This window comes from uncultured Limosilactobacillus sp. (assembly GCF_934202705.1).
Classification (GTDB): Bacteria; Bacillota; Bacilli; order Lactobacillales; family Lactobacillaceae; genus Limosilactobacillus.
Window position 1 is genome coordinate 57,672 of sequence record NZ_CAKPYE010000001.1, and the last position, 57,671, is coordinate 115,342.

The 57,671-nt window shown below is 41.6% G+C and carries 45 protein-coding genes (1 of these 45 only partly in view); 7 read left to right on the plus strand and 38 right to left on the minus strand.

What is annotated here, in order from left to right:
* Nucleotides 1–1,647: the 3' portion of a transglycosylase domain-containing protein gene (locus Q0C76_RS00255; protein WP_295728111.1), read on the plus strand. 588 nt of this gene lie to the left of the window's left edge; the window shows 1,647 of its 2,235 coding nt (coding positions 589–2,235); its start codon lies off the left edge, out of view; its stop codon occupies nt 1,645–1,647.
* 58 nt (nt 1,648–1,705) lie between these two features.
* Here Q0C76_RS00255 and Q0C76_RS00260 read toward each other — a convergent pair whose 3' ends face one another.
* The 12 genes from Q0C76_RS00260 to Q0C76_RS00315 all read right to left on the minus strand — a co-directional run bounded on the left by Q0C76_RS00260 (nt 1,706) and on the right by Q0C76_RS00315 (nt 17,020).
* Nucleotides 1,706–2,824, minus strand: a complete 1,119-nt coding sequence (locus Q0C76_RS00260; protein ID WP_295728114.1) for a hypothetical protein — start codon at nt 2,822–2,824, stop codon at nt 1,706–1,708.
* 74 nt (nt 2,825–2,898) lie between these two features.
* Nucleotides 2,899–3,918: a lipoate--protein ligase gene (locus Q0C76_RS00265; protein WP_295728116.1), complete on the minus strand. Its 1,020-nt coding sequence runs from the start codon at nt 3,916–3,918 to the stop codon at nt 2,899–2,901.
* A gap of 25 nt (nt 3,919–3,943) precedes the next feature.
* Nucleotides 3,944–5,350: a dihydrolipoyl dehydrogenase gene (gene lpdA, locus Q0C76_RS00270; protein ID WP_295728119.1), complete on the minus strand. Its 1,407-nt coding sequence runs from the start codon at nt 5,348–5,350 to the stop codon at nt 3,944–3,946.
* A 7-nt stretch (nt 5,351–5,357) separates the two neighbouring features.
* The gene (locus Q0C76_RS00275) at nt 5,358–6,947 is read right to left on the minus strand and encodes a 2-oxo acid dehydrogenase subunit E2 (protein ID WP_295728122.1); all 1,590 of its coding nucleotides are present in this window, start codon (nt 6,945–6,947) and stop codon (nt 5,358–5,360) included.
* A 15-nt stretch (nt 6,948–6,962) separates the two neighbouring features.
* On the minus strand, nt 6,963–7,940 hold the full coding sequence (locus Q0C76_RS00280; RefSeq protein ID WP_295728125.1) for an alpha-ketoacid dehydrogenase subunit beta: 978 nt from the start codon (nt 7,938–7,940) through the stop codon (nt 6,963–6,965).
* A 2-nt stretch (nt 7,941–7,942) separates the two neighbouring features.
* Nucleotides 7,943–9,034: a pyruvate dehydrogenase (acetyl-transferring) E1 component subunit alpha gene (gene pdhA, locus Q0C76_RS00285; RefSeq protein ID WP_295728128.1), complete on the minus strand. Its 1,092-nt coding sequence runs from the start codon at nt 9,032–9,034 to the stop codon at nt 7,943–7,945.
* A gap of 273 nt (nt 9,035–9,307) precedes the next feature.
* On the minus strand, nt 9,308–10,258 hold the full coding sequence (locus tag Q0C76_RS00290) for a DMT family transporter (RefSeq protein WP_295728130.1): 951 nt from the start codon (nt 10,256–10,258) through the stop codon (nt 9,308–9,310).
* Between the two features lie 137 nt (nt 10,259–10,395).
* Nucleotides 10,396–11,400, minus strand: a complete 1,005-nt coding sequence (locus tag Q0C76_RS00295; protein WP_295728133.1) for a DUF1002 domain-containing protein — start codon at nt 11,398–11,400, stop codon at nt 10,396–10,398.
* Between the two features lie 94 nt (nt 11,401–11,494).
* Nucleotides 11,495–12,223 carry a DnaD domain-containing protein gene (locus Q0C76_RS00300; RefSeq protein ID WP_295728135.1) on the minus strand — a complete coding sequence of 243 codons (729 nt, stop codon included), beginning with the start codon at nt 12,221–12,223 and terminating at the stop codon, nt 11,495–11,497.
* 70 nt (nt 12,224–12,293) lie between these two features.
* Entirely contained in the window at nt 12,294–13,592 is a 1,299-nt protein-coding gene (asnS, locus tag Q0C76_RS00305; RefSeq protein WP_295728137.1) for an asparagine--tRNA ligase, read from the minus strand.
* 21 nt (nt 13,593–13,613) lie between these two features.
* Nucleotides 13,614–14,132 carry a DUF5590 domain-containing protein gene (locus tag Q0C76_RS00310; protein ID WP_295728139.1) on the minus strand — a complete coding sequence of 173 codons (519 nt, stop codon included), beginning with the start codon at nt 14,130–14,132 and terminating at the stop codon, nt 13,614–13,616.
* A gap of 47 nt (nt 14,133–14,179) precedes the next feature.
* Nucleotides 14,180–17,020, minus strand: coding sequence for a helicase C-terminal domain-containing protein (locus tag Q0C76_RS00315; RefSeq protein ID WP_295728141.1), 2,841 nt, complete (start codon nt 17,018–17,020; stop codon nt 14,180–14,182).
* Nucleotides 17,021–17,217: 197 nt separating this feature from the next.
* Between Q0C76_RS00315 and mvk the strand changes: the two genes are divergently transcribed.
* Genes mvk through fni form a run of 4 tightly spaced genes read left to right on the plus strand, consistent with a single transcriptional unit; the run spans nt 17,218 to nt 21,300 of the window.
* On the plus strand, nt 17,218–18,165 hold the full coding sequence (mvk, locus tag Q0C76_RS00320) for a mevalonate kinase (protein ID WP_295728144.1): 948 nt from the start codon (nt 17,218–17,220) through the stop codon (nt 18,163–18,165).
* Nucleotides 18,162–19,130, plus strand: a complete 969-nt coding sequence (mvaD, locus tag Q0C76_RS00325; protein WP_295728146.1) for a diphosphomevalonate decarboxylase — start codon at nt 18,162–18,164, stop codon at nt 19,128–19,130. The genes mvk and mvaD overlap by 4 nt, the downstream gene beginning before the upstream one ends.
* 21 nt (nt 19,131–19,151) lie before the next feature.
* Entirely contained in the window at nt 19,152–20,255 is a 1,104-nt protein-coding gene (locus Q0C76_RS00330) for a phosphomevalonate kinase (protein WP_295728149.1), read from the plus strand.
* A 16-nt stretch (nt 20,256–20,271) separates the two neighbouring features.
* Nucleotides 20,272–21,300 (plus strand): type 2 isopentenyl-diphosphate Delta-isomerase, encoded by a 1,029-nt coding sequence (fni, locus tag Q0C76_RS00335; protein ID WP_295728151.1) that lies wholly within the window; start codon nt 20,272–20,274, stop codon nt 21,298–21,300.
* A 58-nt stretch (nt 21,301–21,358) separates the two neighbouring features.
* Here fni and Q0C76_RS00340 read toward each other — a convergent pair whose 3' ends face one another.
* The 9 genes from Q0C76_RS00340 to pyrR form a co-directional block, all read right to left on the minus strand.
* Nucleotides 21,359–21,772, minus strand: a complete 414-nt coding sequence (locus Q0C76_RS00340; protein ID WP_295728154.1) for an OsmC family protein — start codon at nt 21,770–21,772, stop codon at nt 21,359–21,361.
* 12 nt (nt 21,773–21,784) lie between these two features.
* Nucleotides 21,785–23,149: an RsmF rRNA methyltransferase first C-terminal domain-containing protein gene (locus tag Q0C76_RS00345; protein WP_295728157.1), complete on the minus strand. Its 1,365-nt coding sequence runs from the start codon at nt 23,147–23,149 to the stop codon at nt 21,785–21,787.
* A gap of 25 nt (nt 23,150–23,174) precedes the next feature.
* Nucleotides 23,175–24,101 carry a DNA/RNA non-specific endonuclease gene (locus Q0C76_RS00350; RefSeq protein ID WP_295728159.1) on the minus strand — a complete coding sequence of 309 codons (927 nt, stop codon included), beginning with the start codon at nt 24,099–24,101 and terminating at the stop codon, nt 23,175–23,177.
* Nucleotides 24,102–24,243: 142 nt separating this feature from the next.
* The gene (locus Q0C76_RS00355; protein ID WP_295728162.1) at nt 24,244–25,170 is read right to left on the minus strand and encodes a dihydroorotate dehydrogenase; all 927 of its coding nucleotides are present in this window, start codon (nt 25,168–25,170) and stop codon (nt 24,244–24,246) included.
* 19 nt (nt 25,171–25,189) lie between these two features.
* Nucleotides 25,190–28,366: a carbamoyl-phosphate synthase large subunit gene (gene carB, locus Q0C76_RS00360; protein ID WP_295728165.1), complete on the minus strand. Its 3,177-nt coding sequence runs from the start codon at nt 28,364–28,366 to the stop codon at nt 25,190–25,192.
* A gap of 2 nt (nt 28,367–28,368) precedes the next feature.
* Entirely contained in the window at nt 28,369–29,448 is a 1,080-nt protein-coding gene (gene carA, locus Q0C76_RS00365) for a glutamine-hydrolyzing carbamoyl-phosphate synthase small subunit (protein ID WP_295728167.1), read from the minus strand.
* Between the two features lies 1 nt (nt 29,449).
* The gene (locus Q0C76_RS00370) at nt 29,450–30,736 is read right to left on the minus strand and encodes a dihydroorotase (RefSeq protein WP_295728170.1); all 1,287 of its coding nucleotides are present in this window, start codon (nt 30,734–30,736) and stop codon (nt 29,450–29,452) included.
* The gene (locus Q0C76_RS00375) at nt 30,736–31,689 is read right to left on the minus strand and encodes an aspartate carbamoyltransferase catalytic subunit (RefSeq protein WP_295728173.1); all 954 of its coding nucleotides are present in this window, start codon (nt 31,687–31,689) and stop codon (nt 30,736–30,738) included. The genes Q0C76_RS00370 and Q0C76_RS00375 overlap by 1 nt, the downstream gene beginning before the upstream one ends.
* A 114-nt stretch (nt 31,690–31,803) precedes the next feature.
* Nucleotides 31,804–32,328 carry a bifunctional pyr operon transcriptional regulator/uracil phosphoribosyltransferase PyrR gene (gene pyrR, locus Q0C76_RS00380; protein ID WP_295728176.1) on the minus strand — a complete coding sequence of 175 codons (525 nt, stop codon included), beginning with the start codon at nt 32,326–32,328 and terminating at the stop codon, nt 31,804–31,806.
* A gap of 256 nt (nt 32,329–32,584) precedes the next feature.
* On the opposite strand from pyrR, the gene Q0C76_RS00385 reads away from it, so the two are divergent.
* Nucleotides 32,585–35,251 (plus strand): HAD-IC family P-type ATPase, encoded by a 2,667-nt coding sequence (locus Q0C76_RS00385; RefSeq protein ID WP_295728178.1) that lies wholly within the window; start codon nt 32,585–32,587, stop codon nt 35,249–35,251.
* A 192-nt stretch (nt 35,252–35,443) separates the two neighbouring features.
* Nucleotides 35,444–36,970, plus strand: a complete 1,527-nt coding sequence (locus Q0C76_RS00390) for a glycoside hydrolase family 30 beta sandwich domain-containing protein (RefSeq protein WP_295728180.1) — start codon at nt 35,444–35,446, stop codon at nt 36,968–36,970.
* Between the two features lie 178 nt (nt 36,971–37,148).
* On the opposite strand, the gene Q0C76_RS00395 is transcribed toward Q0C76_RS00390, so the two are convergent.
* The 17 genes from Q0C76_RS00395 to recG all read right to left on the minus strand — a co-directional run bounded on the left by Q0C76_RS00395 (nt 37,149) and on the right by recG (nt 57,643).
* Nucleotides 37,149–38,501 carry an FAD-dependent oxidoreductase gene (locus tag Q0C76_RS00395; protein WP_295728183.1) on the minus strand — a complete coding sequence of 451 codons (1,353 nt, stop codon included), beginning with the start codon at nt 38,499–38,501 and terminating at the stop codon, nt 37,149–37,151.
* 260 nt (nt 38,502–38,761) lie between these two features.
* A complete protein-coding gene (gene rplS, locus Q0C76_RS00400) occupies nt 38,762–39,124 on the minus strand; it encodes a 50S ribosomal protein L19 (protein WP_295728185.1) in 363 nt (120 codons plus the stop codon).
* Nucleotides 39,125–39,250: 126 nt separating this feature from the next.
* Complete coding sequence (locus tag Q0C76_RS00405; RefSeq protein WP_295728188.1) at nt 39,251–40,687, minus strand: APC family permease; 1,437 nt, start codon at nt 40,685–40,687, stop codon at nt 39,251–39,253.
* Nucleotides 40,677–41,435, minus strand: a complete 759-nt coding sequence (gene trmD, locus Q0C76_RS00410) for a tRNA (guanosine(37)-N1)-methyltransferase TrmD (RefSeq protein ID WP_295728192.1) — start codon at nt 41,433–41,435, stop codon at nt 40,677–40,679. The genes Q0C76_RS00405 and trmD overlap by 11 nt, the downstream gene beginning before the upstream one ends.
* On the minus strand, nt 41,435–41,950 hold the full coding sequence (rimM, locus tag Q0C76_RS00415) for a ribosome maturation factor RimM (RefSeq protein WP_295728197.1): 516 nt from the start codon (nt 41,948–41,950) through the stop codon (nt 41,435–41,437). The genes trmD and rimM overlap by 1 nt, the downstream gene beginning before the upstream one ends.
* A gap of 60 nt (nt 41,951–42,010) precedes the next feature.
* The gene (locus Q0C76_RS00420) at nt 42,011–42,271 is read right to left on the minus strand and encodes a KH domain-containing protein (protein WP_295728198.1); all 261 of its coding nucleotides are present in this window, start codon (nt 42,269–42,271) and stop codon (nt 42,011–42,013) included.
* A gap of 20 nt (nt 42,272–42,291) precedes the next feature.
* A complete protein-coding gene (rpsP, locus tag Q0C76_RS00425) occupies nt 42,292–42,567 on the minus strand; it encodes a 30S ribosomal protein S16 (protein WP_295728200.1) in 276 nt (91 codons plus the stop codon).
* An 89-nt stretch (nt 42,568–42,656) separates the two neighbouring features.
* Nucleotides 42,657–45,968 (minus strand): mucin-binding protein, encoded by a 3,312-nt coding sequence (locus Q0C76_RS00430; RefSeq protein WP_295728203.1) that lies wholly within the window; start codon nt 45,966–45,968, stop codon nt 42,657–42,659.
* A 93-nt stretch (nt 45,969–46,061) separates the two neighbouring features.
* On the minus strand, nt 46,062–46,640 hold the full coding sequence (locus Q0C76_RS00435; RefSeq protein ID WP_295728206.1) for a histidine phosphatase family protein: 579 nt from the start codon (nt 46,638–46,640) through the stop codon (nt 46,062–46,064).
* A 57-nt stretch (nt 46,641–46,697) separates the two neighbouring features.
* A complete protein-coding gene (gene ffh, locus Q0C76_RS00440) occupies nt 46,698–48,140 on the minus strand; it encodes a signal recognition particle protein (RefSeq protein WP_295728209.1) in 1,443 nt (480 codons plus the stop codon).
* A gap of 13 nt (nt 48,141–48,153) precedes the next feature.
* Nucleotides 48,154–48,495 carry a putative DNA-binding protein gene (locus tag Q0C76_RS00445; RefSeq protein WP_295728212.1) on the minus strand — a complete coding sequence of 114 codons (342 nt, stop codon included), beginning with the start codon at nt 48,493–48,495 and terminating at the stop codon, nt 48,154–48,156.
* Between the two features lie 30 nt (nt 48,496–48,525).
* Nucleotides 48,526–49,887 carry a signal recognition particle-docking protein FtsY gene (ftsY, locus tag Q0C76_RS00450; RefSeq protein WP_295728215.1) on the minus strand — a complete coding sequence of 454 codons (1,362 nt, stop codon included), beginning with the start codon at nt 49,885–49,887 and terminating at the stop codon, nt 48,526–48,528.
* A gap of 1 nt (nt 49,888) precedes the next feature.
* Nucleotides 49,889–53,467, minus strand: coding sequence for a chromosome segregation protein SMC (gene smc / locus Q0C76_RS00455; protein ID WP_295728217.1), 3,579 nt, complete (start codon nt 53,465–53,467; stop codon nt 49,889–49,891).
* Between the two features lie 15 nt (nt 53,468–53,482).
* Entirely contained in the window at nt 53,483–54,184 is a 702-nt protein-coding gene (rnc, locus tag Q0C76_RS00460) for a ribonuclease III (RefSeq protein WP_295728219.1), read from the minus strand.
* Nucleotides 54,185–54,265: 81 nt separating this feature from the next.
* A complete protein-coding gene (acpP, locus tag Q0C76_RS00465) occupies nt 54,266–54,514 on the minus strand; it encodes an acyl carrier protein (RefSeq protein WP_006916180.1) in 249 nt (82 codons plus the stop codon).
* 39 nt (nt 54,515–54,553) lie between these two features.
* On the minus strand, nt 54,554–55,585 hold the full coding sequence (gene plsX / locus Q0C76_RS00470) for a phosphate acyltransferase PlsX (protein ID WP_295728224.1): 1,032 nt from the start codon (nt 55,583–55,585) through the stop codon (nt 54,554–54,556).
* A 27-nt stretch (nt 55,586–55,612) separates the two neighbouring features.
* Nucleotides 55,613–57,643, minus strand: a complete 2,031-nt coding sequence (gene recG / locus Q0C76_RS00475; protein ID WP_295728227.1) for an ATP-dependent DNA helicase RecG — start codon at nt 57,641–57,643, stop codon at nt 55,613–55,615.
* Between the last annotated feature and the right edge of the window lie 28 nt (nt 57,644–57,671).

The following is a 57,671-nucleotide window of genomic DNA, read 5'->3' on the forward strand; positions in this document are numbered from 1 at the left end:
GTATACGGAATGAAGACTGCAGCCCAATACTATTACGGGAAAAGCCTAAATGAATTATCGCTTGCCCAAATGGCCATGCTTGCGGGAATTCCTCAATCGCCAACGTACTACAACCCGGCAGTCAGCGACACAAAGGCAGCTACGATTCGACGAAACCAAGTATTAAACGCAATGGTTCGCAGTAAGTACATTACGCAAGCACAGGCGAATAATGCTAAAGCCGAATCGGTCACCGATGGGCTCGATAAATCTCACGGAACAACGAAATCCAATGACGTTAACGTCAAGGAACCTGTAATTGATGCTTATGTGAAAGAGGTGCTCGCCCAATTAGAACAAAAGGGTTACAATCCACAAACAGACGGTCTCCAAGTGCACACGAATATGGATCTGGGTGCACAAAAGAAGTTATACGATTCAGCGAATAACTCTGTATCTTTCCAAAGTAATCAAATGCAGACGGGAGTTGCCGTTACTAATCCACGCAACGGGCAGATTGTAGCAATGCTAGGCGGTCGCCATACCGGTAACACCGTTTATGGTTTAAACCGCGCGGTTCAGACAAATCGGTCTTCTGGTTCAACTGCCAAGCCACTGATGGACTATGGCCCAGCTATCGAGTACCTTAACTGGCCAACATTCTATACATTAAAGGATACGAAATTTATTTGGCCAGGGACCCACACTGAACTTCATGACTTCGATAACAAGACTAAAGGAACCATGACGATGCAGGACGCCTTAGTTCAATCACGAAACATTCCAGCAATTCGTGCTTTGCAAAAGGTTGGAATTTCCCGTGCAACCACATTCTTGAACGGTTTGGGAATTTCCCAAAAGAAGGCCTTTACCCTAAATAATGGGATTGGATTATACGTTTCCCCACTTCAAGTTTCTGCTGCCTATGCGGCCTTTGCAAATGGTGGGACTTATTACAAGCCGTACTACATTTCTTCAATGACCACTCAAGATGGTAAGACAATAAATTACGGCAAACATGGCGAACGTGCAATGAGTAAGGCTACTGCTTACATGATTACCTACATGTTGAAGGGAGTTATTGACAGTACTGATGGTACTGGGACAGCTGCTCACCTCAGTGGCGTCCATCAAGCTGGTAAGACCGGGACAACGAACTACCCTTCTGGACATAGTCAGTCCGGGGTAATGGATTCGTGGATGGCCGGATACACCAAAAACTACTCGATTGCCGTCTGGACCGGTTATGACCAACCAATGAAGAATTCCATTTCTGGTTCATACGAAAAATCTGCCATTTTACTTTATAAGGCAATTATGGAATATCTTGATGGGAAAAATCACGCTAGCGATTGGCGGATGCCCGATTCAGTTGAAGCCGTTCGTTACCATGGTCGAAAGGGCCTTGTGGTCAAAGATTCAAAATGGGCGCTAGAGTATACTGCAATTAATGATGACAGTAGTTCATCAAGCTCTTCGAATAGTGATGAGAGGTCAAGCTCGAGCTCAAACCTATCATCCTCTGTTAGCTCATACTTTGACAGTAGCAGTCATTCATCCAGTGCCGCTAGTTCATCCAGTACTGCTGGTAATAACAATCAAAACGCCGGTAATACTACTGATACTTCCAATACAAATCAAGGTGGCAGTACCCCACCGGCTCAATAATTAACTAAAATAATGCAGTAGAAAGATGTGATCCAACATCCTCTACTGCATTTTATTATTAGATGAATTTTTCAATTTTTGGAATTAACAACTTAGTTAAAGCTTGCCCGCCACTAGGATTCCAATGTAAATGGTCACCAAAGTCATACTGAACGGCAAGCTGATCATCTGGATTACGCAGAGTGCGAGCACCATCAATCATCCAGGACTGCTCACGGAGCCAACCATTAATCACTCGACGTTGACGAGTGATTAGTTGCTCAGCCGGCAATTGGTCGGGCATTTCAAACAACCGAAACGGAGCAATCGTTGTTGCAATTAACTGGCTTTGATGCGCTTGACAAATCGCCCGTAATTCATTAAAACCATTAATTATCGTCTGAGCGGTCACATTCTGCTCAGCCATCGTTTTACTATAAAAAGGTAAAATCAAGTCATTGGTTCCAATTAAAGCAATTGTAATTTTGGCAAACTGAGCTTGTCGCTGGTACCGTTTCAACAAACCGCGGCCAAATGTCTCATACAATGGTTCTTCCATTGGTGCATCATGACATAACTGATTACCAGCAATTCCGGTCTGCAACCAACAAATCTGATTTGGTGAATGCAGATTAAAATATTGAATAAGTTCTGCTGTAACCATTCCACTTTCCACCAATGAATCACCAGTAATCTGAATTACAGTCGGCTGCATTGATGATTCCACTTCTAAGGACTCAAAGCAAAACCACCCCTTGCGATTCTGCCATCGGTTGGTTAATAGCGGGCTAAATACATGATGACGTGATAATGTTGCATTGGTCAGCGTCGTTTGATAAGTCGATGCAAAATCAGCATAACATTGTGCACGGCTTGCTACCATTTTAATATAAAGCGGGTGTCCCACAGTCACCGAATAATCTAATGGATCCGTTCGAATCACGTGCTGGGCAGCAATCATAATCTGGGGCTGATGATGAAAAGTTAATTGCCGGGCATTTAAAAACTGAGGATCACTGGAGATCCAAACTTGATCAAAAATTAAGTCCATCCGCCCAAAACGGTTTGTCAATTTAATCCGCATCCGATGACCACTAATCGTTGGTGTAATCTTAATCACTTGACACAGTTCACCATAGCGAAACGGCAAAGCGCTCATGTCATGGGTCTTTTGAAAATGACTTGGCAGCCACTGCATTGCTTTTCCCTCCATCAATCTTTTCAACATCAATACTAAAACGGTGCAGCATTTTACATGCTGTACCGTTTTATTTAATGTTGCTCAGCAATTAAATTCACAACATCCGTTTGTGGGATTCCCATAAAGTACTGATTCAAATCAAACCGTTGCAATGCGGTTCGTAAAGTTGCTGGATCATACCGCAAGCCTTGCAAAGCTGATTCTATTTTCTGAACATTTTCAGTTCCAAAAAAGTCACCGTATATTTTCAGGTTTTTAACTAAACCATCTTCAATCAGAAAGCGCGCATCAATTGTACCGCTCGTAAAGTGGTGGCGTTTTTGAACCGTAAATTCAGGTGATTTTCCATAAACCCAATCCCAATTTTTGTACAGTTCCTGTTCAATTTGATCAATCGCTTTATTATCTTCAGCAGTTAAGTGGTACTCATTTGTCTGAGCCGTTACTAATGAATCCGTATGATAAATATGTTTAATTAATTCATCGCGAAATTCCATTGTCGTCAAATTTTGATATTCGGGTTTCAGATACTGTTTAATATTGGTTACTCGAGAGCGTACTGATTTGATTCCCTTGGATGCGATCTTGTCCTTTGGTACCCGTAACGCATGAGCAACAGAATCTGTATTAACGTTATACATCAATGTTCCATGGGAGAAAGTTTTGCCACCACGGGTGTACATTGCATTACCTGAAAACTTTTTCCCATCAACAACAATATCATTCCGGCCAGTAACTTGCGCACCAGTACATCCCATTTCATGAAGGGCATCGACAACCGGCTTAACCAGATCCTTAAAATCGCCAAACCGAATCTGATCAGCTGGTACAACAAAACTGAAACACAAATTACCAAGGTCTTGATACATTGCCCCGCCACCAGAAAGGCGTCTGGTGATCGTAACCCCGTGCTCGTCACAGTATTGTTGATTAATTTCTTCTAGCGTATTTTGATTCCGGCCGACAATAATACAGTCTTTTTCAATATAGAACAACATAAATGGCGGCTTGATTCGATCACTGTTCATTAAATATTGTTCAGTTGCTAAATTTCGTCGAATATCGTGACTTTTCATTGCTAAATATTGCATTACTCAATTCTCTTCCCTTTTTTAATTAAATATTCGTTGGCATTCCTAAACCTACATCAGAACAGTCCATAATTGCCTCCGAAAGCGATGGATGCGGATGAACAGTCAATGCAATATCTTCGACTGTGGCCCCTGATTCAATTGCCAACGTTAATTCGCTAATCAAGTCGGAAGCGTCGGCCCCCACAATTTGTGCCCCCACAATTTGTGATTCAGCTTTTGTAAAGACCAGTCGCACAAAACCAGCTGGTGAATGCATTGAAACTGCCCGACCATTGGCTGAAAATGGGAACTTCGCTGACTTAACATTCAATCCTTGTTCCTTAGCTTCAGCGACAGTTAAGCCAGTTGTCGCAATTTCTGGATCAACATAGCAGACTGCTGGCATCGCTCGATAATCAACCACCGACTTCTGACCGGCAATCGCTTCTGCGGCAACTTTTCCTTCATAGCTAGCTTTATGTGCGAGGGCCGCTCCTGCAACCACATCACCAATTGCGAAGATATTTTTGATATTTGTCCGGCCCTGAACATCGACCTTAATTAATCCACGTTGATCAGTTTCAATTCCAACCTGTTCTAATCCAAGATCCTTCGTATTTGGTTTCCGACCAACAGCGACACAGACTTCGTCAGCGTTCACAGTTTGTTCCTGGTCGTTAAGTGTATATGTAACCGTTACCTGTGATTCATCATCAACTGCGGATTTAGCCATTGCGTTAGTCACAATGGTAACCCCACGTTTCTCAAGATTTGATTGGGCAACCTTAACGACATCCTTTTCATAATTTCGGAGGATTGCGTCAGTGCCTTCTAAAATTGTGACATGCGTCCCAAAGTTTGCATAGGCGGATGCTAACTCACAACCAATATAGCCACCGCCAATGATAATTAATTCTTTAGGCTTTTCTTTTAACTCTAGTAACCCAGTTGAGTCAATAATCCGCCCAGCAAACTTGAAACCAGGGATTTCGATTGGATGACTACCTGTTGCAATAATCAGGTTCTTAAAAGTGTACGTCTGAGCACGATCTCCTTGAATCACCCGTAGACTATTCTGATCCTTCAAAAAGGCACGACCGTGCAAAACATCTATCTTGTTTTTCTTAAATAAATATGCGACACCATTTGTCATCCGTTGAACAACCGACCCACGATAGTCTTGGACTTTTGACCAATCTAGGCTAATATTACCAGTACCAATACCCTCATTTGAAGAATTAAGCGCTGTTTGATAATCATGTGAAACCTGAATTAAAGCCTTTGATGGAATACAGCCAACCCGAAGGCAAACTCCACCAAGCTGGTCATTCTCTTCGATAACCGTAACTTTCTGTCCCAATTCAGCAGCATGGACCGCTGCTACATATCCGCCAGGTCCGGAGCCAATTACAACTGTGTCTAAATCTATTGGAAAATCACCGACAACCATGATTTAATCATCCTTCCATTAACAGTAGTTCTGGGTCTGCTAGTAACTCTTTCAAACGATTCATTGCTCGTTGTGCGGTTCCACCATCAATGATACGGTGATCTACTGCCAGTGAAAGTTTGAGCACTTTGGCAATTTTAATTTGATTATTTTCAACAACTGGTTCTGGGGAGATTTTGCCCATTCCTAAAATTGCCACTTCTGGCCAGTTAATCAAAGGAGTGAAGAATCCGCCACCAATGGAACCAATGTTAGTAATTGACATCCCAGTGTGTCCCATATCGTCAGCACTCAGCTTGCCATCCTTTGCCTTCGCAGTATTGGCCGAAATTTCTTTAGCAATCGCAAATAAGCTTAGTGAGTCGGCGTGCTTAATGTTTGGGACAAACAATCCACGATCGGTATCTGTTGCAATACCAACATTAATATAATTACGATAACTAATCACATGTTTATCCATATCAACGGTCGCATTAAAAACAGGAAATTCCTTCATGATGACCGCAAGCGCTTTCGTCATGTAAGCCATAAATGTTAAATGAACGTTATGCTTTTTAGCCAATTCTTTGTATTTTTTCCGATGATCCCAAAGCTTATCAACATTAACTTCATCGAAGAGGTGAATCATTGGGATTTCGGTTGAAGATTTAATCATCGCCTTAGCGGTTGCTTTCCGAACCGGTGTCATCTTCTCATCATGGGTTGGCCAAGTATTATCATCGCTAACGGGGGGTGCAGAAGCTGGAGCAGGTTGTTGACCGCTAGTGACCGGCTTAGGCGATGTCATGAACGCTTCAACATCACTCTTTAAAATTTGACCATGCCGACCAGTTCCCTTGACAGACGCCAGAGTAACATCGTGATCTCGCGCAAACTTACGCACCGCTGGCATTGCTAAAACGGGAACTGAGTGATCTGCAGCCTTAGGTGAATTAGCAACAGAATGACTGCTGGTAGTAGTTGCTGATGAAGCATTGGGCTTGCTTGCGGACGTACTTTGCCCAGTAACGTTGCCTAGCCCTTTGGCCACCGCCAACTTAACTAATGGTTGACCAACTGAAGCAGTTTCATCTGGTTGAACCAAAATTTCCGTCACCGTACCGTCAACAGGTGATGGTAATTCTTCAACAGACTTATCATTTTCAATTTGCACAAGGTCATCATCTTTTTTAATTGAATCACCAACTTGAACGTGCCATTCACCAACAGTACCTTCAGCAATCCCTTCACCAATATCTGGTAGCTTAAATTCATAAATCTCGTGTTCACTAGAGTCATTGTCACTAGACTTTGATGCCGAGTTAACCGGTTCTTTTGCAACGGCGTCATTAGTGTCCACATTGCCAAGCCCATCAGCAACCGTCATTTCAACTAATGGTTGACCAACTGAAGCAGTTTCATCTGGTTGAACTAAGATTTTATCAATTGTTCCATCAACTGGTGATGGTAGTTCTTCAACGGACTTATCATTTTCGATTTGAACTAAATCTTCATCCTTCTTGATTGAATCACCTTCCTGAACGTGCCATTCACCGACGGTACCTTCAGCAATCCCTTCACCAATATCTGGCAATTTAAATTGGTACTTATCACTCATTCTTTGTTCACCTCATTAAAAATTAACCGTTTCCTTAACGGCTTTAATAATATCTTGCGTATTTGGTAGCCATACCGATTCCCCTTGGCTAAATGGATATGGCGTATCTGGTGCAGCAACTCGCTTAATTGGTGCATCTAGTGAAAGGATTCCTTGTTCAGCAATTAACGCTGCCACTTGGGCACTAACGCCAGCTTGTTTTTGTGCTTCTTGGACCAGAACAACTTTCCCCGTCTTCTTAACAGAGGATAAAATAGTATCTTCATCTAGTGGAGCAATGGTTCGAAGGTCAACAACTTCAGCATTGATTCCATCCTTAGCAAGTTGATCAGCTGCTTTGAGACTTGCTTGAACCATGTAACCATAGCTAATAATTGATACATCATTGCCTTCGCGTTTAACCGCTGCTTTATCCAATGGAACCGTGTAGGCATCATCAGGCACTTCTTCCTTCATAGAACGATACAGTTTCATATGTTCAAGATAAATCACCGGATCATCTGAACGAATGGATGAAATTAATAACCCTTTAGCATCATACGGACCACTTGGGACAACCACCCGCAGTCCAGGAACTTGAGCCACAAGTCCTTCGAAACTGTCGGAGTGCAGTTCTGGTGTATGAACTCCGCCACCAAACGGTGTCCGAATAGTCACTGGATACTTACGTGATCCACCCATTCGGAACCGTTCACGAGCCAGTTGACCAGCAATTTGATCAAATGCTTCAAATACAAAGCCCATAAACTGAATTTCCGGAACCGGACGGAATCCTTGCATCGCTAATCCGTTCGCCAAACCGATAATTCCAGACTCCGCTAATGGCGTATCATAAACTCGATCATTACCATACTTAGCTTGCAAACCTTCTGTTGCTCTGAAAACACCACCGTTCTTACCAACATCTTCACCAAAAATTTGCACATGATCATCATGAGCCAGTTCTTCGTCTAGGGCGTTGGTAATTGCTTTAATCATTGTTAATTTTGCCATGATTACTTGCCCTCCTTAGTTGCGTATTCATCAATTTGTTTTTGAATTGCTGGTGGTGTTTCAATAAATTCATTCTTCAAGTATTCTGTAACTGATTCTGCTGGTTGTGATTCAACTTCACGAATTGCATCGTCAATTTCCGCTTCAACTTCTTGTTCGTAGGTAGCTTCTTGTTTTTGACTCCAAAGTCCTTTGCCCGTTAAGAACTTTCGCATTCTAGTTAACGGATCCTTAGCATGCCAAGCATCTTCTTCTTCCTGCGTCCGATAACGTTTTGGATCATCACCTGAAAGGGTGTGTGGTCCATAACGGTAAGTCAATGTTTCAAGCATTACCGGACCATTCCCAGCAAGAATATAATCACGAGCTTGTCGAGCAGCAGTATAAACCGCCAAAGCATCCATCCCATCAACAACAATCCCCGGAATGCCAACAGCAACTGCCTTTTGCGCTAACACTGGTGCCGCAGTTTGTAATTCCCGTGGAACAGAAATTGCGTAAAGGTTATTTTGAACTATAAATAAGGCTGGTGCATGAAAGGCTCCGGCAAAATTCATCCCTTCATAGAAGTCCCCCTGGGAAGTTCCACCGTCACCAGTATAGGTATAAGCCAAGGCCTTGGTTCCTTTCTTCTTTAATCCTAAAGCTACACCAGCAGTTTGCACATACTGCGCGCCAATGATGATTTGTGGTGGCATAGCGTTTAATTCTGCTTCATATTTGTTACCATTAACCATTCCCTTGGACCACATGAACGCCTTAGCCAACGGTAGACCATGCTTAACTAATTCAGGAACATCACGGTAACCACCAAGCAGGTAATCATCCTTGCTCATCGCATAGTTTGAAGCCATTTGACTAGCTTCTTCTCCTGCGGTTGGTGCAAAAAAGCCTAACCGCCCTTGCCGATTGAGTTTGGTAGTTCGATCATCAATGATTCGTGACCAAATCATTTGCTTGAAAAGATCAACTAATTGATCGTCTGTTAAACTAGGCATCATATCTGGATTAACAACTTCCCCATTCTCATTTAACACTTGGAGTGTTTGATATTGTGGAGTATGCTTCAATTTTTCAAAATCTAATTGAGCCATATGCTTACACTTCCTTAATAATTGACAATTCTGTTAACGCTTACATAGTGTATTTTACCCCTTTTTTTATATTATTCAATTTTGTGTACATTTACACGGTCATTATTGTGCATGAACTTCTTGACCGTTACTGTTAAATCAGCACTGTAAATTGAAGCTGATTTTATGGTCTGTCAGCTTGCTCATTTGTAAACTTTCGTACCAATTTGTGATTTGATTTAACAAAAGATAAAAAATAAGCGATCTGATAACCAGACCGCTTTATAAAAGTACTTAGTAATGAATATCAACTTCATCTGAATTTAAATCTGGGGCGACCGCCGTATTTTCTCGTCGTCCTCGCTGCAAAATATAAATGGCCACAATCACAATCAAAATGCCGAGCGCTTCCACCCAATTCATATTGAGGTGGAAAAAAATCACACTCAAAATGCTGGTCGTGATGGGTTGGGCTGCATCCATAATACTAATGACATCAGAAGGTGCTATCCGTGAAGCATAAAGCAACATTCCAAATGGAATGATTGTGCCAAAAAGCATGACCGTAGCGACAGATGATACTAGCGTCACGGTCATGTGTGGGGGGGTAACCCAAAACGGCCGGATACAATTAAATAAAATTCCAGCAATCATTGTTCCCCAGCCAAGGACAACGAGAGGAGGATTCTTTTCTGCAGCTTTTTTAGGAAGTACCACATAAAAGGCTGCAGTAATTCCAGAACCAAGTCCCCACATCAACGAAACAAATGGAACCGTTAGGTGAGTCAGATCACCACGCGTAATACAAAGAAAAACTCCAATTAACGCAAGAACAAACGCTAGTAAATCACTCCGCATTGGCATTTTACGTTGGAAAACGACAGACCCGAGAACAATAAAAAGAGGTGATAAATATTGTAAAATCGTAGCTGTTGAAGCGTTTCCTGTTTGAATTGCATAATAAAACGTCAATAAATTAAATGCTAACCCAAAAATTGCGTACGTTAACACAGAAATAAAACTCGTTCGATCCTTAAAGACATTAAATATTTGTCCTCGATACACGCCCGCACTAATAATAAGTAAAATTAGGCCGGTAAAAAAAGTCCGAGTGGATAACATCCATGAAGCAGAAATCGATAGGTTTTGTGAGATCAATTGTAAAACTGTTCCCGAAATTCCCCAACTAAAGGAAGCCATCGCTGCCCACAGAATCCCTTTTCTAACTTGATTATGCTTGGTCAATGTTCATTCTCCTTATTCAAAATAAGTAATATCTTACCATGATTCGCCGATAAAGAAACGTTCCTCAGAAAAAAGTTCACAAAAAAAGCTTTGTCAATCAGATGACAAAGCTTTTTTAAGTTTAATTGTCCAAAATTTTAATTAAACAAAGAGCGAACCCAGGCGGCCAAGCGTTGGAACCAGTTAGTAGCTTGCTGTTCTGCATGCTTTGCTGAATCACTATTTGCCCATTCCTTAGCCTTATTCATCAAGTCTCCACTTGAATTTTTTACATTATTAATAGTGTTGGTGACGTTATTAATGTAAGTCTTACTTGAAGAAATTGGCGAGTTTTGGAAGGTAACTAAAGAATTAGCAATCTTGCTCTGTTGACTTTGCGATGTTTGGTCATTAATTCCCCGCTTTTCCAATGCTTGATTTAACATTTTTTGAATATCCTGCTTAGTTGCTAAATCACCATTACTTTGCTTTTTCTGAGCAATTTGTTTAGAGACATCACCAACCGCTGCCATTAACTTTCCTGCATAGTTCTTATCATCTGAATTAGCATCAATGGCACCCTGAGTAGCATCCATCACAGAATTAGCGGCACTCGTATTCTGCGGATTTAGTTGATGACCGTCGGCAGCAAACGCCTTATAAACTCCAGTTAAGGCTGATTCACCAGATACTGGACGGTTAGCAGTAACGTTAATTGTAATATCGGTTACCCCCGCCATTTGTGCAACCATTGCATACTGCTGGGCAGTTACCTTAGTAATATTAGACTTACCATTATACTTTCGAATATTAACCTTCACTCCGGACCCAGGATCTGTTGGCGCAATTGATACCGATGAGATCATCGCAGCATTGGTCGTTGAAGAATCATTGCCGATGTATTGACGATAATCAGCAGCTGTCGCCGTTAATTTTTTAAATGATGAATCAACGTCCATTGTATCATTTAAGTTACTATAGACGCTTTGTGGTGCGCCAGCACCGTAAACAACATAGGATGATGAAAGTGTCGATGTGCTCGATTGACTAGCTGTACTAGTGGTTTGTTGATCAGCTACGACTGCTTGAGTTGGCATCGTCACTACACCAACCATTGTGGTCGCTAATAGACCTAAAGTAATGATTTTTGTTGTAGTTTTCATTATTTTCCTCCGCTATTTTTGATTACGTTAATTATATCGTACCCATTCATAAAATTATTGAAAGCTACTAATTCTTAAATAATTTTGGGGGAACTTATGATTTATCAGAATCCGCGGGATCAATCTGAAAAATCGGAATTTTTTTGCCTGTTGGATGGTTTTGCTTCTCAGAATTGCTTGAGGTGTAATGGTGTTGTTCATCAAACTGCTTCTGCGCAGCTTTGACTGCTTGTGGTGTCTTCAAATTTTGCCGAGCCCAATTGCTAAGAATGCGATCCATATATTTGAAGTTATATTTACCATTCAAAACTGTCTCCCGTAATGCTAACTTAATCACTTCAATATCATAATGATCCTGATCTAGCCAGTCATTCACCAAACTCATTTCAATTGGATTTAATAAACGGCCAAATTCAGTTTCTAAAGCCGCAAATAATTTTTGCCGCTGATTTTTTGACTGTTGGTGATTAGTCGCAGTTGTTTGGTGCTCGATCAGCCGCCTCAATTTATTCAACAGTGGGGCAAAGTCATACTGCATACTTTCCTTACCATCTGCACTTTTCACCATCTTTTGAACCATTAGTCGGTCCTTAATCATTTGGTTAATTAAGTCATAAACTTGATCTTCACTAGTACCGAGGTGCTTGGCAATCTGGGTTACAGCTGGGTCGCTTTGACCGCGATCAATATAAGAACGTAGTTCAATATACACCATTAGCTCAGCAGTTGACATGCCAATTTCATGGTAATGGTGTAACAATAAATTACTAATTACTGTGCTGCCAGCCGTCACATACTGCTCCATAAACGATTGTGAATCCAACTTGATTGCTCCTTCCTTAGAAAAATAAAACTCCAATGACAATCGAGTTGCCAATGGAGTTTGCGAAAGATTATGGGCGAAGCCGATTAAGCATCCGTGGGAATGGAATGTTTTCACGAATGTGATCCTGCAGGGTCACCCATGAAAGGAAGCGTTCTAGCCCCATTCCAAATCCAGAGTGCGGAACCGTACCATACTTCCGTAAGTCATCGTACCAACCATAGTCTTCTTTGCTTAAACCATTTTCTTCCAATTTAGAAGTGATATATTCGTAATCATATGAACGCTCTGAACCACCAATGATCTCTCCGTAGCCTTCTGGAGCCAGCAAATCAGCACAGATCACCTGCTGGGCATCTTCTGGATCTGTCGGCATGTAAAAAGCCTTAATAGACCGTGGATAATTCTTAATAAAGACTGGTTTATTAAACTGATCTGCCAAGAAAGTTTCTTCCGGTGCCCCAAAATCATCACCATACTTGACATCTAGTCCACCCTTTTGAAGCATTTCAATGGCCTTCTTGTATGTAATCCGTGGATATGGCAACTCAGTAAATGGCTTTAAACTTTCAACAGATCGACCCACCATTTCAAGTTCGGTTGGGCACTTGTCAATTAAATCTTGAATAAGGTAAGCAACATATTGCTCCTGAATTTGTTCGCTTTCTTCTTCGTGACACCATGCCATTTCTGGTTCAATCATCCAGAATTCGGTCATATGACGCCGCGTCTTTGATTTTTCTGCCCGGAAAGTGGGACCCATGGAATAGACCCGTCCCAGAGCCATAGCCCCAGCTTCTTCGTAAAGTTGACCAGATTGAGAAAGGTAGGCATCTTCATCAAAGTAGTCAACGTTAAAAAGTTCAGTTGTCCCTTCCGGAGCACTAGAAGTGAGTAGTGGTGCATCAAATTGCGTAAATCCATGTTTATCAAAAAATTCCATTGTGGAAAGTTTAACTTGACTACGAATCCGCATTAATGCCCATGGTTTACGAGAACGTAACCACAAGTGACGGTGGTCCAGCAAGAAATCAATACCATGTTCCTTGTTACCAATTGGGTAATCTTCACTTGCTCCCACAATTGCTAAATCACTGATATGGATTTCATAACCAAACTTTGATCGCTTGTCCTCAGCAATTTGACCGGTAACAACGAAACTAGTTTCTGGATGAAGGTCATGCTTAGCAGTTTCAAAAGTTTTTTCGTCAACATCATTTTTACGAATAATCCCTTGAAAGAAGCCTGTCCCATCTCTTAACTGAAGAAAGGCAATCTTCCCGCTTGACCGCTTATCAGTTAACCATACACCAATTTTTACCGTTTCTCCGACATGTTGTGGAGCTTGACTGATCGTAATTGTTTCCATTCTTTTCCCCTCACTTCAAAGTTATAAGTTATTAATTTTTTGAACAAACTTTCCGGTATGGAAGTTGATTAAATCATAACATAATGCTCCCTTAGAATTAATATAGGTAACTTCCCAAACAATTCGGTCATTAAAATAACCGGGAGCAGTCCGAATAATTCGCCGCGGTCGTTCACTAGAGCTGACCCTAGCAACTGCCTGTTGGCGATTAATTCCCTTTGACTGGTTAATGATTGTGATATGACCGCCCTTATCGGGAATGATAACCAGAACCTGTTTATTATGTTGATTTTTTCCAGCAACCGTATAGTACGTTCGATCACGATTATAAACGTAGAACCCGGTGGGGTGGTCTACGTGTGCATACTGTTTAGCCATTGAATAAGCCTCATGGCGTGCCTGTCGGCGCGGATGATTGGCAATCGCAAACGAAATCCAACAAACTAAAATTAACACCAAAATCGTTAATACTATCCGGCGAAAAACTCGCATTCCATTGATCCGGTTTTGCTTTTTTTGAACATCTCGCCGACTTTGCATTGTCTTTTCCTTCCTCAGCAATTTAACAACTTTAACATTATAGCAAATTAATCTTCATTTGTATGTTGTTGACGTTGTTTTAAGAATTTTTTTGCTTTTGCTGCAATTTGACTAGTCGGTACTTTTTCCACGACTAAGCCCTTAGGTAAAGCATTAATAATTGTTTGCCCATAACGCCGTTGTGCTAATCGTGAATCCAAAATTGTTGCCACTCCATAATCTTGCGGGGTCCGCAGTAGCCGACCAATTCCTTGACGAATACGAATCGTAGCTTTTGGTAATGCTGAACCATAAAATGGGTTGCGACCCAGTTGCTTCAATAACTGATGTTCTGCTTTTGTAAATGGTTCATCAGGTGAATCAAATGGTAATCTAGTTACGATTAATAATTGTAATTGTTGATTTGGCAAATCAATTCCTTCCCAAAAACTGTTTGCGCCCATCAGAATTGAATTAGTTCCAGTTGCAAACTGTTTCAGCAGTTTTTCACGATTGCCATTGATCCCTTGGGCCAGAATGTCACGCTGGTTAAAAAGATCGGTTTTCCTTAATAATCCATAAACTTGTTCAATGGTTACCAATGAATTAAATAGAATCATAGTCTGGCATTGATTTTCTTGGGCAATTCTATAAATGCTTTTGGCTAAATAATTAATATAAGGATGAGTGTTTTGTTGATTTGGCATTTCAGCATCTGTCGCAATATACAGTCGCGCATTGTTTTGATAATCAAATGCAGACGGGAATCTTTTACTTTTAACATTCTTGGGGTCCAAATCCAATTGCTGATAAAGATAATTAGAGCGTTGCGAAGTAAATAAGGTGGCCCCAACAAACAATTGACGGTAGAAATATGCATAAACATTTTCTCGTAAATAGTGGTTAGCAGCTAGTAGACCACCAGTTAACCGCAATGTGCTTCGCTCACTCGATTGACGGACATTAATCCAGTACACGGCCGCATCATCTTCATCACGTAAATTCTGCACAACCAGTCGAAAATGTTCATCAAGGTGCGCTAAGACCTCCATTTGACTCCCCACTTGATTCATCACGTAACGATCACTGCTCAACCAGGATTCATTTCGTGCATTAAATAAATGTTGTAGTGCGGTAAAATGCAGCTTTAAACTCGCTAAGGCCTGCTCTAATCGAATCATTAACGATTTGTCTGGAGATAATAACTCCAGCAGATCACGATTGTCTACCAATTTCTCTATAAACTCTTCACCATCGTTAATACTGCTTTGTTCCAGCATCCCATATAGCGCCTGCTGAATGTATTCTAACGCTTCACGAAATTCATGGAGATCAGAGCGCATTAATTCAAGATTATACTGTCCAAGTGGTAACTTTTGGAAGAGCTTCGCTAGTCCTTGCTCATTTTCATCTTCGGTTAAGCTTTGGAGCTGGTTAACCGCCACGGCTGCTCGCGGGAAACTAATCTCATCGCGTGAATTTCGCAAAACACTCTGGCTCAAATGTTGAGCTTCATCGATAACCAAATATGTCAATGGACTAGTTGCCCCAAGTTCTTGAGCATGAGCTACTAAATAAGAATGGTTAGTCACGATCACATTTGCCAACGATAGCTTTTTTTGTCGACGCACAAGAAAGTCAAACCGATATAAAGGATCATCCTTTGATAGCGAAGCAATTCCATGATGACGAATTTCGGTAAAAAATGGGGAACGTTGTGAATTCAAATTTAATTCATCTAAATCACCAGTAGTGGTTTGAAGCAGCCACACCAAAATTTGTGCTTTAATCATTTGAACAAGTTGCGAATCATCGTGAACACTTAATGAGTGAACAAACTTACTTAAATTTAAGTAGTGAGCACTCCCTTTAACCATTACTGCAGTCATGTTAAAGGGCAATACTTGGTTTAACTGCTCCATTGGCTTTGCGATGAGCTGTTCTTGTAAAATATTGGTAGCAGTGCTGATCACAATTTTATGCTGCGGATAAGTTAAATAACTTAAGGGTAAGAGGTACCCAAGAGTCTTCCCCATTCCGGTACCGGCTTCAATAACTAATTGGTTATTTCCTGAACGACTAAAGTGATTGTAAATCGCATTCATCATTTTTGACTGAAGCGGTCGATATTCAAGATAATGACTAAATAAGCGCTGCTTTTGCCGTTTTAATCGGGGATAATGGATAGATTGAGCTGACTCAACCGCAATTGGTCGTTCCTTATGTAACGCAATTCCGCCACTAATAAAAAGATCGTTAGCTAACGCCAGCGGATGCTGTGCGCGTCGATCTAATTCTCTTTGAAAAAGGCGCGCCGTTTGAAACGGTAAATTCATTTCCATTTCCACTAGTTTTTTGAGAGTCACCGTTGGTAATTGCTTTAATTTGGTAAGTAAATCATTTAAAAGCACTCCAGTAGCTTCAGCATCAGAAACAGCACTATGCGGGTGATCATGTTCAATCTTGAGGTAACTGGTAAGATCCCGCAGGCGGTAACTTTTAGCAGTGGGCATTAAAATTTGACTGAGCGTCACAGTATCAATCGCAGAAATTCTTAATGGATCCCTGCCAACACGTTCTAATTCATGGTTTAGAAATGGAAAGTCGAAATTGACATTATGAGCAACAAAAATTGTGCCACTCAAGAGGCTTTCAACAGTTGGTGCGACATCTTCTAGCAATGGTGCTTTTCGAACATCCTTATCAGTGATGCCCGTTAACTGTTGAACACTGCGGGGAATTTTCATCAACGGATTGATCCGTGTTTCAAAATGGTTAATAATTTGCCCCTCTTGAATCATCACTAATCCAATTTGAATAATTCGATCACCATTCTTAAAACTGGTTCCAGTAGTTTCTAAATCAACAACAGAATAAATTGGTTGTCGTTGCCTAGTTTTCATGGTCATAATCACCTACGATTAAAAATTATTACGTGGGATTGCCACTCTCCGTAAATAAGTATCTTTTCTTATCATACTATGGAACCCATCACTTGACCATTAGTAATGAAACATTAAGGTTCCACAAAGATTCGGCGTCTGAATGAAAATAATGGTAAAATGGTGATTGGACTTTTTTGAGAAAGCAGGTCGATGTTCTTACCATGCAAAAAAAAGGAATCGGTAATAGTCATGCAAAAATTATCTTAATGGGCGAACATAGTGTCGTATATGGTCAACCAGCAATTGCGCTTCCGCTCGCCAACATAACAACGAAGGTGATGATAACTGCAAATGACAATCACCAACAATTGGTAAAAAGCCGTTATTTTAATGGACTGCTGACTAATCTTCCAGAAAAAATGAACGGGATCAGCGAGCTCATTAACAAATTAATGAATCATTTTGATGGGCACCAAGATGGTTGGACGATGGAGATTGTTAGTGATATTCCTGCAGAACGCGGGATGGGTTCCTCAGCTGCGTGTGCTGTAGCCATCATTCGAGCAATGTTTGACTATTATGATGAACCCATTGATCGAAAAGCATTATTAAAATGGGCAGATGTCGAAGAAAAAATTACCCACCGCAGTCCTAGTGGCCTCGATGCTGCCACCGTAAGTTCAAATAAACCAGTCTGGTTTAAAAAGGGAGCAAAGGGAACGCCGATTAAATTAGATTTAGATGCAACAATGGTAATTGCAGATACCGGAATTAAAGGTGCTACTCGTGAAGCAATTAATACCGTCAAAGAGAAACTACTTCGACAGCCAGAAATGACAAATACATTACTAAATCAGCTTGGTCGGTTGACGGAAGAAAGTCGAATTGCCGTGTCAAATAACCAAGCAGTCGTGCTCGGTAAAAAACTAACTGCCGCTCATCATGCACTTGACCAGCTCGGGGTAAGTGATCTAAAGCTGAATCAATTAGTAAAAGTTGCAATAGCTCATCATGCACTTGGTGCCAAGTTAACTGGTGGTGGACGTGGCGGGTGCATGTTTGCCATCACACAATCCGCTTTAGGGGCTCGTAAAATCGCCAGCATCTTAAAAGAGCATGGGGCAACCGCAACCTGGATCCAGCCATTTAATAAAGGGGACATATCATGAAAGCAAGCGCACGCGCTCATACCAACATTGCTTTAGTTAAGTATTGGGGGAAAAAAGATCAACAATTGATCATCCCACAAACAGACTCATTGTCATTAACGCTCGATAAATTCTATACTGATACAACCGTTGAATTTAATAATCATTTAAAACAAGACCAATTGATAATTGATGGTCAACCAATCGCTACAAATAAACTTAGTAAAGTAACCAGGGTTTTAGATCAAGTTCGTTCGTTAAGTCAGCACCCTCAATTTGCTAAAATTAATTCATATAATCACGTTCCAATGGCAGCTGGGCTTGCCTCCTCCGCATCAGCATTTGCGGCACTGGCTTTGGCAGCCAGCAGCGCTGCCGGTCTTCACCTATCTCCCCGAGAGCTTTCCCGCCTTGCCCGTCGCGGTTCTGGATCAGCAACCCGTTCCATTTTTGGCGGTTTAGTTCAGTGGCACGCAGGCAGTGATGATGCTAGTTCTTACGCTGAGCCCATCATTGAACACGTTAATTTTGGAATCGAAATGCTGGCCATTTTGATTGATACGAAACAAAAAAAGGTGCCTAGTCGTGGTGGCATGCAATTATCAGTTACCACTTCCCCATTTTATCCAGCTTGGACCAAAATTGTTGCACAGGATATGATAGCAATGAAAACCGCCATCCAACACCATGACATTCAACAAATTGGTCATATTGCTGAGGAAAACGCCATGCGGATGCATGCGTTAACATTGTCTGCAGACCCAGCCTTTACCTATTTTAATGGCGGAACCATTAAAGCAATCAACTTAATCAAAGGCTTGCGTGAACAAGGTTTAAACTGCTATTATACGATGGACGCAGGTCCGAACGTCAAAGTTATCTATGATCGGCAGGATCGCCAACGAATTATTAATCAACTTGCTCCAGTGTTTGGTCAAGACCATCTGATCGTAGCTCAACCAGGTCCTGGAGCACATTTAATCTAAATTTGGGAAGGTATTTCAATCGTGATTACAGAAAAAGCACCAGGAAAACTTTATATTGCCGGTGAATATGCCGTCGTTGAAAATGGGTTCCCGGCAATTTTAGTTGCTTTAAATCAATTTGTGTACTGTTCCATTGAAGCTTCAACTAATGAAACTGGGCAAATTATTAGTCATCAGTACCAAAATAATTCTGTTCAGTGGCACCGACACGGAGATCAAATGGTCGTAGATCAGCGTGATAATCCATTTTCATATATTCTTTCGGCCATCCAAGTCACTGAGGAATATGCTCGAACATTGAATCAACCACTAGGTGTTTACGATCTCCATATTGATAGTGAATTAGATAATGCTTCGGGGAAAAAGTACGGTTTGGGTTCTTCAGCAGCGGTCACCGTGGCCACTGTCAAGGCCTTGTGCAAGTTTTATCAGCTTCCTGTCGATAATGACCGAATTTTTAAATTGGCAGCCATTGCCCATTTTTCTGTCCAAGGTAATGGTTCGCTTGGTGATGTAGCAGCGTCTGTTTATGGTGGCTGGATTGCTTACCATTCATTTGATCGGCAATGGCTAGCTGAACAACGTAAATTTCTTGACTTAACAACGTTACTTAACCTTCCCTGGCCAGACTTGAAAATTGAATCTTTGACTGCCCCGGCTAATTTATCTTTAGTAATTGGCTGGACCGGCAAGCCGGCTTCAACTTCCCAATTGGTAGATAAAATTGCCGTTTTCAAAGCTCGGCAACAAGAACAATATCAAGTATTTTTGAATGCCAGCCGTACCTGTATTCAAAAGATGATTAATGGTTTTCACGAAGGCAGTTTGTCAATGATACAAGATGAAATCCGTTATAATCGCTCACTCCTCCAAGAATTAGCGCGCCGTTCTGGAGTCCAAATTGAAACTCCAGTGTTAAGGCAACTCTGTCAAATTGCCGAACACTTTGGCGGTGCTGCAAAAACCTCTGGGGCCGGTGGCGGTGATTGTGGAATCGTGGCAATTGATGCCAATGCCAATATTCAGGAAATGATTAAACAATGGACGATGGAAAAGATTGAACACCTGCCCCTAACCGTTCACTTTATGAATAATATTCATCGTTACACCATTAAATTAAAGTAAATTTGGAGCGCTCAATATGGACTTAGAACATGCAAAACGTAAAAATGAACATCTCTCCTTAGCTGAAAAGTTTTATTCTAGTGCGCACCAGGAGCATCCTTTTGATCAAGTCCGTGTATTACCAAATGCTCTTCCAGAAATAAAGACAACGGAAGTCAAATCAACAGTTTCAGTTCACAATCTGCATTTTGAGTGGCCATTCTATTTTGAGGCAATGACGGGTGGCAGTAGCCAGGCTAAAACAGTCAACGCAGCACTAGCAAGGGTGGCGAACCAAACAGGATTAGCAATGTCAACCGGATCACTAGCTACCATGTTTAAACTCCCACAGTTTAACGATTCTTTTACCATTGTCCGAGAATTAAATCCTGATGGCATAGTAATCGCCAATCTAGGTGCCAACGTTACTGTTCAGCAAGCTCAAGCAGCAATTAATCTTATTCATGCAGATGCCTTAGAAATTCATTTGAATGGTGCTCAAGAAATGATCATGCCTGAAGGAGACCGTAATTTTCATTGGTTAACTCATATTCAGGAACTAGTCGAAAAGATAACTGTTCCAGTAATTATCAAAGAAGTTGGCTTTGGAATGACCAAAGAGAATTTGACCGCATTAAAACAACATGGCGTAACAATCATTAACGTTGCTGGACGAGGAGGCACTAACTTCGCCCAAATTGAAAATCGCCGTAACCATCAAACGAATTTTGATGACCTGCATGCTTGGGGATTAACGACACCTGAATCACTGATCGAAGCCCAAACCCTCAATCACCTTTCGATTATCGCTTCTGGTGGAATCACCTGTCCGCTTGATGTCATTAAAGCTGGTGCCATGGGGGCAAAATGCGTTGGGGTAGCGGGATATTTTCTGCATGAATATTATCAAAATGGCGAAGATGGTCTACTAAGAACGGTTAAACAATGGCAAACAGAAATTATCGGGATCATGGCGATTCTTGGCTGCCACACATTTAACGATTTAGTCAATGTTCCCAAAGTATATGGAAATGAGCTCATTAATTACATCCAACAACGACAATAAACAAAAAGCCCAAAGTTCGGCAATCTGAACTTTGGGCTTTAATTTATTTTACTATTAATTAAGCGTTGAGCTTCACTGTCATTTTGACACAATGTGAAACTGTTTGATAAACAGTTGAAACGTGAAGAATAAAATCAACAAATTTTTGCTTTTCTTCAGGAGTCATTGAAGATGTGAAGTTGATGTCAATCGTCATTCGATCAACTACTGATTGCCCATGAACTAGTTTGTTCGTCACCGCCTGAGTAGTTACCTTAAAATGACTAACCGGGTATTTTTTGCTCTTAATAATCATTCCAGCAGACATCGCAATACATGAGTTAACGGCCCCAGTAAGGTATTCAACCGGGTTTGGCCCTGCATCAGTACCATTCTCTTTACATTGATCCGCAAAAAAAACATGGCCGCGAGCTTGGTTCTTTAATTGCCACTCTTCCGACTGTAAGTCCGTGGTTACACAATATTCACTCATAATAATTTCTCCTTAAAACCGTAATCCCTTTGGGAAAAAGTTCTTGATTGTTCCGTTAACCATTTTACCAAAACCAACGGAATGCTGATCACAAACTAATAAATACCAGCCATTCGCTTGTGGTGAATCAACTCTTAATACTTCACCATGGACATACTGGCGCCATTGCTCAATAGTAATTAGGATTCGGTTAACGATTTGTTCGGGCTGAAGGCTCAACGCTAATGCAAGCGAGGGTTCAAAGCGCCGTTTTTTTAGAGTTCCTAAATGAAGTCCCGGTGTCTGCACTTGCAACTCAGCCAATGCTGGCATCTCCTTAGGGAGAGAATAGAGCTGATCCCCAAATTTAATCAAATTTTTAAAAGACTGGCGTGGTAAATATTGCTTTTGAAAATCCACAAACAATTTATGTTCTTCTTTAGTTAACTGTACCTTTGAATGAGCACGTTGCCGTTTTCTAGAATGACGCTGTGGTAAGACACTTTGTGATCGAAGCCTGAGCTTAGCAATAAAATGTCCTTCCCCCCGATAATGGTGCGGAAACATTCGTAAGGCTTTCGTTAATTCAGGATTGCCATCGGCCCAATCTGGACGCCCATTATCCATTCCGGGAAATTTTTTAATTGGGACCATTTCCAGAGCTGGGTATTGTTTCAAAAGCCAGGCAATGTTTTGTTCGTCTTCTTCTGGAGCAAAGGTGCAGGTTGAATATACTAGCACACCACCAGCTTTAAGCATTTTCAGCGCTGATTGGAGAATTTTGCGTTGGCGATTAGCACATTCAGCTGGATAGTCCGGGTTCCAGTATTCAATTCCCGCTGGTTCTTTACGAAACATTCCTTCACCAGAACATGGTGCGTCAACTAAGATTCGATCAAAAAAGGCGGGAAAGTGCCTTTCTAAATTATCGGGTCGCTCATTTAAGATAACCGTATTTTGAGTCCCCCACCGTTCTAGATTGGAAGCTAAAACCTGGGCGCGCTTTTTGAAAATTTCATTGGCGACCAGTAATCCTTGATCCTTCATTTTTGCAATTAAGTGGGTACTTTTACCGCCGGGAGCTGCACAAAGGTCTAGTACCCGCTCGCCAGGCTGTGGGTCAACGACCTCGCCAACATACATCGCCGATGGTTCTTGACTATACACCCAACCGGTCACGTGATCCAGTGAATGTCCATTCACGGTTCCAAAATAACCATCTGGAACTGATGGTACCTGACCGGTGGCGTGTTCAATTGTGGCTTGTGGAAGACCATTTTTCAATGGATTACGACGAAAGCCGCTAATACTAGGCTGATCAAAAGACGCTAAAAAGGCTGGTGCCTCATCACCAAGTAATTGCCGATATTTTTTTTGAAATTCAACTGGTAAATTCATTGAGTTCCTCTTCTTTTTTATTACTTTACCATTTCCGGATATACTGACGCGGATGAGTAGCAATGGGTCGTTGATAATTGCCAATAAACTCAAATTGCGACTTAGTTTGGTGTTGATTATCAGCGGCCCTCACCGCATTCAATGGAACCGGAATTTTCATTCCTGTATCCATAACATATGAGCCGTCTTGGTAATTGATTTTAACTCCAGGTTCAACATTAAAGATATAGACATTAAAATTCAACTGTCCATTAGTAGAAAGTGCTTGCAAATTAATGCCCCGTGGCACCAATTCACGATGACGAAAGATTGGGGTGACCTGATAAATCACTCGCTGACCATGTTCAATGGCATGGCGGACCTTCGCTTCATAGATCGTTTGAACTTCTTGATTAATAAAATCAGTTTCTGTAAACAAATTTTGGGGATTATTTTGATCGCCAATTACGGTTGGCTGATATTTCCCAGTATTAGAGTTAATCCCAGCGGTCAAAGAATATGCAATGAGATGTCCCCGATTATACACTAAATTACCACCATAATTATCATGCCAGCCAGCTGGTTGCGTGTTTTGATCAGACCGTAGCGAGGTATCCGCATGATTATGGTATTCTAAAAAGGCTGTATTTCCATGAGAAGTCCGTCCCAACTGGTCTAATGGCTGATAGTCAACTCGGTTATTTGTCCACGAACGGGGATTCAAAGTTGAGCGACCATGGTTAACGTACATAATAACAGATTGATCAGACTGATAATTCAGCGCGGCCAGCGCTGTCCGTTGGCGCTTAGTTAAACCACCAATAATTTTAGATGAACGTGAATCTTGTTCAGCAAACTGACGTTGTTGGTGTAATAAGTGCTCATATTGATAAGCAGACATTCCACTAACACCAATGCCTGCGCCAATGGCCAACAGACAACAATATTTAATTAATCTTTGGACAATTTGCACCCATGATCCCTACTTTCCAATCAATAACTTTAATATTGTAGCGAATTTTAGTCTACGGAACCATGATTAAGCAATAATTTATTATTTTTTAAACAAAATGAGATCGATATCTTCATTCAACCGATCTCATTTCAACAACTTATTAACCACGCACTTCGTTAACCAAATCTTGCAATGATTGAATTCCTAACTGATTGAGAAGTCCTGGTAGTTCGTGAGCAATGTGTGGACAGGCGTTAATGTCTTTAAAGTGCGCAGCGCCAACCGCTACAGCATTCGCTCCTGCCATGAAAAATTCAATCACATCCGCGGCGGTTTCAATTCCGCCTTGACCAATAATCGGCAGTTTGGTTGCGTGCGCCACTTGGTAGACCATCCGAACAGCCAGCGGCTTGATCGCCTGCCCAGAATAACCGCCCATTCCATTACCAAGGACCGGACGACGACTTTTTATATCAATATGAAGCCCAAGGACCGTATTGATTAAACTCAGCCCGTCAGCACCACCAGCCTCGGCAGCCTTTGCAATCTCGACAATATCAGTAACATTCGGGGTTAATTTCACATAAACGGGGACATCTCCAGAAACATCCTTAACCGCTCGCGTAATCGTTTCCACTGCATGTGGATCAACCCCAAAAGACATTCCACCATGGGCAACATTTGGACACGAAACATTGAGTTCCAGCGCATTCACGAAACTGCTTTTCGCTAATTTCTGAGCTACTGTGACATATTCAGCTTGACTAGCACCACCAACACTCCCTAAAATCGGCAGTTTAGGATAACGATAACGCAGTTTCGGTAACTTTTCACTAATTACCGCATCGACGCCGGGATTAGTCAAGCCAACTGAATTCATCACGCCATCAGTTAATTTAGCAATCTGCGGTTGCGGATTACCAGTGGTTGCCTCTGGCGTGGTGGTTTTAATTGCAAGTGCACCTAGTTGGTTAAAGTCAACCTGATCGGATCCCCAAGCATCACCAAAGCCAAAAGTTCCGGAAGCTGGCATTAATGGTGTTGTCATCTCAAGTCCTGGCAATGTTACCTTAATTTGATCATTCATATGAAAACTCCTCATATTTTTAAAGTGCTTGCGTTGCAAATGAGCGATTTTCAAGCGCCCTCAATAGTGCATCAACCGTATCCAAAGCGGTTAGTAGCGGTACGTTATGTTCAATTGCTGTTTGGCGAATAATAAAGCCATCGGAAGTCTTTTGATAATCATGGCCCATTGTATTAATAACAATATCGACCTGATTACGAATGGCATCCAAAATATTATGATCACCAGCATCATGAATTTTATCTACCACTTCGACATGTAAATGATTCTTTTGTAAAAATTCTGCGGTACCACTAGTTGCTAACAGACGGTAACCAATCTTCGCAAACCGTTTAGCAATTGGCAGGATTGCCTGTTTATCATTATCTTCAATTGTTAACAGCACATTACCATTTTCTGGCAATTTCATTTTGGCGCCGACAAAAGCCTTATATAATGCTTTTTCAAAAGTTAGATCACTACCCATAACTTCACCGGTGGACTTCATCTCCGGGCCAAGGAAGGCATCAACATTATCCAACTTATTAAAGCTAAAGACTGGGGCCTTCACATGAACCGTTTGTGGTTCTGGGTAAAGTCCATCATGATAGCCTTGCTCCTTCAGCGATTCACCGAGAATCACTCGTGTTGCTACTTGGGCCATTTCAATGCTGGTAATTTTACTCAAGAATGGCACCGTTCGACTAGCACGCGGGTTAACTTCTAGAACATATGCTTCATGATTATGAATAATAAACTGAATATTCATTATCCCAATACACTTTAACGCAATGCATAATTTTTTCGTTGCATCCACAATTTGTTGTTTAATATCATGGTCAAAACTTTGTGGTGGGTAAACTGCCATTGAGTCACCCGAGTGCACCCCAGCCCGTTCAATGTGTTCCATAATTCCCGGAAGGAGAACATCATTACCGTCACAAATGGCATCGACTTCACATTCTCGACCTTCAAGGTAGGCATCGATGAGAATTGGGTGGTCACTAGCAACATTGGTATTATCGTGAAGATATTGTTCTAGTTCCGGTTCATTATAAACAATCTCCATTGCTTTACCGCCAAGTACATAGCTTGGTCGTACCAGCACCGGATAACCAATTTTATCCGCTGCTTCGATCACACCCTGATGAGTCGTTGCCGTTAAACCAACCGGTTGCTTTAATTGCAGGTCTTTAATCACTTGGTCAAAGATTCGCCGATCTTCTGCGGCATCAAGATCTTTAACGCTAGTGCCCAGAATTTTAATCCCGTGCTGATCTAAACCAGCGGCCAAGTTAATCGCAGTTTGCCCACCAAACTGAACAATTACCCCCACTGGCTGTTCCAAGTCACAAACGTTTAAAACGTCTTCCAACGTGAGCGGTTCAAAATAGAGTTTATCTGAGATTGAGAAATCCGTAGAAACAGTTTCGGGATTAGAATTCATCACGATTGCTTCATAGCCATGTCGTTGAATTGCTTTAACACAGTGGACCGTTGCATAATCAAATTCAACTCCTTGACCAATGCGGATTGGACCAGAACCAATTACCAAAATGGAAGGTTTCGTTGACCTTTGACTTTCATTTTCATGATCATAGGTACTGTAAAAGTACGGGGTGGCGGATGCAAACTCAGCTGCACATGTATCTACCATTTTGTAAACTGGCACAATACCATTAGCTAAACGCAATTTTCGAACACTATCCGCAGTCGTTTGCCAGAGATGAGCAATCGTTGCGTCGCTAAATCCATACTTCTTGGCTTCACGAAGAACTTCTACATCGTCACGACCATTCTGAATTAACCCCTCCAATTCAATAATGTGTTTAACAATATCGAGAAAGTAATCATTAATTTTCGTTAGCTCATGCACATCTTCAATCGAGTAACCACGACGAAATGCTTCTGCAATGTAAAATAGCCGATCATCTTGTGCGTGCACAAGTTTGTCTTCAAGTGCGACATCCATCGCTTGGTGTGCTTCCGGCAAAAAGAAGTCGCACGTGTCAATTTCCAGTGATCGGACAGCCTTTTGAAACGCCTCTTCAGCATTTCGACCGATGGCCATTACTTCTCCGGTTGCCTTCATTTGACTGCCAAGGGTTCGATCGGCACGAGTAAATTTATCGAACGGCCACCGAGGAATTTTGCAAACAACGTAGTCCAAAGCGGGTTCAAATTCCGCATAGGTGGTCCCAGTTACCGGATTAATAATTTCATCAAGGGTTAGGCCCACCGCAATCTTGGCTGCCATCTTGGCAATTGGGTATCCGGTCGCCTTTGAGGCCAGAGCTGATGAACGTGAAACCCGGGGGTTAACTTCGATGACATCATAATGGTAACTATTCGGATCCAAAGCTAATTGAACGTTACAGCCACCTTCGATCTTCAATGCACGAATGAGCTTCAATGCACAGTCACGTAACATTTGGTATTCACGATCAGATAAAGTTTGATTGGGAGCAAACACAATCGAATCTCCCGTATGAATTCCCACCGGATCAAAATTTTCCATACAGCAAACAACCATTGCATCATCCTTAGCATCTCGCATCACTTCAAATTCAATTTCCTTATATCCAGCAATTGACTTTTCAATCAAACATTGCGTCACTGGTGAAAGATCTAAACCATTGGCGGCAATCATTTTTAATTCTTCATCATCATGACACATTCCACCACCAGTGCCACCCATTGTAAAGGCGGGACGAACAATCACTGGATAACCAATTTGGTGAGCAAAGGCTAATGCCTCGTCTACTGTTGATACAGTTTGCGAAGCCGGCACTGGTTCATGGAGCTGTTGCATTAATTCCTTAAACCGTTCCCGATCTTCGGCCTGATCAATCGAGTCAAGCTTCGTCCCGAGTAATTGAATTCCCAATTCATCTAATAAACCGGTTTTGGCAAGCGCTACTGCTAGGTTTAACCCAATCTGTCCACCTAAAGTTGGCAAAATTGCGTCCGGATATTCTTGCCGAATAATGCGAGAAACGGAATCTACCGTCAATGGTTCAATATAAACGTGGTCAGCAATTTCGTTATCAGTCATAATCGTTGCTGGATTGGAATTGACGAGAACCGTTTCGTATCCTTCTTCTTTTAAAGCCAGACAGGCCTGCGTTCCAGAATAATCAAATTCTGCAGCTTGACCAATAATGATTGGTCCCGATCCAAACACCATGATTTTGTGAATATCTTTCCGTTTGGGCATAATTATAGTCCCTCCTTTTGCTGATCAACCATACTTATGAAGTCATCAAAGAGTGCATCCGCATCGTGAGGCCCGGGAGCTGCATCCGGATGAAATTGAACCGAGAATGCCGGATATTGTTTGTGACGAAGTCCTTCAACAGTACCATCATTGACTTCTTCATGAGTAATCATTAGGCGATCTTTATCCACCGACTTAGCATCAACTGCATAGCCATGATTTTGCGAAGTAAAGGCAATCTTGCCAGTGGCAATGTCTCGCACTGGGTGATTAAAACCACGGTGGCCAAATTTCATCTTGTAGGTTTTGGCACCATTAGCTAAGGCGAAAATTTGATGTCCCATACAAATCCCAAATAGGGGGTAGTGCTTTTCAATTTCGGCCACCATTTGAACTGCGGCGGTCATTTCTTCTGGATCACCAGGCCCATTACTGAGTAGTACTCCATCTGGATGAAGATTCATTATTTGTTGAGCACTTGTCGAGCATGGAACCACAATTACATTACAATCGCGCTTGGCTAACTCACGTAAGATGCTGTGTTTAATTCCAAAGTCAACCACAACGATGTTTCGTTTGGTACCTGGATTAGGATAAGCTGACTTAGTAGAAACCTTTTGGATAATCCCTTTCGTTGGTTGGGTTGTTTTTAACTTAGCGATGATTTCTTCAACATTGGTAACATCATCAACAATTGTTCCACGAAGGGTTCCGTGGTTTCGTAATTGACGCACTAATTTCCGTGTGTCAATTCCTTGAATCCCCGGAACACCATTTTGTTGTAAGAAATGTGGAAGTGTATCTTGCATCCGCCAACTGCTTGGCCGCCGAGCTAACTGATGACAAATCACTCCCTTAATCTGTGGTTCAAGGCTTTCTAGATCGTCTAGATTAACCCCATAGTTACCAATTAAAGGGTTCGTAAATACCAGAATTTGGTTGGCATAAGATTGATCTGTAATTGATTCTTGGTAACCAGTCATTCCAGTATTAAATACGACTTCGCCAATTGTTGATGCTTCAGAGCCAAAGCCTTCTCCAGTAAAGACGCTCCCGTCTTCTAATACTAAATATCGCTTCATATTAATTTTCCTTTCGCCGGTAAACCACTCGTCCATCAACTAAGGTCATTACGGTTGTTCCATAAACCTCATCACCCGTAAATGGCGTGTTAATTCCTTTCGATTCATAGTTAGACGCTTTTATTTCCGCAGGATGCTGTAAATCAAAGATCGCAATATCAGCTGGCTTCCCCGGTGCGAGATGTCCAGCTTGATTCAGGTTGAAAAGATCAGCCGGCTTAGCCGTCATTAAATCCAACAACTTATTGAGGCTAATAATTCCAGTTTTTACCAATTTCGTATAAAGTTCACTAAATGCAGTCTCACTACCAGTAATTCCATTGGCTGCTTGACGAAAATCTGCTGGCTTATCCGCAACCGTATGTGGCGCATGATCAGTCGCGATCATATCAACTGTGCCATCCTGGAGTCCGCGAATTAATTCTTCACGGTCTGCTGCCGTCCGCAGCGGTGGATTCATCTTGTAGTTAGTATCTTGACCATCAATATCATCAACCGTTAACAGGAGGTGGTGTGGTGAGGCTTCGCAAGTCACATTCACCCCCTGTTGCTTAGCAAACCGGACCATTTGAATACTTTCCTTTGTGGAAACATGACAGATATGGTAGTGAACTCCTGTTGCCTTTGCTAGAACAAGATCACGAGCCACTTGGGCTGATTCAGATACACTCGGTGCTCCCGGTAGGCCCAGTTGCTTGGAACGGTCACTTTCTGTCATCACACCACCAAACAGCAATGAATTATCTTCAACATGGGCTGCCAACGGCAACCCAACCTTGGCAGCCGCTTGCATTGCTCGATACATCGTGGCAGCAGTTTGAACCCCTGATCCATCATTACTGACCGCAAAAGCACCCGCCTTTTTTATTCCGGCAAAGTCAACTAATTCATTACCAGTCCGTCCCTTAGTGATGGTCGCATATTGTTTAATATGAACCACCCCTTCTTCATGATTACGCTTCACCATTTTTGCAACTTGTTCTGGCGTATCAGGGCTGGGCTGCAAATTTGGCATTGCCCCCACCGTGGTAAACCCACCGTGTGCTGCTGCTCGTGAACCAGTTCGAATGGTTTCCTTTTGTGTTTCGCCAGGGTCACGGTAATGAACATGAACATCAACAAGACCTGGTGTAACTAATTGATCCGTTGCATCAATAATCTGATCAAATGATTCTTGAAAACTGCGTGGTTGACCAATTGATTGAATAGTCTGATCTTCAATCACAATATCTGCAGCCATTAGTTGACCTTCAACATCGACCATCCCATTCTTAATGAGTGCTTTCATTACTTTAATCCTCCTAATTTACGCCCTCGCAACACAGCTTCTAACATTGCCATTCGCATAAAGACCCCATTTTGCATTTGACGGAAGAAAGCACATTTTGGTGCTTCAACTAAATTGCCTGCTAATTCCACGCCATGATTAATTGGTCCTGGGTGCATAATTAAGCATTCTGGCTTCAAACGATCATAACGTACTTGATTAATACCATATTCTGCATGATACTTGGCTGCATCAAATTCACTTTCGTTGACGTCACCAGCATGTCGTTCGTGCTGAACCCTTAATAACATCATTACATCAACCTGATCAACTAAATCATCTAATGGTCGATATTCGCCATACTGGTCAAAAGCATGATCGTACCAGTATTCCGGACCAGAGAAGTAGACTTTCGCCCCTAAGCGGGTCAGAATTTCCATATTACTCCGGGCAACTCGGGAATTAGTAATATCGCCAACAATCGCAACCTTTAGATCTTTAAAACTGCCAAAGTGTTCATGAATGGTCATCATATCCAACAGACTCTGGGACGGATGTTGTCCACTTCCGTCACCAGCATTGACAATTCCGATGTTCAGATGATGATCGGCAGCAGGATGAACTAACGGTTCATAGTATTCATTTTGTGAATCACGAATTACGGTTAAATCAACACCAAGAGCATTCATAACCAAGCATGTATCGTACATGGTTTCACCCTTGCTTCGTGAACTGTGTGACCCATCAAACGGGATTTCAGTTAGTCCCAACTTTTTTTCGGCCATGGCAAAACTCGTATGAGTCCGCGTCGAGTTTTCAAAAAACATGTTCGTAACGTACACTGGTTGCGTAAGCATTGGCACTTGACCGCCCTGTTTAAAGAATTCTGCCCGTTGAATTAAGGCGTTAATTTCTGGAACAGTTAGGTGCTCAACACTCACAAAATGAGTTAATGATACCAAGTCTTTAGTCATAATTTTCTCCTTATAAAAATAAAACCCGGTTGCTGCTAAGCTCCGGGAGATGGTCCATCTATTATATAGATTTTGTTACCATCATACCCTCTCTGGAGCATCGTTAATGGTTCACTATTTAATTAAATTGATTTGGTCTTGCTGATCGACTTCTGATAGGTTCACTTGAACCTTCTCATCATTAGCTGTCGGAATATTCTTGCCGACAAAATCCGGTCGAATTGGCATTTCACGATGACCACGATCAACTAATACGGCAATACTAATTCGCTTAGGCCGCCCCATATCCATTAAAGCATCCATTGCAGCCCGCATGGTACGGCCAGTATAGAAAACATCGTCAACTAACACAATGTGCTGATCATCAATCTGCGTCGTAATTTGGTCAGCAAATTGGTTCCGTTTATCATCATCATGACGATCATCTCGGTAAGCAGAAACGTCAACCGCACAAACGGGAACAGTGTTGCCCTCTAATTTAGCCATTTGTTCTGCAATCCGCTTAGCCAAAAATTCACCACGAGTTTTCACCCCCACGAGGATTAGATTATTGATTCCCTTATTTTTTTCAATAATCTCATAAGTTAAACGTGTGAGCGATCGCTGAATCATTAAGTTATCCGCAATTGTTTTTTCCATATGAACCACCTTTCAATCTTCGATGTCCAATAAGAAACCCCCTAGCTATACAGTCCGTATAGTCTAGGGGTCGCGATATTAAAACTTAGCTGCGCTAAGCGTTGATTGAACCGCTCCTTACTAGCCTCACGGGACTAACTTAAAGGACATTGATTACCATTGATAATATAAGGAAAATTTAAACTTGTCAACGCCATTTTTCAAATTTCCTATGGTAAAATTATGACATAAACTAACTTACAGTAAGGAGATTCAATTGAAGGAAATTTATCAAACGACTTTATCTGAACTGAAGCAACGATTTGGCATTGAAGAATGGACGACTGGATTAAATAGTCACGAGGCTGCTCAGCGATTACAAAAAAATGGTCCGAACGCGATTGAGATTACGCCAACCCCAAAATGGAAGATTTTCTTACGCCAATATAACAACATCGTGATCTACATCTTGCTAGCTGCCACTATTCTCACCGTCATCATCGGTCATTATACCGATGCAATTGTGATTGCTGCCGTAGTTGTCTTAAACTCGTTGATTGGGTATTTCCAAGAAACTAGCGCTGCTAATGCACTTGCCAAAATCAAAGCAATGATGGCTCAGCACGCTACTGTTTACCGGAATGGTGCACGACAAGATGTCAATGCTGCTGACCTGGTGACTGGCGATGTTGTTTTCCTTGAAGCGGGGGATAATGTTCCAGCGGACTTACGAATTGTTGCGGCTGATAATTTACGGATTGAAGAATCCGCCCTAACTGGTGAAACAAATTCCGTGATCAAAACAGCAGATGCTCTGACGGATAACAAGATTCCATTAGCCGATCAGACTAATATGGCGTTTGCCTCGACTTCGGTCACCAGTGGTAGCGGGATGGGGATCGTGGTTGCCACCGCTGAACAAACTGAAATTGGTAAAATTTCACAAGAAGTCGCACAAATCAAACCACAGAAAACTCCTTTAACCAAAGAAATCGATTACGTTGGGAAAGTCGTTTCATACATTACGATCATTGCCTCGATCATTGTTTTTATCGTCGGCTTCTTTCTCAAAATCTACTCGCTCCCGGCGCTTGCACTTGCAGTCGTAGCAATGCTCGTTGGTGCGATACCTGAAGGACTACCAGCTATTACATCGGTAATTCTCGCTTTTGGTATTAACAAAATGGCAAAACGCTACCACACAATTATTAAATCAATGCCAGCCGTCGAGACCCTCGGTTCTGTTGACGTGATCGCTACAGATAAAACAGGAACTCTAACCAAAAATGAAATGAGTACTACTGAATTATGGGTTGGTGATCAGCATTACAAAGTAAGTGGCAACGGCTATGCACCAGTGGGCAAAATTACATCAGCCGGTCAGCCTGCTAAACTAACGAGTGAACTCAAGCTTTTTTTAGAGGCCGGCTACCAAGCGAATGATACAATATTGACCGAAAATAATGGCCACTGGCAAATCAATGGTGAACCGACAGATGGTGCTTTTTTGACCCTCTATCGCAAGGTCCTTGGGGTCGACTATCAATCGGAGTACGAACCGGAAGATTTACTGCCGTTCGATTCTGACTACCGTTATATTGCAAGGTTAACGAAAAACCAGCAAACCGGACAACAGGTTATTTTTATCAAAGGGTCACCGGATAAGCTATTTAAAATGGCTACCAAAGCAGATCCTAATTTCAATCTGAACAAATGGCAACAACGGGTTCAGGAATGGTCTAAAGATGGGAAACGTGTCATTGCAGTTGGTTATCGTGAGCTTTCAGACGGTGAATCCCTAAACGAAGTCGAACATCATCATCTCTATGCCGGATTACATCTTCTGGGGCTGGCAGCATTACGGGATGCCCCTCGTGAAGAAGTAATTACGGCTCTTCAAACAATGAACAATGCTGGAGTAGCGGTGAAAATGATTACTGGTGATGACCCTACCACAGCCCGTGCAATTGGAAAAGAGCTTGGTTTAGCACCAGGTGAAATCCATGCTATTACTGGTACTGAGTGGGATCGGCTCCCAGTTGACGAACGGCCGCAGGTTGCCGATCAAACTCAAGTCTTTGCACGAACCACTCCACAAAATAAGCTTGAAATTATCGAAGCCCTGCAACAAAAGCAAAAAACAACTGCAATGGTTGGGGACGGCGTCAATGATGCACCTGCATTGAAAAAAGCTGACATCGGAGTTGCAATGGGTATTAAAGGAACTGACGTTGCTAAGGATTCTGCAGATATGATTCTAGGTGATGACAATTTTGCAACAATGGCAGCAGTGATTAAAGAGGGGCGTCGTATTTACGATAACATTAAGCGGAGCATCCTCTTCCTATTGCCAACATCCTTTGCGGAAGGCCTCGTCGTAGCGTTCTCCCTATTGACTGGTCAAGAAGTACCTTTACAACCTTCGCAACTACTCTGGATTAACCTCATTTCAGCCATCACAATTCAATTTGCCTTTGTCTTTGAACCTGCTGCAAAGGGAATCATGGACCGCGAACCACGGCCTATTCATCAAAGATTAATGAGCCGTCACGACCTGATCCAAATGGGCTATGTTGCTGCACTAATGGCAGTTTTCGCCCTCATCGGTTACGATTGGTTTATCCGTGCAGGTGCAGAGACTATTAATGCCACCACAATGATGGTGAACACCATTGTCTTTAGCAAAATCTTTTACTTCTTTAGCATTCGAACTGATAGTTATGGATTTAATCGATTAAACAGTATTAATCCCAAAGCCTGGAGCGTGATCGGATTAATGGTGATCTTCCAATTAATATTAACCTACGTTCCATTTATGCAACGCATCTTCCATGTCGAAGCGATTAGTTTAATTGAATGGATTGCTGTGCTTATCTTTGCTGCCTTGATTTTGATCTTAGCAGAATTAGACAAGCTAATTTTGAGAATCCGTAATCATCGTTAACCCACGACCCAGTCTCGATCTATAAAATAAACATTATAACAGCCTCAAAAGAAGTGATATTAACTATCACATTTCTTTTGAGGCTGAATTTATTTGGCTGATTTAACTTAATATAATAATCGCATGGTATTGATAGAAAGTTGGATCTGCCTTACAATGAAAACGCATTCAAAAATAGGAGGCCTTTAAAGAATGAACTATCAAAACGAATTTTGGACAATCACTTCTGGCGATTTGAAACAACGACGTGACAAAGTAGCGACACCAGAGTTTGTAGATCACACTACCAATGCAACAAAAATTGTTATCGATCCAAGTGATCTTAAACAGCAGTGGGTCGGTGCAGGGGCCGCAATCACTGACTCGGCAGCTACATTACTCTGGGATGATATGAGTGCTAAACAACGTGACCAGATTCTTCACGAATTATTTGACCCTGCCCAAGGTGGCTTCTCAATGGTCAGAGTACCGTTAGGTTCATGTGACTTTCAAAGCCAAGAATTTTACAGTTACGATGATATTCCAGCTGGTCAACATGATTTCGGCTTAGAACACTTTTCCATTGGTGAAGGGGAACCCGGTTCACCAAACGCAACGAAAGATCTCAAACATATCGTACCAGTCTTACAAGAAATTTTACGCATCAATCCTGGATTAAAAATTATTGCTTCTCCTTGGTCTGCACCAGCATGGATGAAGAGCAATGGCCGACTCGATCATGGTGGTCATCTTAAATTTGGCGAATTTTGTGGAATGGGTCTTAGTAAGGCTGACACTTATGATGCGGTCTACGCACGCTATTTTGTAAAATATATCGAAGCCTATCAGAAATATGGGATTCCGATTTATGCCGTTACAATTCAAAATGAACCAACCTTTGCTTCACCATGGCCAGCAATGATTTGGACATTGAAACAATTAGCTTCCTTTGGCTACCAGTACTTACGTCCTGCATTAGACCGGTCATTCCCACAAACAAAGCTTCTTTTCTTTGATGATAATTTCTTATCATTAACCCATCCGCTTCATGAAGACGTCACGCCGGCTGAGGCTTCAGCATTTGATGGCATGGCCCTCCACACATATGTTACAGGTCATCCACAAATGAATTACTTCTACTCCAGAGACTACAAATGGCCAGTCTTCTTAACAGAACGACGTTGTATGATGCGAGAAACAGTCGCTGATGCTGCTCACATTATGTTTGGAACAATTGGTAATTGGTTAATCCGTAATGGTGGTGCTGGCATCACGTTGTGGAATTTGGCGCTCGATGAACGCGGTTTACCAAACGCATCCGAATCTACTGGTCGTCGTGGTGTAATTACCATTGACCATCAAACGGGAAAAGTGCAACGGAATCTTGAATACTTTATGTTACGTAATTTTGGTCAAGATGTTGCCGCTGGCTCACATATTATCGGATCAAGTAATTATACTTACGATGGCGTTCATGGTGGACTGGGATCAGCTGCTTTCCTAGCACCAGATGGATCCCTCGCTGCACATATTTATAACCCAACTGACAAGCCGCTCAAAGCTGCTATTACAGTTAGCGGCAATGGCGCCCAATGGCAACAAGTAACCGTCCCTGCATATGGTGTTGTCACCCTTCACAAATCTAATCACAGCATGAACGAATCAACCGTTCCACAAGACGACCAATTCAAGTTGAATCCAACCCCCGAAAACATCGCTGGTCTGGAAAAGAATAATTAATCATCTTTTCTAGATTTAAATTTGGAATGATACAAATTATCAGCTTTGCAGTTGATTTTAAACTTTAAAACATTGTTTGCAATATAATACCAGTCTAGGAAATAAATAAGGCTCCTGAGTGAAAAACTCAAGAGCCTTATTTTATTGCATCGTTAAAAACGGTGAAAAATTTCTCCTATTATTTATCCTGGATCGGTTGCTTAAATAAGTCGTTAAAGGCTTCCGCCATCGTCGGATGAGTATAGATCATCTCTCGCAGCATTTCATATTGTAAATGTCCTTTCATTGCTAATGCAATTAGGTTGATTAGTTCATGTGATTCAGCTGCATAAATCGTTGCCCCTAAAATTTCATGGGATATCCGATCAACAACTGCCTTCAGCATCCCTCGCTGATCTTCTATGACCCGTGCCTTCGGAATTGAATTCGACTTTAATTGGAAGACCAGTACCTGTTTACCAGCTTGACGCGCTGATGCTTCAGTCATTCCAACACTCGATAGTGGTGGAGTAATAAATGTACTATGCGGTACAACTTGGCGATCCAAAGTCGTTCGCTGACCATTACCAAACAGTTGATCCTTCACGATACGAAAATCATCAAGTGAAATATAAGTAAACTGTGGTCCTCCATTAACGTCGCCCAAAGCCCAAACCTTATCAACAGTCGTCCGTAAATGGTCATCCACCTTAATTGCTCCATGATTGTCCAATTCAATTGACGTATTTTCTAGTCCTAATTGACCAGTATTTGGCTGGCGACCCGTGGCAACTAATAACAGATCAAAATGCTGATGTTGGGTTTGACCATCTTCTGCAAAACTAATCTCGACACCATCCGCATCAGTTACCACTTGGTTGACCTTTGTCTTTAATTTTACAGCAACACCATCAGTTGCTAAATCTTGGGCAACCATTTTTGCTACTTCTGGTTCCATTTGGGCTAGCAACTGATCATGATGGTCAAACACCGTCACTTTACTACCATAACTATTAAACATTTCTGCAAATTCTAAGCCAATGTGTCCACCACCCAAAATTGCCAACCGTTTTGGTAATTGTGATTGAGTCATTGCCTCTGTCGAGGTCACAATGCGGTCATTTAAAGTTAAACCAGGAATATTCGGGATTACTGGCTGTGCTCCAGTATTAATAAAAATTCGTTCACCTTCTACCAAAACTTCTCCACCACTGGTTAACTTCACATTAATTTGATGGTTTCCTGTAAATGAAGCGTGACCATCAAGCACAGTCACCGTGGGTTCGTCAGCCAGTAAATGATAGTTTTTATTCCGTAATTGAGCGGTCATCTCGCCACGACGCTGAATCGCTTCTGTGAATGAAATTCCGCGACGACCATTTAAAATTAAATTTTTCGACGGTAAGCAACCAATGTTGATACAAGTCCCTCCATACATCTGATTTGATTGCTCAATCACTAGCACTTCTTCATGCTGCCTTGCTAAAAACTTCGCTAGGGTTTTACCACCTTTACCAAATCCAACTACAATGTTTTTGTAATGCTTCTTCATACTATCGCCTCCTAAATCAACAATTATGCTTACTTTTTATAAGTAATATTTTACTATTAGTATACAGGAATCACTTTACTTTAGCAAAGAATTTATCTGCACGTAACCACCAATGCCAAAAAGAATTAATTAATAAGCTAAATAACTTTTAGATCAAAAATCCTCCTAGAGTAGTCCCACTGAAGCAAAAAAAGACCGTCCCATTAAAAATGAGACGGTCTTGATTATTTTGCTAAATCATTGTGTGCCAAGGTTTAAGACTACTTAACGTCGCGACGCTTTTCAGCAATCCGAGTAGCCTTACCAGTACGTGCACGTAAGTAGTATAACTTAGCACGACGTACACGACCATGACGAATAACATCGATCTTTTCAACACGTGGAGTGTGAAGAGGGAATGTCCGTTCAACACCAACACCATTACTAATCTTACGAACAGTGTAAGTAGCTGAAATACCAGCACCATGACGCTTAATAACAACACCTTCGAACATTTGAACACGTTCACGAGAGCCTTCAACAATTAAGGCGTGAACACGAACAGTATCTCCGGCACGAAAATCAGGAATATCATCCCGAAGTTGACTAGCAGTAATCTTTTCGATTAATTGATTTTGACGCATATCTTTTCTTTCCTTTCGCCGACATTCATTCTTTCCCTTGGGAACAGCGGAATACCGTTTATATGGCTAAACAGCCATAAAACAATATAACATACTTTGCATTCACTCTCAAGACTAAATTATGATTTATGGGTGGGTACGCGAGTTTAGCACTGAATGTCGTATTCCATAACTAAAATAAACTACTAAACCGATTGCAAACCAGCCGACCATCAACAATTTAGCATCCATGTTCAAATTCCAAAAAATAACTGCAGAAAATAATGCTGAAATGGCTGGTAAATAAGGATACCCAGGCATTTTAAACGATGCATCCGGTAAATCATTACCTTCACGTTTTCGAAGTGTATAAATTCCCAACGATACAAAGATAAACGCAACTAATGTTCCTGCGGATACCAAAGTTGCTAAGAACGTAAACGGAAAGACTGACCCTAAAATCATTGCCAGCACTGTAATTGTCCAAAGTGCATGATGAGGAACTTTTTTGTGATTAACAATCCCCAATGTCTTTGGTAATAATCCATCACGGCCAAATGCATAGATCAATCGCGAAGATGCTAAGAGGATTGCAATTAACGCTGAAAAAATTCCAATAATGGCCACTACAGACAATAAATTAGCCGTCAAATAGTGGCCAGCATGGCGCAACGCCCAGGCAGCAGGCTCAGCATTACCTTTATAGTTGGGATATCTAAACATTCCAACTAAAACGAGAGACACTGCAATGAAAAAGCCAGTGCCCAGAATCAGAGTGCCAATTAAGCCACGCGGCATGGTTTTTTGCGGATCCTTGGTCTCAGCAGTGTTTGCCGCAATTGCATCAAACCCCACATAAGCAATGAAAATTTGGGGAGCTCCAGCCATAATGCCAGTCCAGCCACCGAAAGCCGTTCCTGGTTGATGCGGTGGAATAAAAGGAACATAATTTTGCGGATGAATCGCTGTCGCTCCCGCAACTACGAACATGATAATGACAATTAATTTTATTGCCACGATGGTGTTTTCAATGCGGCTCACTTGATGAACTCCCCGTGACAACAATAAACCGACAATCAGAATTGCCAAAGCTGCCAAAATATCAATGTATGATCCCTGGTGGGGATTAAAGCCACCAGTTAACGCCATTGGTAGTTTTACACCAAAACTGGCTAGAAAACCTTGCATATATGCAGACCAACCGGAAGCCACAAACGCCACTGAAATAAAATATTCTGCAAGCAGTGCCCAGCCAGCAATCCAACCAAAGAATTCACCAAACAGGACATTCATCCATGAAAAAGCAGATCCAGCAAACGGTAATACTGATGCTGTTTCGGCATAGGCCAGTGCGGACAATCCGGCACCAACTGCGGCAACGATGAATGCTAGCGGAACTGCCGGACCTGTGTGATCAGCTGCTACAATCCCAGGCAAAGTAAAAATTGCCGTTCCAACCACCATACCTGTTCCAAGACCGATCAAATCTAAAGTGGTTAAAGTTGGATCTAAACTACCATCCTTTAACTGATAAACGGCAGGATCTTCTTTTTGTAATAGACGTTGAATTAATTTATTCTTCATCGTCACTCTCCTGATCCAGTTTTAAATCCTGTAGCATAATTTCCTGTTCACGTGTCAGGTGAGCATTCTTTAATAGGTCAGGACGCCGCAAAAGAGTGCGACGCAGTGATTCACGCATTCGCCATTCCTTAATCTTTTGGTGATTGCCGCTAGTGAGGACTTCCGGGACCTTCATCCCGCGAAAGTCCGCTGGTCGTGTATATTGAGGATATTCAAGTAGTCCATTGGAAAACGAATCGCCCATTGGCGAGGCTTGGTTACCCAAAACTCCCGGAACAAACCGGACTGTAGCATCAATCATTACCATTGCAGCTAATTCACCACCGGTTAACACGTAATCTCCTAAAGATGCCTCATCAGTTACTAAATGCCGAATTCGTTCATCATATCCTTCATAATGACCACAAATAAACGTTAAATGCTCCTCCTGAGCGAGTTCTTGGGCATATCGTTGGTCAAAACGCCGACCAGCCGGATCCATCAGAATCACCCGTCCTTTTGGATACTGTCCAGTAACTTCACGATCAATTGCTGCCATTGCATCAAAAATTGGCTGAGCCTGGAGTAGCATCCCTGCACCACCGCCAAATGGCGCATCATCAACGTGACGGTGTTTATCAGTTGTGTACTGGCGAAAGTCCGTCACGTTAATATCTAAAAAGCCATCATCTTGAGCTCGTCCCACAATTGATTCGCCCATGGTTGCCTGAAACATATCAGGAAAGAGACTTAAAATATCAATGCGCATTATTCCAGCCCCTCCAATAATTTGACCGTGACCATCTGCTGATCTAAGTCAACCTTTTTGATGACATCTTTGATTACTGGTAATAATAAATCGCGTTGGTTAGTTCGTTGAACCACCCAAACGTCATTCGCCCCTGGCGACATAATCTCCTTAATTTTTCCTAAATGACGACCATCGACAGTGACAACATCTAAGCCAATAATCTGGTGATAGTAATACTGACCATCTTCCAACTGTGCTTGTTGCTCTTCAGAAACCGAAATAAAACAATTGCGAAACTTTTCCGCTTCATCAATATTATCCAAATTCTCAAACTTTACTAATTCTGTTCCCTTGTGGTGCCGTGCACTAGCAACCGTTACCGGTAAATATTGATCATTTTTTTCAATTACTAACCGGGATCCGACCCCAAATCGTTCATCCACAAAATCGGTAATCGGAACAACTTTAACCTCGCCACGAATACCATGAGTATTGACTATTTTACCGACATGATAATAATTTGGATTTGGCATGTCTCCAATCTCCTTTACTTTAATTACGAAAAAAGACCGGGATTTTATTCCCAGTCTTTTTTAATGGCGGTGATCATTAATGACTAACCGAATTTTCTTAGCGTTGACGTGTTTATTCCGCGATCCCTCGACCACAGTGCGTAACGCACTTGCCACATGCCCCTGACGACCAATTATTCGGCCAACATCAGCCTGAGCAACGTCTAGTACGTATTCGTGATAACGGTCTGTATCACGTTCAGTCACAGTAATGGCACTGGGCTCGTTTACTAGCGGCTGAACCAATGTCACAATCAACTTTGAAAAATCAATCTTTATCATGCATTATGACCTCAAAACCACTACTTCTTAGCGTACTTTGCTTCGTGGTACTTCTTCATAACGCCAGCTTTTTGAAGCATGTTACGAACAGTATCAGAAGGTTGTGCACCCTTTTGTAACCAATCCATAACGGCGTCTTCATCAAACTTAACTTCCTTTGGAGTGGTAAGTGGGTTGTAAGTACCAAGACTAGTGATGAAACGACCATCACGTGGTGCACGTGAATCAGCTACGACGATCCGATAGAATGGACGTCTCTTTGAACCCATACGCTTTAAACGAATCTTTACAGACATTAATGACACCTCCCTCAGCTTTTTTCTAACAGCTAATAATATACCAACTTTCATGAAGAATGTAAAGTATTTTTTCTTGACAGGCTAAATTATTTTTTCTTCGGGGAAATTAGTAAGCCGAATGATGATGCCATTGCTAATAATCCGAGGCTAATTAGACCTGCCCCGCTTTGTCCAGTTTGCGGTAATTTAATCTGACGATGGGGTTTATTCCCTACAGTAACATGTAGTTTCGGCGCAGAAAGATTGCTATGATTTAACATTTGAATTTGATTACCATTTGGACGGACACCGGTCTGCTGATTAACATGCTCATGGTCTTCAGGTTTAGCATCATGGGAAGCTGGTGTCTGCTGATGATTTTGAGAACCAATTGAATAATAAACCGTTGCTTCAATATCATTTGAATCATGGTTAACCATTTGTTCAGGAATCGTCAGTTGATCAGCATGATAGCCATTAATTTTTGGTGATGGAACCGCCATCATCGTTGAGTGACTCGGCAACCAACCATTCCATAAAATACCACCAGTTACTCGATCTTGAACCCCTGTCCGTTGAAATTCAACATACTGTTTATAATCATCGCTTGCCGACTTGCCGATATAAGGGCCATTTGCATAAACGTAGTGAATGGTCTCGGTAACTTTTTTGGCGTCTTTTACCGGTGTAGTTTGATGTTTCAAATAGACATAGATATCCTGATGTTTCTTTGTAAAACGACCACCCTTCGCCCGGGGATCCATTGGAGATGCTAATTCATAATGATGTGCACCAAAGTCCCAAGGGGTTTTAACTGTGTATGCATCATCAACTGATCCTTTGATGATTGGTCCCTGATGAACCTGAACCCCGTCATTTGGTTCAAAAGTCGTCTGCGCAGGATTCTTTTTAAGTTCAGCATCAACGTCCTGATAGTGAATAGTGACGGCACTCGTTTGTGGAGCAACAGGGGTCACAGGAACAGTCTCAGGTGCAAGATAAATGGTCACTAACTGGTCCACATTGGTATCACTATCGAACCGGTTTGGTAATCGATCAGTCTTATGAAGAGCTCTTGAATGATTGTCAGCACTGACAAGTTGATACGACTGATGTGTCTTGAGATCTGTATATGAATGATATTGTTTTAGTAAACCTGACCATTGCTGACTTGTTGATTCACCAATCTGCCCACCACTCTTACCTGTGGCCAGCCTTTGAGCTGGAACTACAGTGCGTACAATTTGACCTTGCGTGTTTTCCAATACTACCTGGTACAACAAATGCTGTTCTTGTGCTCGATAAATTACGTTAACCACTAAGGCATTGCTCTTGGCATCATAATTGGGCTGTCGCGTATAGTCATTGTTTAATTCAGGATGACCATAAGTATAGTAGGATTGATATCCCGCTTGAGTAATCAGCTTCTCACCATGTTCAGCATAGGCTAAGTAGCCATTAATTGATGGAACATCCACATTATAGAACTGACCTTCTTCAAAGTGTTGTTCTTCCGGTGACGTGCCATTATACCAAGTTTTACCATTATCCGAACTATTAAACAATACTTCACGAACCGTGTCCGGAGCAGCTTTGTGACCACCAACATGATCATACCAATAATGGATAATCTGTTTAGTAACTCCCTTTTGAAAAGTTGGTCGACTGCCAACTGCAATGCCATAATTCACTGGAGCATTGAAAATTAATTGCGGGTTTTTCATGAAGAAGTAGCCGGCTTGACCATCACTACCGACATTTTTCAAATGAATTGTTTGACCATTATGACCAGCAATTTGTAATTTCCAAGGATGGTCCTCCAGATCATGGATTAATCCACTATCAACAAGCACACCACTAACGTGCTGGAGGTGCGGGTACTTTTTAGTAATTCCATTGGGGTCATCGGACTGATAGTCAGTGATGCCAGAATCTGCCGGAGGCAATAAGTCTAGCGGATTCTTTGGCTGCCAGCTTAATAATGTAATTGTCGATGGATATGAATGTGATCCATTAGTATCGTGACGAAAGCCAAGATACTCGCCATCAATTTTGACATGGTAGGTCTTTATATTGCCATTTTGCGTACTCGTCACGGCTACTTTTGGCTTGGTGATAACCGTTTCACGACTAATCGAAATGTTTCGATCATTGTTGAGTTGATCCGCTGAATACGTATGACTGGAACCAACAATAGTTCGATCCAGATCCTTTTTCACTTGATCATCATCCGCAAAATAATAGGTCACATTATCTGTATCGGTTGGTTTAGTAACCACTAGATCAAATTCATTTCCAACTTGATGAGTGAGACTAACACCTTCACTCTGTACTGGGTCATTTAATGAGTTATAGCCCAAGACCCATTGACCATCACTGCCCTTAGTACCTCGTTGATACCACCAATGCGCAGCGGTTCGTGTTGAGGTATTCGCCCCGAATTCGTCATCAGTATTGAGTACCGCTGCCTGATCATTATGAACAACCCGAATAGTTAAGCCGCTTGTCGCAATAGCATTGCCAATTTTGATATCATTCTGGGGCGTATAACTATTAATGGACGCATCAGAGGAATACAATGTAAAACTCGGTGCGTTTGTAGGCGCCTTATTACCATCTTCATTTTCAAAGGCATTGTACCAATTTAGTGCATTAATTTTCGTTGAAACTGCACCATATTTATTAATGTCACTGACAAAAATCAACCGGTAATAACCATTAGTGGCGCCCAATTGTTTAACCGCATCAACGTTCTTTTTTTGAACAGCAGTCCACTCAGGAAGGCCTGATTGCTCACCAGCATTATCTTGTGACCCAGCATATGCGTTATCGGCATTCACCGGTACAATATAACCAATCAAATGTCCTTGCTGAGACCACACTTCCACTGGCGTTGATTGGTTAACAATTCGTCCATAGCTTAGCCGTTCCGTCTGCCCAGTTGCAGTCACAGTATATGGTAACCCCATTTGAATATCAACATAGTCACCGGCTTTCAATTTTTGTACTTGATCAGCTGAAAGGCTAAAATCAAAGCTCAAGTGAGTTGAACCAGCCGTGGGCACACCACTTGTATCGGGCTGACCTGTTATTTTATTAACCTGCACATTGGAAATATTTTGATTAGTTAAAATCGAATTAACATTTGAAGTGGCCACCGGAACAGTTGACTGATTGGCTGAACTATTTGTCTGAGACAACTTTACAACATCATTCGTTACTTTCTGACTTACTACCTGTGTTTGTTCCTGACTAACATTAGTTTCAGGTCCAGTAGTCGATGCCATTGCGGTTACTTGTGAAATTCCTGCATACACAGCAGTAGATAACAAGACAGAAGTTACCCCACTTTTTAACTTTCGTAATCCATAATGGGGAATTTGTTGATCTAAAACTTTTCGAGGATGATTAATATTCATCTTTATCGCTTCCATTGAAAATTAATTTAAGTACTTGATAAATCTATCGTTATTTATTCTATCATAATTTACCATTTTTATAATAATTGATTGTTAACCACTATAAACTTTTAAAACTGGTCGATTTTGGTGAAATGAAATCTGACTAAAGCTCGCATTAGCTGGTTCAGCAATTCTTTCGGGAAATTGGATCCCCAATAAAAAAGCCATCCATAATTTAATGGTCATGCCATGTGAAACAATTAAGATGTTTCCGGAACATTCAGTTGGCAGTGATTGCATAAATGACGTTAATCGTTGTTTAGTTGCTGAATAAGATTCTCCACCCGAAATTTGCCAAGTATCTTGAAAATGCCCCTCTTGAAACACCATCGGATAATCTTGGAACAGTTGCTCAATCCGCTGTCCATCCCACTTACCATAATCGAATTCAACTAACCGTGGATCAAAAGTCACATTAATCGAAGTCCCAGCAATAATGGCTGCCGTCTCACTTGCACGACGGAGAGGACTTGTAAAGACTTGCTCAAAATGAATTCCTGCTAACCGTTCTTTAGTGGCGACTGCCTGTTGACGTCCTTTTTCCGTCAATGGTGTATCAACCTTGGATCCTTGTAAGATATGAGCAGCATTCGCTTCACTTTGACCATGACGAACTAAATATAACTCCATTTTTCATCCCTCGAATAAAAGGCCTGTTAACAATGAAATTAACAGGCTCTTAATTAATTATTTATGACGCAATTTACGGAGCTTCTTCATCCGCTTTAATTTATCTTTTTTCATCTTACGCGCCATTCGATTCATTGCCATCTGTCCCATTTTACCGCCAGGCATTTGGCCTCCCATCATATTTTGCATACCAGAAAAGTTACCGTTGGTGACTTGCTTCATCATCTTGCGCATTTGACCAAATTGTTTAATCATTCGATTAACTTCAACAATTGGTCGACCAGCTCCTGCTGCTAACCGCCGCCGTCGACTTGGATTCATCAAATCTGGATTTTCTCGTTCTGCTGGGGTCATTGATTGAATAATGGCCTTAATATGCAAAAATTGTTTAGGATCAATGTTAAGATTCTTTAAAGCCGGATTGTTAGCCATTCCTGGCATCATTTTTAGGATGTTTTCCAGAGGTCCCATATTGCTAATTTGATCCAGCTGTGCAAGAAAATCATTGTAATCAAATTCATTGGCCCGCATTTTTTCCATCGTTTCTTGGGCCTGTTCTTCATCAAAATTCTTTTGGGCCTTTTCAATTAGGGTCATCATGTCCCCCATACCCAAAATTCGTGATGCCATTCGGTCAGGATGGAAAACATCCAAATTTTCCATCTTTTCCCCTTCACCAACAAACTTAATTGGCTTCCCGGTTACGGCCCGAATTGACATTGCGGCCCCGCCACGGGTGTCACCATCTAACTTGGTTAAGACAACCCCGGTCACGTTCAGTTTGTCATCGAAACCTTGGGCAGTTGCAACTGCATTTTGCCCTGTCATTGCATCGACGACTAATAATATTTCGTCTGGGTGAGCTAACTCTTTGATATTTGCCAACTCATCCATCAATTGTTCATCAATTTGCAACCGACCAGCGGTATCAATGATCACGTAATCATTATGATTCTTTTCTGCTTCTGCCAACCCTTCACGAACGATTTCAACAGGGTTAACATCAGTACCCCTTTCAAAGACTGGTACATCAATTGATGCTGCAACTTGCTGTAATTGCGTAATCGCTGCTGGTCGATACACATCGGCAGCAATAAACAGCGGACGCGCTTTATCTTCATTTTTCAGACGATAAGCCAATTTACCAGCTGTCGTCGTTTTACCAGCCCCCTGCAGTCCAACCATCATAATCACGGTTGGGATATGAGGTGATTTATTTAAAGCGACCGCCTCATTCCCCATTAATGCAGTTAATTCGTCATTAACAATTTTGACAATTTGTTGAGCAGGATTCAGGCCCTTCAGAACTTCCGCACCAGCTGCCTTTTCCCGTACTTTTTTGACAAAATCTTTCACAACCGTGAAATTAACATCCGCTTCAAGAAGCGCAAGGCGGATTTCCCGCATCGTTTCTCGCAAATCAGCTTCCGTCACTTTTGGTTTCCGACGCAATTTTTCCATTGCTTTTTGCAGCCGATCCGTTAATCCTTCAAATGCCATTTGTCATCCCTCTTTATTCTTCTTCTAAATTTTCTAAATGCGTCACCAAATGATTCAGTTCTTGGTCATCTGGATAATGTTGGTAAACATATTGCTGAATGCGTTCTGCTTGCTGATTACGTCGCGTAAATTCGGTGTACAGATGCAATTTATTTTCATATCCTTCAAGCGCTTTTTCTGTGCGTTTAATATTATCATAAACTGCCTGTCTAGAAACGGAAAATTCCTCAGCAATTTCACCCAACGAGTAGTCATCCGCATAGTATAACTGCATATAATCATATTGCTTTTGAGTTAACAGTGGGGAATAAAATTCAAAGAGATCGTTAATCCGTTCGTTTTTTTCAAGTTCCACTTTTTCACCTCATTCAATGAGCAGCTTCAATTAATTGTTATTCGTAACCAAGCCCTTAAATAAGCCGTAAACAAACTCACTGGCGTCAAATTCTTGTAAGTCGGCTACTTTTTCACCTAAGCCAACAAACTTCACTGGCAAATGAAGTTCATTGCGAATTGCTAAAACAATTCCTCCACGAGCTGTCCCGTCTAATTTGGTCAATACAATTCCAGTAACATCCGTACTCTCTTTAAATAGTTTGGCTTGATTAAGCGCATTTTGACCAGTTGTTGCATCCAAAACCAGCAGGACTTCATGTGGGGCCTCAGGAATTTCACGGGTTAAAATTCGTTTCATTTTAGCTAGTTCATTCATCAGGTTAACTTTATTTTGTAAACGACCAGCAGTATCGACAAAGAGGACATCATACCCTTCATCCTTGGCTTTTTTGACACCATCAAAGACGACCGCCGCCGGATCACCATTTTCTGGTCCCGTTACAATATCAACACCATCACGTTTAGCCCAAACATCCAGTTGTTCAGTGGCCCCAGCACGGAAAGTATCAGCTGCTGCTAGCAAAACTTTTTTGCCTTCATTCTTAAAACGTGCAGCCATTTTACCAATTGTGGTTGTTTTTCCCGCACCATTGACACCAACGAACATGATCACAGTCGGACCAGACTGTGCAAAGTTAATTCCCACCTGCTCGTTTTTTCCGGCTTCATCGTACAATTCAACCATTTTCTGAATAATCACGTTCGAAACATCTTGCTTAGATTTTGCGTTTTGTAATTTAACTTCTTCGCGAAGTGAATCACTAAGTTTCATTGCCATATCATAGCCCACATCAGATTCAATTAGCAGATCCTCGAGGTCTTCAAAAAAGTCTTCATCAACATGGCGGAAATTAGCTAAAAATTTATTCAAACGAGCACCAAACCCATTCCGCGATTTTTCTAAACCAGTATCATACTTTTCTTCACTGGTTTCTTTATCATCATTGACCTGATCTCGGACCGTTGTTGCAGAATTTTCAGTAGTAAGTTTTTGATCCGCTGCTTGTTCATCAGTTTCTTTTTCAGAAACTTCAGATAATGACTCATGAAAAAGCGGGGCATCATTAATTTCTTCAGTAGTTGTTACTGATGTATTACTTTTCTGGTCTTCCACCGGTGCCTTTGAATCTTCAGTAGTAAGCTTGCGATCAACTGAGGTTCCTTGGTGATTCTCATCAGAAGCTACCGTTTCTATAGGTTGTTGACCCGCTTTTGGTTCTGAAATAAGGGTCTTTTGGGCAGCTTCGTGATCTGGTTTGGCTTCTGTAGATTGTTCTACATTTTGAGCTGGTCCGTTTGCTTTCTGGTCATCTTGATGATGCTTCCGCCGAAAAATATCAAATAATCCCATTTTAATTTACCTCGTCATTCATCTTACTATTACCTAACGTCTTGTTAACGTCTACTGATACCACTTCAGATATTCCTGACTCTTGCATTGTCACACCATACAAGACATCTGCATTCCGCATCGTCCCTTTCCGGTGAGTAATTACAATAAATTGTGGTCCTGAATTGCCAAAACGTTCTAAATAGTTAGCAAAGCGGTCGACGTTGACATCGTCTAACGCTGCCTCTGGTTCGTCTAGAATAGCAAATGGAACAGGACGCACTTTTAAAATTGCAAATAAAAGTGCAATGGCCGTCAGTGCCTTTTCACCACCAGATAACAAACTTAATTGTTGATTCTTTTTACCAGGTGGTTGTGCCATAATATCAACGCCAGTTTCCAAAAGATCGTCAGGATCTGTCAATATCAGTTTTGCTTGCCCACCATTGAAAATTTGTTGAAAGGTTTTGGTGAACGATTTTGATACTTGGTTAAAAGTTTGGATAAACCGTTGCTTCACTTGGTCATCCATTTTATTCATTGTACTTTCCAACTGCGCCTTGGCTGCTAGTAAATCTTCTTTTTGTCCATTTAAGAACTGATACCGATGTGCAACCTCTTTGTACTCATCAATCGAGCCTAGATTGACATGCCCTAGTTCAGCTAATCCGCGCTTTAAAAGTTTAATTTGTCGCTGGAGTTCTTCATTAGAAATTTCCGCTTGGTTTTGTTGAGCCTCGTTGAGCGTCATACTATATTGCTCACTCAATTTATTCAGACCTTGATCAATCTCAGCTTCTAAATGTCCCTTTTGATCATTCAATCCAGACACATCATCGAGGACCGCGCGGGTTAACTCTTGTAATCGTTCATTTTCTGCAGTTGCTTGATCAATCTGTCCTTCAAGCGTTGTTTGCTGATGACTGCATTCACTAACGATTTGCCGGGCATTCGATAGAACACCGTTAGCTTTCTCCAATGCCGCTTCTTGGTTACGATCATTATTCTCATCATCATTTGATCCGTCTGCAAGCTCTCTGATTTGTTGTTCAATTTCTCTTACTTGCTGTTGAAGTTCGATTTGTTGATGACTAAATTCATCATGACGATTAACAAATTGCCGTTGTCGTTCTTCATCAACTGCCAGTTGCTGTTCTAATTGATGAATAACCTGATTCTGACTAGAAGCATTCGACTCAAGCTTCGTAATTTGTTTTTTGATCGATTGGACTTGCTCCTTGGCATCAGCTAATTGCTGATTAAGGTTTACCGTTTGAATTTCATTAGTCTTCAATTGCTTTGCAAAAGAGGTTTGTTGATCATTTTGCTGATTACTCTGAAACTTAAATGCCTGGGCCCGACGTTGAAGTTCCTTCAAACGGTCTTGTGTAACTTTCATTGCAGTTTGTGTCTGCTCCATTGTCTGTCGCTTTGTTTCAAACTGCGTCTGCAACTCCTGAATCATCTGCTGATTAGCTTGACGAGCATTTACCAGCTTTTGCACCTGATCTTCCAATGCCGTAGCCGTTGTTTGCTCCTGTGCAGCATTTTGCTTCAGATGAGTAAGTTGCTGTTTCTGACTTAACAACCCTTGCCTTTGATGACGATTAGCACCACCCGTCATCGCTCCACTCGCGTTAATTAGTTGCCCATCTAGGGTCACCACGCGAAGCTGATGTCTTCCCGCACGACTAATTGTCGTCGCGTGATCCAGATTATCAACGACCACTGTCGTGGACAGAAGATGTTCAACCACCTTACTAAACCGAGCGGGGTATTGGATTAATTCAATGGCTGGTCCAATCAATCCGGGGAGCTGTTTAATTGCCGTTAATGTCGCGGGTGTCCAGCCAGGTCGAATCGTATCTAATGGCAAAATTGTTACCCGACCGCCACGCTGACGGACCAAATAATTGATAATCTGCTTACCAGTATTTTGATTATCAACTACCAACTGTTGCAGTTGACTTCCAAGGACTGTTTCAATGGCCGTTGTATATTGCGCTGGTACTTTAATTAGTTCACTAACCGATCCTGATAATCCAGGAAATTGCTGTCGCGCCTTTAATACTGTTTGAACACCCGCATAATAACCGGTGTAATCCGCCAACATCGCCTGATAGTTTTTAACCTGTTGCTCAGCAGAACGCGCAACCCCCAAAGACTGATACCACTTTCTTTGGGTTTGTTCATATTGTTCCTGCAATTTCTGTCGATGCTGATTGGCAGTGTTGAGCTCTTGCTTAACCTTTAAAAATGCATCTTTAGATGCCCTTTGCGAGCTTTGATAATCATCCAACTTTTGACGAACTACCGTCAATTGTTGCTGGTTTTCAACTAAATTTTGTTGATCTTGTTTAACAACATTTAAGTGACGTTCATGATTCTGTTTAAGGTAGACCCGTTCATTATGCAACGTGGTTTGCTGTTGCATTAAATCAACCTGTTCTTCCTGCAGCTGTTCTAATTGGTGCTGTAATTTTTTTACATGTTCTGCTGCACTAAGGGATTGTAAATCTTTTAGTTCTTTTTTCCCCGTAAGAATTTTTGCTTTTAACTTAGCAACTTCTTGTTCATTCTGCTCTAACTGTGCCTGCAAGTTCACCTGTTGCTCATTAACTTGCTGTTTTTGCGTTTGAAGTCGTTGCTGGTCCTTTTCACGTTGTTCTTGACGAATTGATGATAAGGATTGTTGATTCTTCAGTTTGGCAATTTCTTCGACTTTAGCAGTCACCAGATTTTGTGCCTGATCCTTCTTTTGTAGAACTTGGCGACGAGATGCTTGCAACTTTTGCAACGTGGCTTTTGACTGCTGAACTTGGCGATCATACTGGGCACTAAGCTGGTTAGCATTTGTTAATTGCTGCCGAATCGCAGCCAGTTGTTCCTGATCATTAAGCACTTGTCGAACTGTTCTGGTTCGATCAAACTGATCTAATTTTTGTTTTTGTTCCAAATAATCTTGCGCAAGCGAACTCTCTTCCTTAAGCGGATCTAACCGTCGTTCTAGTTCAACCACGATATCATTAACCCGGTCAAGACGTTCACCCGTTTCTTGAAGCTTTTTTTCAGCGGTAATCTTATTTTGCTTATACTTAGCAACCCCTGCAACAGTTTCAATAATCCGTCGCCGATCACTTGACTGACCATTAAAAACCTCCGCAACACGACCTTGAGAAATAATTGAAAACGATTCGCGACCAATTCCCGAATCGATAAATAAATCAACAATATCTTTCAAGCGTACTCGTCGATCGTTAATGAGGTACTCACTATCACCGTTACGATAGAGTTTTCTAGTCACCGTTATCTCAGAATATTCGCTTTGTAAGTAATGGTCACTATTATCCAACGTCATTTTAACAACCGCTCGATTAAGTGGGTGATGGTCTTTCGATCCATTAAAGATGACATCAACCATCTTGCCACCACGTAAGTTTTTGGCAGATTGCTCACCCATTACCCACCGAATAGCCTCAATGACGTTACTTTTCCCACTACCGTTAGGTCCGATAATTCCAGTCATCCCCGACTGAAATTTAATCGTGGTTTTATGTGCAAAAGACTTAAAACCATCAATTTCCATTGATACAAGTTGCATTAAACGTTCACCATCTTATTTTGTCGCTGGCCGTAGTTTCTTCAGCGCCTGGGCAGCAGCATCCATCTCAGCGTGCTTTTTGGATGACCCAGTTCCCTGAGCAAGCACCTTACCATCCGCACTCACATTGACCTTAAATTCTGGAGCATTTTCAGAACCGGTTTCATCAAGGAGATGGTATTCAATATCAACATCACCATCGCGTTGCAAAAATTCCTGTAAACTAGTCTTTGCATCAACCGCGTGGTCAAACCATCCCATGTCTAATTTAGGAAAAATCACCCGCTGAATGAACCGTTCAACGGCATCACGACCTTGATCAAGGTATAAAGCACCAATAAAGGATTCAAAGATATCACATAACAGTCCGGGACGCTTCCGTGCGCCAGCCATCTCTTCGCCTTTTCCCAGCCTGATATATTGATCAAAATGACATTCCTTGGCAAATTTTGAAAAGCTATCTTCGCAAACCATCGCGGCACGTAAACGGGTTAGCTTTCCCTGTGGCAATTCTGGATAACGTTGATAGATATATTCAGAAACAAATAGTTGCAAAACCGCATCACCCAAGAATTCAATGCGTTCATAGTACTTCAAATTTTGCTCTGGATGTTCATTCACATATGAAGCTTGGGTAAAGGCTTCTGCTAACAAATCTGGATTTTCAAAATGAATATCGAATTCGTCTGCTAGATATTGTTGTAATTCTGTAATCATTCCATTTCCCTTCCTAAAAAAAGCCGCCGATGAATTAATCTTCATCGCGGCCCACATCATAATATTACCGTAATCATCATTTTACTTGTCGTTTTGATGGGCAGCAATATAATCAACTACTTCACCAATGGTGCTTAACTTTTCCGCTTCAGCGTCATCGATTTCTGCCCCAAAGGTATCTTCAACTTCTAAAACAAACTCTACAAAGTCAATTGAGTCAGCATCGAGATCTGTCTTCAAATTTAAATCATCGGTAATCTTGGCACGATCAATGTCAAAGTGGTCAGCAACAATTGCTGATACTTTATCAAAGATTTCATTTTTTTCCATTGCTAAATACCTCTTATACTTAATAACTACCTACCTATTTTATTCGTTTTTTTCCCCGTTGTCTATGGTTTCTTCTTTACTAAAGAAGGCGACAGTTTGATCAATAACCTTAGTATTAATCATTGTCCGAATTTGTTCAACTGCTTTCGTAATGGCCGTAACGTCAGCGGCACCGTGAGCCTTTACAACTGGTGCTTTGAGTCCGAGCAAAACCGCACCACCATATTGGGATGGGTTCATTAAATGACCGATTTGCCGAAACGCTGGACGGAGTAAAAGGTAGCCAAGTTTAGCCCGTAATCCACCTTTTAAAATCCCATCTTTAATTAGTGTCAACATCATTCGAATGCTTCCTTCGGTTGCTTTTAAGGCAGCATTAGCAGTCCAGCCATCAGAAACCACCACGTCAGCTTGGCCATGCAAAAGATCACCAGATTCGATATTGCCAACAAAGTTAAGTGACTTTTGACTACTAAGGTCCTGATGAACCGCTTTGTGGAATTGATCTCCTTTGTCGGCCTCAGCACCATTATTTAATAATGCAACTCGCGGATCTTTAACCTTAAGGACATTTTGCGCATAAAAGCGTCCCAAGTGTGCGAACTCAACCAAATTTTTCTCCTTTGACTCAGCATTGGCACCAGAATCTAAGTAAACAAAACCATTCCCTTGTAGGCCCGGTTGAGCAACTGGCAAGATACTAGTTAAACCAGGACGGTCAATTCCCTTAATCCGTCCAATAATGAAAATTCCAGCGGCTAAAATTGCCCCAGTATTTCCCGCAGAGAAAAAGGCATCCGCTTCACCTGTCTTAACCGCGTTCGCTGCTCGAACAATTGAAGAATCCTTCTTGCGTCGAATAGCACGCACTGGCTCTTCTCCCATCGTAATCTCCTCAGTCGTGTTAACTAACGTAATCCGTTTGGAATTTTTAATTAACGGTTTAACCTTTTGCTCATTACCATACAAAATAAATTCCAAATCATCAAATTGATTTCGGGCATTTTCAATTCCCTCAACAATTACTTGAGGAGCATGATCTCCACCCATGGCATCAACTGCTATCTTCATATTCTTTATTCCTTTCTAAATTGATCCTTAGTCAAAATGAGTTGTCAATTCATGGCGAGTTAAATAGTAAACTAACGGTTGATTCTCATCAATACTGTCCCAATGGGGAGTATTAATGAGATTAGCAGCATCTGAACGCGCAGTTTGTAACATTTTCAAATCTGCAATTGGGTCACCAACTTTAAAGTCTGGAATTCCTGATTGCTTGCTGCCCAAAACATCACCTGATCCACGCAGTTCCAGGTCACGTTGTGCAACAACAAATCCATCATTAGTTTCAACCATTGTTTGCATCCGCTTAACCCCATCTTCAGTTTTGGGATCAGCAATTAACAAACAATAACTTTGCTGGTTACCACGACCAACCCGCCCCCGAAGTTGGTGAAGCTGTGCCAAGCCAAACCGATCCGCATCATAAATTAACATGACCGTTGCATTTGGATTGTCCACGCCAACTTCAATCACGGTAGTGGCAACCATCACTTGAATCTGGCGATCCTGAAAAGCCTGCATGACAACCTCTTTTTGCTCGTTATCCATTTGACCATGCAACAGTCCCACGCGATACTGAGGCGAAAAGTATTGTTCAAATTTTTCATAAAGATCTGTCGCATTTTGAACATCTAACGTTTCTGATTGTTCAATCAACGGAGAAACAACATACACTTGCGCTCCGTTGGCTAGCTGACTCTTTAAAAAAGTTAGCGCCTGTTCGGACTGATTGGTTTTTAACCACGTCGTTTTGATAGGCTGTCGTCCAGCAGGGAGTTCATCAATAATGGAGACATCCATCTCACCATAACTCGTGATTGCTAACGTTCGCGGAATTGGTGTCGCCGTCATTGCTAAAACATCAGGATGCTCGCCCTTCATCCGCAATTGCTGGCGTTGATTAACTCCAAACCGATGTTGTTCATCAATAATTGCTAAACCTAAATTGGCGTAATCAACTTGCTCTTGAATTAATGCGTGTGTTCCAATAATCAGATTAATACTGCCCTTTTTTATTTCTTGTAATAGCTGACGTTTCTGACGAGTGTTCATCGAACCAGTTAAAAGGCCAACATTAACATGCGTTCCCGCAAAAATTTTAGCTAATTTTTGTGCATGTTGGGCTGCTAAAATTTCTGTTGGCGCCATTAACGCAACCTGAAAGCCAGCGCTAACCACTGCGTTAATTGCAATCGCCGCAACAATCGTTTTACCTGACCCAACATCTCCTTGCAATAGGCGGTTCATTTGATACGGCTGTCGTAAATCTCGGCAAATCTCATTAACAGCCCGCTTTTGAGCTTTCGTAAGTTCAAATGGAATCGTCTTAATAAAATCACGCAGTTCATCATTATTGTAAAGAATCTGATTGCCATCTTTTTGACGGTGAATACGCCGAATTGCTTGCAAACGTAACTGAAACAGAAAAAATTCTTCATAAGCAGCTGTCCGGCGGGCGATCCGCGCAACCTGACCGTCTTTGGGAAAATGCAAATCGTGAATCATCGTTCGACGATCAAGCAATTGATAACGTTGTCGAAGGCTGATTGGCAATAACGTGGCGATGACGTTTGCATAATTATTGTAGGCAACTCGAATTAACTTCCGAATCGTTGCTTGATGAATATACCTATTTGCTGGATAAATGGCACCCAGTGCTTGGTCATGATCACTAGTTAGAAGTTTAGTGCCCTGAATTTCCTGACGGGCAGCATTCCACGTGCCCATTACGATTACATCTTGATTGATAACAGTTATTTTTTTGAGATAAGGTTGATTGAAATAAACAACTTGAATCACATTACGTCCAACCATCATGCGAAAGGCTAACCTCGTTCGCCGATAGCCGAACCGTGACATCAACGGTTCTGATACGATTGTTCCATGAATCGTTACTTTTTGTTTATCTTTAGCTACTTCCAAATTAGTGGGTGCGAAATCATCGTAACGACTTGGAAAATATGTTAAGAGATCTTCGACAGTTTTAATCCCTAATGTCGCTAAACCTTCAGCAGTTTTTGGACCAACACCACGTAAATTACTAACCGGATCTTGTAAACTTTTCATGATGTCCCCCCCTTTTTGAAAAAAAGAG

Bases quoted from the DNA above. Each gene is read 5' to 3' on its own strand.
- Q0C76_RS00260 (WP_295728114.1), bottom strand. From the start codon at position 2,824: ATGCAGTGGCTGCCAAGTCATTTTCAAAAGACCCATGACATGAGCGCT.
- Q0C76_RS00265 (WP_295728116.1), bottom strand. From the start codon at position 3,918: ATGCAATATTTAGCAATGAAAAGTCACGATATTCGACGAAATTTAGCA.
- lpdA (WP_295728119.1), bottom strand. From the start codon at position 5,350: ATGGTTGTCGGTGATTTTCCAATAGATTTAGACACAGTTGTAATTGGC.
- Q0C76_RS00275 (WP_295728122.1), bottom strand. From the start codon at position 6,947: ATGAGTGATAAGTACCAATTTAAATTGCCAGATATTGGTGAAGGGATT.
- Q0C76_RS00280 (WP_295728125.1), bottom strand. From the start codon at position 7,940: ATGGCAAAATTAACAATGATTAAAGCAATTACCAACGCCCTAGACGAA.
- pdhA (WP_295728128.1), bottom strand. From the start codon at position 9,034: ATGGCTCAATTAGATTTTGAAAAATTGAAGCATACTCCACAATATCAA.
- Q0C76_RS00295 (WP_295728133.1), bottom strand. From the start codon at position 11,400: ATGAAAACTACAACAAAAATCATTACTTTAGGTCTATTAGCGACCACA.
- asnS (WP_295728137.1), bottom strand. From the start codon at position 13,592: ATGGAAACAATTACGATCAGTCAAGCTCCACAACATGTCGGAGAAACG.
- Q0C76_RS00310 (WP_295728139.1), bottom strand. From the start codon at position 14,132: ATGCAAAGTCGGCGAGATGTTCAAAAAAAGCAAAACCGGATCAATGGA.
- Q0C76_RS00315 (WP_295728141.1), bottom strand. From the start codon at position 17,020: ATGACCATGAAAACTAGGCAACGACAACCAATTTATTCTGTTGTTGAT.
- mvk (WP_295728144.1), top strand. From the start codon at position 17,218: ATGCAAAAAAAAGGAATCGGTAATAGTCATGCAAAAATTATCTTAATG.
- mvaD (WP_295728146.1), top strand. From the start codon at position 18,162: ATGAAAGCAAGCGCACGCGCTCATACCAACATTGCTTTAGTTAAGTAT.
- fni (WP_295728151.1), top strand. From the start codon at position 20,272: ATGGACTTAGAACATGCAAAACGTAAAAATGAACATCTCTCCTTAGCT.
- Q0C76_RS00340 (WP_295728154.1), bottom strand. From the start codon at position 21,772: ATGAGTGAATATTGTGTAACCACGGACTTACAGTCGGAAGAGTGGCAA.
- Q0C76_RS00345 (WP_295728157.1), bottom strand. From the start codon at position 23,149: ATGAATTTACCAGTTGAATTTCAAAAAAAATATCGGCAATTACTTGGT.
- Q0C76_RS00355 (WP_295728162.1), bottom strand. From the start codon at position 25,170: ATGAATGATCAAATTAAGGTAACATTGCCAGGACTTGAGATGACAACA.
- carB (WP_295728165.1), bottom strand. From the start codon at position 28,366: ATGCCCAAACGGAAAGATATTCACAAAATCATGGTGTTTGGATCGGGA.
- carA (WP_295728167.1), bottom strand. From the start codon at position 29,448: ATGAAGCGATATTTAGTATTAGAAGACGGGAGCGTCTTTACTGGAGAA.
- Q0C76_RS00370 (WP_295728170.1), bottom strand. From the start codon at position 30,736: ATGAAAGCACTCATTAAGAATGGGATGGTCGATGTTGAAGGTCAACTA.
- Q0C76_RS00375 (WP_295728173.1), bottom strand. From the start codon at position 31,689: ATGACTAAAGACTTGGTATCATTAACTCATTTTGTGAGTGTTGAGCAC.
- pyrR (WP_295728176.1), bottom strand. From the start codon at position 32,328: ATGGAAAAAACAATTGCGGATAACTTAATGATTCAGCGATCGCTCACA.
- Q0C76_RS00390 (WP_295728180.1), top strand. From the start codon at position 35,444: ATGAACTATCAAAACGAATTTTGGACAATCACTTCTGGCGATTTGAAA.
- Q0C76_RS00395 (WP_295728183.1), bottom strand. From the start codon at position 38,501: ATGAAGAAGCATTACAAAAACATTGTAGTTGGATTTGGTAAAGGTGGT.
- rplS (WP_295728185.1), bottom strand. From the start codon at position 39,124: ATGCGTCAAAATCAATTAATCGAAAAGATTACTGCTAGTCAACTTCGG.
- Q0C76_RS00405 (WP_295728188.1), bottom strand. From the start codon at position 40,687: ATGAAGAATAAATTAATTCAACGTCTATTACAAAAAGAAGATCCTGCC.
- trmD (WP_295728192.1), bottom strand. From the start codon at position 41,435: ATGCGCATTGATATTTTAAGTCTCTTTCCTGATATGTTTCAGGCAACC.
- rimM (WP_295728197.1), bottom strand. From the start codon at position 41,950: ATGCCAAATCCAAATTATTATCATGTCGGTAAAATAGTCAATACTCAT.
- Q0C76_RS00420 (WP_295728198.1), bottom strand. From the start codon at position 42,271: ATGATAAAGATTGATTTTTCAAAGTTGATTGTGACATTGGTTCAGCCG.
- rpsP (WP_295728200.1), bottom strand. From the start codon at position 42,567: ATGTCTGTAAAGATTCGTTTAAAGCGTATGGGTTCAAAGAGACGTCCA.
- Q0C76_RS00430 (WP_295728203.1), bottom strand. From the start codon at position 45,968: ATGAATATTAATCATCCTCGAAAAGTTTTAGATCAACAAATTCCCCAT.
- Q0C76_RS00435 (WP_295728206.1), bottom strand. From the start codon at position 46,640: ATGGAGTTATATTTAGTTCGTCATGGTCAAAGTGAAGCGAATGCTGCT.
- ffh (WP_295728209.1), bottom strand. From the start codon at position 48,140: ATGGCATTTGAAGGATTAACGGATCGGCTGCAAAAAGCAATGGAAAAA.
- ftsY (WP_295728215.1), bottom strand. From the start codon at position 49,887: ATGGGATTATTTGATATTTTTCGGCGGAAGCATCATCAAGATGACCAG.
- smc (WP_295728217.1), bottom strand. From the start codon at position 53,467: ATGCAACTTGTATCAATGGAAATTGATGGTTTTAAGTCTTTTGCACAT.
- rnc (WP_295728219.1), bottom strand. From the start codon at position 54,184: ATGATTACAGAATTACAACAATATCTAGCAGACGAATTCGATATTCAT.
- acpP (WP_006916180.1), bottom strand. From the start codon at position 54,514: ATGGAAAAAAATGAAATCTTTGATAAAGTATCAGCAATTGTTGCTGAC.
- plsX (WP_295728224.1), bottom strand. From the start codon at position 55,585: ATGAAGATAGCAGTTGATGCCATGGGTGGAGATCATGCTCCTCAAGTA.
- recG (WP_295728227.1), bottom strand. From the start codon at position 57,643: ATGAAAAGTTTACAAGATCCGGTTAGTAATTTACGTGGTGTTGGTCCA.